The 57,210-nt window shown below is 64.2% G+C and carries 53 protein-coding genes and 3 tRNA genes (2 of these 56 running past the window's edge); 27 read left to right on the top strand and 29 right to left on the bottom strand.

Annotated elements, in window-relative coordinates; all coding sequences use genetic code 11:
* Positions 1–164: the end of a tRNA (N6-threonylcarbamoyladenosine(37)-N6)-methyltransferase TrmO gene (gene tsaA, locus DOM58_RS02110; RefSeq protein WP_110691590.1), read on the top strand. The gene continues 655 nt to the left of window position 1, outside the view; only the last 164 of its 819 coding nucleotides appear in the window; the start codon falls outside the window, past its left edge; it ends in the stop codon at positions 162–164.
* A 5-nt stretch (positions 165–169) separates the two neighbouring features.
* Here tsaA and DOM58_RS02105 read toward each other — a convergent pair whose 3' ends face one another.
* Complete coding sequence (locus DOM58_RS02105; RefSeq protein ID WP_110691589.1) at positions 170–691, bottom strand: GNAT family N-acetyltransferase; 522 nt, start codon at positions 689–691, stop codon at positions 170–172.
* A 121-nt stretch (positions 692–812) separates the two neighbouring features.
* On the opposite strand from DOM58_RS02105, the gene DOM58_RS02100 reads away from it, so the two are divergent.
* Complete coding sequence (locus DOM58_RS02100; protein WP_223162120.1) at positions 813–1,394, top strand: peptidylprolyl isomerase; 582 nt, start codon at positions 813–815, stop codon at positions 1,392–1,394.
* A gap of 171 nt (positions 1,395–1,565) precedes the next feature.
* Here the strand turns inward: DOM58_RS02100 and purC are convergent, their stop codons facing one another.
* From purC to dapA, 4 genes are all read right to left on the bottom strand, one after another.
* Positions 1,566–2,276, bottom strand: a complete 711-nt coding sequence (purC, locus tag DOM58_RS02095) for a phosphoribosylaminoimidazolesuccinocarboxamide synthase (RefSeq protein ID WP_075563705.1) — start codon at positions 2,274–2,276, stop codon at positions 1,566–1,568.
* Positions 2,277–2,370: 94 nt separating this feature from the next.
* Complete coding sequence (locus DOM58_RS02090) at positions 2,371–3,132, bottom strand: MBL fold metallo-hydrolase (protein ID WP_245392114.1); 762 nt, start codon at positions 3,130–3,132, stop codon at positions 2,371–2,373.
* A gap of 89 nt (positions 3,133–3,221) precedes the next feature.
* Positions 3,222–4,175: an outer membrane protein assembly factor BamC gene (gene bamC / locus DOM58_RS02085; protein WP_110691586.1), complete on the bottom strand. Its 954-nt coding sequence runs from the start codon at positions 4,173–4,175 to the stop codon at positions 3,222–3,224.
* Between the two features lie 77 nt (positions 4,176–4,252).
* Complete coding sequence (dapA, locus tag DOM58_RS02080; RefSeq protein WP_110691585.1) at positions 4,253–5,137, bottom strand: 4-hydroxy-tetrahydrodipicolinate synthase; 885 nt, start codon at positions 5,135–5,137, stop codon at positions 4,253–4,255.
* Between the two features lie 320 nt (positions 5,138–5,457).
* Between dapA and DOM58_RS02075 the strand changes: the two genes are divergently transcribed.
* Positions 5,458–5,931: a peroxiredoxin gene (locus tag DOM58_RS02075; RefSeq protein ID WP_110691584.1), complete on the top strand. Its 474-nt coding sequence runs from the start codon at positions 5,458–5,460 to the stop codon at positions 5,929–5,931.
* Between the two features lie 14 nt (positions 5,932–5,945).
* Here the strand turns inward: DOM58_RS02075 and DOM58_RS02070 are convergent, their stop codons facing one another.
* Positions 5,946–7,031 carry an AI-2E family transporter gene (locus tag DOM58_RS02070; RefSeq protein ID WP_110691583.1) on the bottom strand — a complete coding sequence of 362 codons (1,086 nt, stop codon included), beginning with the start codon at positions 7,029–7,031 and terminating at the stop codon, positions 5,946–5,948.
* Positions 7,028–7,279 carry a sulfurtransferase TusA family protein gene (locus tag DOM58_RS02065; RefSeq protein WP_110691582.1) on the bottom strand — a complete coding sequence of 84 codons (252 nt, stop codon included), beginning with the start codon at positions 7,277–7,279 and terminating at the stop codon, positions 7,028–7,030. Before DOM58_RS02065 ends, DOM58_RS02070 begins: the two co-directional genes overlap by 4 nt.
* 337 nt (positions 7,280–7,616) lie before the next feature.
* Here DOM58_RS02065 and DOM58_RS02060 point away from each other — a divergent pair, with 337 nt between their 5' ends.
* Positions 7,617–9,080, top strand: a complete 1,464-nt coding sequence (locus DOM58_RS02060) for a M48 family metalloprotease (RefSeq protein WP_110691581.1) — start codon at positions 7,617–7,619, stop codon at positions 9,078–9,080.
* A gap of 69 nt (positions 9,081–9,149) precedes the next feature.
* Here DOM58_RS02060 and DOM58_RS02055 read toward each other — a convergent pair whose 3' ends face one another.
* From DOM58_RS02055 to DOM58_RS01995, 13 genes are all read right to left on the bottom strand, one after another.
* Positions 9,150–10,400 carry a serine hydrolase domain-containing protein gene (locus tag DOM58_RS02055; RefSeq protein ID WP_110691580.1) on the bottom strand — a complete coding sequence of 417 codons (1,251 nt, stop codon included), beginning with the start codon at positions 10,398–10,400 and terminating at the stop codon, positions 9,150–9,152.
* Between the two features lie 88 nt (positions 10,401–10,488).
* Positions 10,489–10,564: transfer RNA gene (locus DOM58_RS02050), tRNA-Lys, on the bottom strand.
* A gap of 59 nt (positions 10,565–10,623) precedes the next feature.
* Positions 10,624–10,699: transfer RNA gene (locus DOM58_RS02045), tRNA-Lys, on the bottom strand.
* A gap of 52 nt (positions 10,700–10,751) precedes the next feature.
* Positions 10,752–10,827, bottom strand: a tRNA-Lys gene (locus DOM58_RS02040).
* An 87-nt stretch (positions 10,828–10,914) separates the two neighbouring features.
* Complete coding sequence (rluB, locus tag DOM58_RS02035; protein ID WP_110691579.1) at positions 10,915–11,781, bottom strand: 23S rRNA pseudouridine(2605) synthase RluB; 867 nt, start codon at positions 11,779–11,781, stop codon at positions 10,915–10,917.
* A gap of 80 nt (positions 11,782–11,861) precedes the next feature.
* Positions 11,862–12,848 (bottom strand): SMC-Scp complex subunit ScpB, encoded by a 987-nt coding sequence (gene scpB, locus DOM58_RS02030; protein ID WP_110691578.1) that lies wholly within the window; start codon positions 12,846–12,848, stop codon positions 11,862–11,864.
* On the bottom strand, positions 12,845–13,846 hold the full coding sequence (locus DOM58_RS02025; protein ID WP_110691577.1) for a segregation and condensation protein A: 1,002 nt from the start codon (positions 13,844–13,846) through the stop codon (positions 12,845–12,847). Before DOM58_RS02025 ends, scpB begins: the two co-directional genes overlap by 4 nt.
* Positions 13,847–13,959: 113 nt before the next feature.
* Positions 13,960–15,084, bottom strand: a complete 1,125-nt coding sequence (gene pqqE, locus DOM58_RS02020) for a pyrroloquinoline quinone biosynthesis protein PqqE (RefSeq protein ID WP_110691576.1) — start codon at positions 15,082–15,084, stop codon at positions 13,960–13,962.
* Positions 15,081–15,401, bottom strand: coding sequence for a pyrroloquinoline quinone biosynthesis peptide chaperone PqqD (pqqD, locus tag DOM58_RS02015; protein ID WP_110691575.1), 321 nt, complete (start codon positions 15,399–15,401; stop codon positions 15,081–15,083). Before pqqD ends, pqqE begins: the two co-directional genes overlap by 4 nt.
* A complete protein-coding gene (pqqC, locus tag DOM58_RS02010) occupies positions 15,398–16,225 on the bottom strand; it encodes a pyrroloquinoline-quinone synthase PqqC (protein ID WP_245392110.1) in 828 nt (275 codons plus the stop codon). The genes pqqD and pqqC overlap by 4 nt, the downstream gene beginning before the upstream one ends.
* Positions 16,219–17,154, bottom strand: coding sequence for a pyrroloquinoline quinone biosynthesis protein PqqB (gene pqqB / locus DOM58_RS02005; RefSeq protein WP_245392109.1), 936 nt, complete (start codon positions 17,152–17,154; stop codon positions 16,219–16,221). Before pqqB ends, pqqC begins: the two co-directional genes overlap by 7 nt.
* The gene (gene pqqA, locus DOM58_RS17850; RefSeq protein ID WP_075569317.1) at positions 17,151–17,228 is read right to left on the bottom strand and encodes a pyrroloquinoline quinone precursor peptide PqqA; all 78 of its coding nucleotides are present in this window, start codon (positions 17,226–17,228) and stop codon (positions 17,151–17,153) included. Before pqqA ends, pqqB begins: the two co-directional genes overlap by 4 nt.
* Before the next feature lie 103 nt (positions 17,229–17,331).
* Positions 17,332–19,275 carry a DEAD/DEAH box helicase gene (locus tag DOM58_RS01995; RefSeq protein ID WP_110691603.1) on the bottom strand — a complete coding sequence of 648 codons (1,944 nt, stop codon included), beginning with the start codon at positions 19,273–19,275 and terminating at the stop codon, positions 17,332–17,334.
* Between the two features lie 226 nt (positions 19,276–19,501).
* Between DOM58_RS01995 and DOM58_RS01990 the strand changes: the two genes are divergently transcribed.
* From DOM58_RS01990 to DOM58_RS01940, 11 genes are all read left to right on the top strand, one after another.
* Positions 19,502–20,626, top strand: coding sequence for a 2-keto-3-deoxygluconate permease (locus DOM58_RS01990; protein ID WP_075562243.1), 1,125 nt, complete (start codon positions 19,502–19,504; stop codon positions 20,624–20,626).
* Between the two features lie 82 nt (positions 20,627–20,708).
* On the top strand, positions 20,709–21,971 hold the full coding sequence (larA, locus tag DOM58_RS01985; RefSeq protein WP_110691574.1) for a nickel-dependent lactate racemase: 1,263 nt from the start codon (positions 20,709–20,711) through the stop codon (positions 21,969–21,971).
* A gap of 52 nt (positions 21,972–22,023) precedes the next feature.
* The gene (gene larE, locus DOM58_RS01980) at positions 22,024–22,932 is read left to right on the top strand and encodes an ATP-dependent sacrificial sulfur transferase LarE (protein ID WP_223162119.1); all 909 of its coding nucleotides are present in this window, start codon (positions 22,024–22,026) and stop codon (positions 22,930–22,932) included.
* Positions 22,933–22,954: 22 nt separating this feature from the next.
* The gene (gene larB, locus DOM58_RS01975) at positions 22,955–23,728 is read left to right on the top strand and encodes a nickel pincer cofactor biosynthesis protein LarB (RefSeq protein ID WP_110691573.1); all 774 of its coding nucleotides are present in this window, start codon (positions 22,955–22,957) and stop codon (positions 23,726–23,728) included.
* The gene (gene larC, locus DOM58_RS01970) at positions 23,725–25,077 is read left to right on the top strand and encodes a nickel pincer cofactor biosynthesis protein LarC (RefSeq protein WP_110691572.1); all 1,353 of its coding nucleotides are present in this window, start codon (positions 23,725–23,727) and stop codon (positions 25,075–25,077) included. The genes larB and larC overlap by 4 nt, the downstream gene beginning before the upstream one ends.
* Before the next feature lie 260 nt (positions 25,078–25,337).
* Positions 25,338–27,677, top strand: coding sequence for a 4-hydroxythreonine-4-phosphate dehydrogenase PdxA (pdxA, locus tag DOM58_RS01965; protein WP_110691571.1), 2,340 nt, complete (start codon positions 25,338–25,340; stop codon positions 27,675–27,677).
* A gap of 51 nt (positions 27,678–27,728) precedes the next feature.
* Positions 27,729–28,634 (top strand): NAD(P)-dependent oxidoreductase, encoded by a 906-nt coding sequence (locus DOM58_RS01960; protein ID WP_110691570.1) that lies wholly within the window; start codon positions 27,729–27,731, stop codon positions 28,632–28,634.
* A 25-nt stretch (positions 28,635–28,659) separates the two neighbouring features.
* Positions 28,660–29,418 carry a DeoR/GlpR family DNA-binding transcription regulator gene (locus DOM58_RS01955; RefSeq protein ID WP_110691569.1) on the top strand — a complete coding sequence of 253 codons (759 nt, stop codon included), beginning with the start codon at positions 28,660–28,662 and terminating at the stop codon, positions 29,416–29,418.
* Between the two features lie 85 nt (positions 29,419–29,503).
* A complete protein-coding gene (locus tag DOM58_RS01950; protein ID WP_075562236.1) occupies positions 29,504–29,935 on the top strand; it encodes a hypothetical protein in 432 nt (143 codons plus the stop codon).
* Positions 29,936–30,092: 157 nt separating this feature from the next.
* The gene (locus DOM58_RS01945; protein WP_188113761.1) at positions 30,093–30,407 is read left to right on the top strand and encodes a putative quinol monooxygenase; all 315 of its coding nucleotides are present in this window, start codon (positions 30,093–30,095) and stop codon (positions 30,405–30,407) included.
* Positions 30,408–30,503: 96 nt separating this feature from the next.
* Positions 30,504–32,027: an HAL/PAL/TAL family ammonia-lyase gene (locus DOM58_RS01940; protein ID WP_110691568.1), complete on the top strand. Its 1,524-nt coding sequence runs from the start codon at positions 30,504–30,506 to the stop codon at positions 32,025–32,027.
* A gap of 425 nt (positions 32,028–32,452) precedes the next feature.
* Here the strand turns inward: DOM58_RS01940 and purL are convergent, their stop codons facing one another.
* Positions 32,453–36,433 (bottom strand): phosphoribosylformylglycinamidine synthase, encoded by a 3,981-nt coding sequence (purL, locus tag DOM58_RS01935; RefSeq protein WP_110691567.1) that lies wholly within the window; start codon positions 36,431–36,433, stop codon positions 32,453–32,455.
* A 285-nt stretch (positions 36,434–36,718) separates the two neighbouring features.
* On the opposite strand from purL, the gene mltF reads away from it, so the two are divergent.
* Both mltF and DOM58_RS01925 read left to right on the top strand, forming a co-directional pair.
* Positions 36,719–38,170 (top strand): membrane-bound lytic murein transglycosylase MltF, encoded by a 1,452-nt coding sequence (mltF, locus tag DOM58_RS01930; RefSeq protein ID WP_110691566.1) that lies wholly within the window; start codon positions 36,719–36,721, stop codon positions 38,168–38,170.
* Positions 38,171–38,230: 60 nt separating this feature from the next.
* On the top strand, positions 38,231–40,183 hold the full coding sequence (locus tag DOM58_RS01925; RefSeq protein WP_110691565.1) for a sensor domain-containing diguanylate cyclase: 1,953 nt from the start codon (positions 38,231–38,233) through the stop codon (positions 40,181–40,183).
* 111 nt (positions 40,184–40,294) lie between these two features.
* On the opposite strand, the gene tadA is transcribed toward DOM58_RS01925, so the two are convergent.
* Positions 40,295–40,801 (bottom strand): tRNA adenosine(34) deaminase TadA, encoded by a 507-nt coding sequence (gene tadA, locus DOM58_RS01920; protein ID WP_110691564.1) that lies wholly within the window; start codon positions 40,799–40,801, stop codon positions 40,295–40,297.
* Positions 40,802–41,013: 212 nt separating this feature from the next.
* Between tadA and DOM58_RS01915 the strand changes: the two genes are divergently transcribed.
* Positions 41,014–41,826 (top strand): acyl-CoA thioesterase, encoded by an 813-nt coding sequence (locus tag DOM58_RS01915; RefSeq protein ID WP_075562229.1) that lies wholly within the window; start codon positions 41,014–41,016, stop codon positions 41,824–41,826.
* A 212-nt stretch (positions 41,827–42,038) separates the two neighbouring features.
* Here the strand turns inward: DOM58_RS01915 and DOM58_RS01910 are convergent, their stop codons facing one another.
* A complete protein-coding gene (locus DOM58_RS01910) occupies positions 42,039–43,109 on the bottom strand; it encodes an NAD(P)-dependent alcohol dehydrogenase (RefSeq protein ID WP_110691563.1) in 1,071 nt (356 codons plus the stop codon).
* Between the two features lie 274 nt (positions 43,110–43,383).
* Between DOM58_RS01910 and DOM58_RS01905 the strand changes: the two genes are divergently transcribed.
* Positions 43,384–44,241, top strand: a complete 858-nt coding sequence (locus DOM58_RS01905) for an AraC family transcriptional regulator (RefSeq protein WP_245392108.1) — start codon at positions 43,384–43,386, stop codon at positions 44,239–44,241.
* 92 nt (positions 44,242–44,333) lie between these two features.
* On the opposite strand, the gene DOM58_RS01900 is transcribed toward DOM58_RS01905, so the two are convergent.
* Entirely contained in the window at positions 44,334–45,074 is a 741-nt protein-coding gene (locus tag DOM58_RS01900; protein WP_110691561.1) for a TSUP family transporter, read from the bottom strand.
* 129 nt (positions 45,075–45,203) lie between these two features.
* Here DOM58_RS01900 and DOM58_RS01895 point away from each other — a divergent pair, with 129 nt between their 5' ends.
* Positions 45,204–45,635, top strand: a complete 432-nt coding sequence (locus DOM58_RS01895) for a hypothetical protein (RefSeq protein WP_075562226.1) — start codon at positions 45,204–45,206, stop codon at positions 45,633–45,635.
* On the opposite strand, the gene DOM58_RS01890 is transcribed toward DOM58_RS01895, so the two are convergent.
* The 4 genes from DOM58_RS01890 to trmB all read right to left on the bottom strand — a co-directional run bounded on the left by DOM58_RS01890 (position 45,636) and on the right by trmB (position 49,056).
* Positions 45,636–46,160: a GNAT family N-acetyltransferase gene (locus DOM58_RS01890; RefSeq protein ID WP_223162118.1), complete on the bottom strand. Its 525-nt coding sequence runs from the start codon at positions 46,158–46,160 to the stop codon at positions 45,636–45,638.
* 40 nt (positions 46,161–46,200) lie between these two features.
* On the bottom strand, positions 46,201–46,695 hold the full coding sequence (locus DOM58_RS17650; protein ID WP_110691559.1) for an META domain-containing protein: 495 nt from the start codon (positions 46,693–46,695) through the stop codon (positions 46,201–46,203).
* Between the two features lie 102 nt (positions 46,696–46,797).
* Complete coding sequence (gene dacB / locus DOM58_RS01880) at positions 46,798–48,219, bottom strand: D-alanyl-D-alanine carboxypeptidase/D-alanyl-D-alanine endopeptidase (RefSeq protein WP_342588577.1); 1,422 nt, start codon at positions 48,217–48,219, stop codon at positions 46,798–46,800.
* Positions 48,220–48,357: 138 nt separating this feature from the next.
* Positions 48,358–49,056, bottom strand: coding sequence for a tRNA (guanine(46)-N(7))-methyltransferase TrmB (trmB, locus tag DOM58_RS01875; protein ID WP_110691557.1), 699 nt, complete (start codon positions 49,054–49,056; stop codon positions 48,358–48,360).
* Between the two features lie 539 nt (positions 49,057–49,595).
* Between trmB and DOM58_RS01870 the strand changes: the two genes are divergently transcribed.
* The 7 genes from DOM58_RS01870 to DOM58_RS01840 all read left to right on the top strand — a co-directional run bounded on the left by DOM58_RS01870 (position 49,596) and on the right by DOM58_RS01840 (position 56,955).
* Positions 49,596–51,473: a beta-ketoacyl synthase gene (locus DOM58_RS01870; RefSeq protein ID WP_110691556.1), complete on the top strand. Its 1,878-nt coding sequence runs from the start codon at positions 49,596–49,598 to the stop codon at positions 51,471–51,473.
* Positions 51,474–51,495: 22 nt separating this feature from the next.
* The gene (gene coaD, locus DOM58_RS01865) at positions 51,496–52,005 is read left to right on the top strand and encodes a pantetheine-phosphate adenylyltransferase (RefSeq protein WP_110691555.1); all 510 of its coding nucleotides are present in this window, start codon (positions 51,496–51,498) and stop codon (positions 52,003–52,005) included.
* Between the two features lies 1 nt (position 52,006).
* Complete coding sequence (locus tag DOM58_RS01860) at positions 52,007–52,255, top strand: YfhL family 4Fe-4S dicluster ferredoxin (RefSeq protein ID WP_075562220.1); 249 nt, start codon at positions 52,007–52,009, stop codon at positions 52,253–52,255.
* Between the two features lie 193 nt (positions 52,256–52,448).
* Positions 52,449–53,795, top strand: a complete 1,347-nt coding sequence (locus tag DOM58_RS01855) for an MATE family efflux transporter (protein WP_110691600.1) — start codon at positions 52,449–52,451, stop codon at positions 53,793–53,795.
* A gap of 74 nt (positions 53,796–53,869) precedes the next feature.
* Positions 53,870–55,183 carry a short-chain fatty acid transporter gene (locus DOM58_RS01850; RefSeq protein WP_110691554.1) on the top strand — a complete coding sequence of 438 codons (1,314 nt, stop codon included), beginning with the start codon at positions 53,870–53,872 and terminating at the stop codon, positions 55,181–55,183.
* Positions 55,184–55,362: 179 nt separating this feature from the next.
* Positions 55,363–55,842, top strand: a complete 480-nt coding sequence (locus tag DOM58_RS01845) for an acyl-CoA thioesterase (protein ID WP_245392107.1) — start codon at positions 55,363–55,365, stop codon at positions 55,840–55,842.
* 60 nt (positions 55,843–55,902) lie between these two features.
* A complete protein-coding gene (locus DOM58_RS01840) occupies positions 55,903–56,955 on the top strand; it encodes an ion transporter (RefSeq protein ID WP_188113760.1) in 1,053 nt (350 codons plus the stop codon).
* A gap of 23 nt (positions 56,956–56,978) precedes the next feature.
* Here DOM58_RS01840 and DOM58_RS01835 read toward each other — a convergent pair whose 3' ends face one another.
* On the bottom strand, positions 56,979–57,210 hold the final stretch of the coding sequence (locus DOM58_RS01835; RefSeq protein ID WP_110691553.1) for a cytochrome b. The gene runs 305 nt beyond the window's last position; only the last 232 of its 537 coding nucleotides appear in the window; its start codon lies off the right edge, out of view — the gene reads right to left on this strand; its stop codon occupies positions 56,979–56,981.

The following is a 57,210-nucleotide window of genomic DNA, read 5'->3' as shown; positions in this document are numbered from 1 at the left end:
AGGATCCGCGCCCTGCCTATCACGGCGGCGCGTCTTCACCGTCTAACCGGGACGACACCGCGAGGTGCTATGGCGTGTTCCTGCGTGACGTCAACGTGCGCTTTCGTGTCAGGGACCGTGACGGTGAAACCGAAATCCACGTGGAGGCGATCGAACCACGCTGACCGACTCAGCGCAGTGGTCGCTCGAGCACCAGACTGGCGGGCTGACCGGGGGTGTCTTCCAGCGTACCGACTTCGCCGAATCCCAGTTTGCGCAGGACGTGCAACGACTTTTCGTGCTGCGGGCGAACCAGGCCATACAGTGCCTCGACTGCCAGGCGCTCTGTCGCGAAGTCTATTGCGCCCTGCCCCATCTCGGTGGCATAGCCTTTTCCCCACACGGCGGGGGAGAATCGATATCCCAGATTGACGATCCAGCCCCAGCCCTCTTCTTCCGCCCAGCCAAGACCGCCAAATCCGATGACGATCCCCGGCTTCGCCTTTTCCTCGATCGCCCAAACCCCAAAGCCATGGTTTTCCCAGTGTTCCCTCCAGCGATTCAACACCTGCATCGAGACCGAAGCATCGGCGTGCGGGCCGGCCGGATTGAACCGGTTGGTTTCAGGGTCGCCGTAGATGGCGAAAAGTCGCGTTGCGTCTGCAATATCCGGCTGTCTCAACGTCAGCCGATCGGTTGCGTAGTGCTTCATGGCCTACCCTTTGATTGACGTATCGATGACTGGCGCGCCGCTGCCATCGATCTCCGGCACTGGTCAGCGAGTACCGATCCCGCTAGGCTGGCGAGCTTCGATGAATGACGGGAGTGTGTTGATGAGAGTGCCTTCGCTGCGACAGTCGCTGATTCCCTTTTGCCTGTCCGCCCTGACCCTGTTCTCCTTGCCGGCTCTCGCCGATGCCGATCATCCGCACGTGCGTCTGGAGACGAGCCAGGGCGACATCGAGGTCGAGCTCGATCCCGAGGCGGCACCCAAGACGGTGGCGAACTTCCTGCGCTATGTCGATGAAGACTTCTACGCCGGTACGATCTTCCACCGTGTCATGCAGGACTTCATGATCCAGGGCGGCGGCATGACGGCGGATCTCGAGCAGAAAGAGACCCATGCGCCGATTGCGCTGGAGAAGAGCGGCATCGACAACACCCGCGGCACCCTTGCCATGGCACGTACCGCCAACCCGGATTCGGCGACCAGTCAGTTCTTCATCAATCTGGTCGACAACGGCGCGTTGAACTACCGCGATCTCTACAACCCGGGCTACACGGTATTCGGTCATGTGGTCTCGGGCATGGACGTCGTCGACAAGATTGCCGGTACACCCACCGGACGCCAGGGGCCGCACGCCGACGTGCCCAGGAGCCCGATCACTATCGAGGGCGCCGAGCGCATCGACTGAACCGATCGGCGCGCTGACTATCGGCACGCTGACTATCGGTGCTCTTAATATCGGTATTCTTGGTATCGGTGCTCTTGGTATCAGACTCGGTACGCTCTACGTGAAGCGCCCCCGGATAGCCAGGCTATCGGGGGCGCTTCGTCGTCCGTGGCTTCGAAGAGGCCGGATCGATCAGAAAGTCATGCCGAGACGGCGCCCCACCTCTTCATAAGCTTCGATCACGCCGCCCAATCCCTGGCGGAAGCGGTCCTTGTCCAGCTTCTCCCGGGTCTCGGCGTCCCACAGCCGGCAACCGTCCGGCGAGAACTCGTCGCCCAGCACGATCTCGCCGTCGAAGACGCCGAACTCGAGCTTGTAATCGACCAGCAGCATGCCGCCATCGAGAAACAGCTGCTTGAGCACGTCATTGACCTGGAACGTCAGCGATTTCATGGTCGAAAGCTGCGCGGGCGTCGCCCAGCCGAAGGTTTCGGCCAGCGACTCGTTGATCATCGGGTCGCCCTTGTCGTCGTTTTTCAGAAACAGTTCGAAAGTCGGCGGATTCAGGGCGATACCCTCCTCGACGCCGAGACGGCGGACCAGGCCACCGGCGGCGAGATTGCGCACCACGCACTCGACCGGGATCATCTCCATCTTCTTGACCACGCATTCCGTGTCGGACAGCAGCTGCTCGAAATGAGTGGGGATGCCCGCCGCCTGGAGCTTCTCCATAATGAAGGCGTTGAACTTGTTGTTGACCAGCCCCTTGCGCTCGAGCGCTTCCTTCTTCTTGCCGTCGAAGGCGCTGGTGTCGTCGCGAAAATGCAGGACAAGCCGCTGCGGGTCGTCGCTCAGATAGACCGACTTGGCCTTGCCGGCATAGAGAAGATCGCGTTTTTGCATGGGGCTGTCTCCGCGTCGCGGCCCTTCGGGGCAGCAGGTTCGTGAGGTTTAGGGGTGAGGCAGGGTGTGGTGGCTGGACGGTTTGATGACAACGTCATGCCACCTGCTGCCAGTCGATGCCGCGATCCTGGGCCGAGACCAGCAGTCGAGATTCATCACCGTCGAGCAGCGGCACCAGCGCCTCCAGCACCCGCTCGGGGTGATTATTTTGCGCCGACAGGTGCGAGCAGACAATCCGCTGCAGCCGATCGAGTCCCAACTGACGCAACAGATCTGCCGCTTGACCGTTGGCCAGATGACCCCAGCGACCGGCGACGCGGCGCTTCAAATGGGGCGGATACGGACCTTCGGCCAGCATCCGCGGGTCGTGATTGCATTCGAGAAACAGCGCATCGCAGCCGCTGAAGGCATCGACCACGTGCGACGTCGGATGGCCGAGATCGGTCAGCACGCCGAGACGCCGGCCGTGGGCCCGAAAACAGAACTGGATCGGCTCCCGGGCGTCGTGGGGAACGGTGACCGGATCGATCTCCAGCCCGCCGATGGCGAAACGCCCCTGCGGCACCAGCAAATGATGGCTGGGGACGTCGCCCAGCTTGCCTGAAAGCCAGCTGCCGGCGCTGAGATAGACCGGCAGCTGATGACGCCGGGCGAGCGCGCCGACACCGGTGATGTGATCGCTGTGCTCGTGAGTCACCAGTACGGCCGTCAACTGGCGCGGATGGACACCGAGCCGCGCGAGACGTCGTTCCGCCTCGCGCATCCCGAACCCGCAGTCCACCAGCACCAGGGTCTCGCCGTCGCTGACCAGCGTCGCGTTGCCCTTGCTGCCGCTGCCCAGCGAGGCGAAGCTCAGTCCGGGTCCAGAGCCGGGCCCCGGTGAGCTCGACCCTGGTGAGCCGAGCCCGGCTGACGCATGCAAGCCGGGCGTGGAACGCGACGACATCAGCGCAACGTGGACGCGATCGCGTCGAGCAGCTCCCGTGCCGCAGCCGACGCCACCGGCTGACCCTCGGCATCGGCAACCGTTACCACGGAGTTGCCGGCGGTCGAGTCGAGCTGCAGGCGATAGTGTTCGGGTTTCGGATCGCTGCCGAACCAGTCGAACCAACCACCGCCTTCGGCGTTCAGCGGGAGATAGTCGACGAAGAACTGACCGGCACTGCGATTCTGATCGGTGAGCGTCAGGCGATCATCGTCGAAACCGTTCTGCAGCTGATAATAGAGCTCGGACCAGGCGCGCTCGCTATCCAGCGCCAGATCGAGCTCCCAGCCGCCGTCACGATTGCGCAGCTTGACCCGTTCGCTCTGATCGAGTGGCTGCGCGGCCAGCGACACGCCGCTGTCCGCCGTATAGTTATTCTCGAGATAGGCCTGGACCGAACTCAGGCACTGGGCGCTGCTGCCGATATCGCAACGCACTTCGCTGGTACCGCTACGCAGGCCCTGACGCAGACTCAAGCTGCCCTGCGCCGTCTCGATGCGACCACTGCCGGCGTTGATCGCGGTCGGCTGGACGCCGTGATCGACGGCAAACCCTTGCAGCCGCGGCCAGACGCTGGCCGGCGCGGCGTCGACCAGCAGCCAGCGCTCGCTCCCCGCCTCGCGCATCTCGACATAGGCCTGCTCGTCGCCCTGGCCTGAAGCCAACGGCTGCGGGCGCGGCGCATCATCCACCGCATCCGCCGCCGAAAAGTCGCTGTCGGCCTGGGGAACCGGCATCGAGTCCTGATAGAGAACCCGATTGCGTGAAGCCGGTAGATCCAGCGGCTTGGCCATCTTGGCGTTCTGGTACTCGTCGTTGCGGTCGTAGTAGTAACCGTCCTGAAACAGACCGCAGCCGGACAGGGCCAGCGACGAGCACAACATTAGAGGCATCCATTTGAGGATGGGCTTCATGCATCCACCTTTCATTCGAAGCAATGGGCTGATTAGGCTCTGTACGAACCCTGGCGATTCGATCCACGTCGGCAGATTCACTTGATGTTGATACCCGCGAGCTGCAGCGCTTCGCCGACATTGCCGTGATAGCGTTCGGACAGCCAGGTCAGCGGCAGACGAATGCCGGTGTCGGCGTAACCCATGCGGTTGAGGCCCCACTTGACGGGAATCGGATTGGATTCGATCCCCAGCGCCGTATGCAATGGCGCCAGACGCGCATTGATCTGGTGGGCTTTTTCACGCTGACCGCTGGTCGCCGCGACACACAGGTCATGCATCGCCTGCGGCGCCACGTTGGCGGTGACGGAGATATCGCCGTGGCCACCCATCAACATGAAGTCGCAGGCAGTAGGATCGTCGCCGGAGTAGAGCGCGAAATCGCTGCCTTTGAGCCGATCGATCAGCTCCTCGGCACGCTCGAGATTGCCGGTGGCATCCTTCAGGCCGACGATCCGCTCGAGTTCCGCCAGCCGGAAGACCGTCTCGTTGTAGATATCGGAACAGGTCCGCCCGGGGACGTTGTAGAGAATGATCGGCAGCTCGCTCGCTTCGGCAACCGCCTTGAAATGCTGATACAAGCCTTCCTGAGTCGGCTTGTTGTAATAGGGCGCCACCGACAGACAGCAGTCCGCACCGACTTCGCTGGCATAACGTGCCAGCTCGACCGCCTCGGCCGTGTTGTTGGCGCCGGTGCCGGCGATGACCGGAATCCGACCGTTGACCTCTTCGACCACCGTGCGAATGACGTCGAAATGCTCGGCGAACGACATGGTGGTCGGCTCGCCGGTGGTACCGGCGGCAACGATGGCGTCAGTGCCGTGGTCGAGATGGAAACTCACGAGGCGACGCAGCGCCTCCCAATCGATCTCGCCACTGGCTTTCATCGGCGTCGCCATGGCAACGATACTGCCTGTGATCATCTTGCAGCTCTCTCTTTGAGGCCGGATGGCGGCCGGCCGCTTGTCTCATCGGGATCGAATGACCAGAAATCGAACACCGGCCAGACGAATCGCCCGTGTCCGGCTCATGGCGCGCCTCATGCAACGCTCGTGGCGCCTGCCCAGGCCCGATCCTGCAACCCCCAGATGGTACTCAGGCAGCCCCGGCGTGTACAGCCGCCAAGCCGGCTACCGGCCAGATTGGCCTGCGGCCGATCACGACGCCACGGCAACGATGACCAGGCATTGACCGCCAGGATCGGCTATCGTTCGCCATTCACTTCCCGGTTTCGGAGCAACCCATGACACTCAGCGTTGGACAGCCCGTCGACGACTTCTCCGCCGAAGCCACCGGCGACACCCCGTTCCGGCTCGGCGACTATCGCGGCAAGCAGGTCGTGATCTACTTCTATCCCAAGGACAGCACCCCCGGCTGCACCACCGAGGGCGGCGATTTTCGCGACCGGATCAGCGAGTTCGAAAATGCCAACACGGTCGTCTTCGGGGTCTCGCGGGACGGCCTCAAGTCCCACGAGAACTTCAAGGCCAAGCAGGGCTTTCCGTTCGAGTTGCTCTCGGATCGTGACGAGGCCATCTGCCGCCAGTTCGACGTGATCAAGCTCAAGAAGTTGTACGGCAAGGAGCATCTGGGCGTCGAACGCAGCACCTTCCTGATCGACGCCGACGGCAAACTGGCCCGTGAGTGGCGCGGCGTCAAGGTCCCCGGCCACGTCGACGAAGTGCTCGAAGCGGCGCGCGAACTCAACGCCGAGTAGACGCTCGCCTCGCCTCAGCGATCTTCCATCAGCAGGCTCTGGCCCGATTCACCTCGTGGCCAGGCCTGTACCAGCGCCTTGATCAGCGTTGCCAGGGGGATCGCGAAGAACACGCCCCAGAAGCCCCAGAGTCCCCCGAAGAAAAGCACCGCCAGGATGATCGACACCGGATGCAGGTTGACCGCTTCCGAAAACAGGATCGGTACCAGCACGTTGCCGTCCAGCGCCTGCAGGATGGCGTAAGCGACCAGCACGTACAGGAACTGGTCGCCAACCCCGAAGTGGAATCCCGCCACCGCGGCGACCGGCAGCGTGGCCACCGCCGCGCCGATGTAAGGCACCAGCACCGACAGCCCCACCATCAGACCCAGCAGCGCCGCGTAAGGCAGACCGAAGCCCCAGAAGACGATGAACGCCACGCTGCCGACGATGATGATTTCGATGGTCTTGCCGCGGACGTAGTTGGCGATCTGATCATCCATCTCTTCCCAGATGCGGGTCATCAGCGTGCGCTTGCCCGGCAGCATCGAGAGCAGAAAATCGACCAGCCGCTCGCGATCCTTGAGCATGAAGAAGACCAGGATCGGCACCAGTACCAGATAGATGATGACCGCCATCAGATTGCCCAGCGACGCCAGCGAGAAGGTCAGCGCGCGCTGACCGAGCTGGGAGGCCTGCTGGCCCGCCGTGGCGATCCAGCCCTGGATCTGATCCGGGGTCACGATGGTGGGATATTTCTCCTGCATCTCGCCCAGCCAGAGCTGGCTGCTGGCGAACATGCGAGGGGCTTCTTGAACCAGCTCGACCAGCTGATTCCAGACCAGCGGCATGACGATCAATGCCAGCGCCAGCAGTGCCCCCACGAACAGCAGGAAGACCAGCCCGACGGCCAGCAGGCGCGGCAACCCTCTACGTTCCAGCCAGGACACCACGCCCTGCAGCAGGAAAGCGACGACCAGTGCCGTGAAAAACGGTGCCAGGGCGCCGCCTAGCCAGATGACGACGGCAAAACCGCCGATCAACAGCGCCAGCAGGACGATGGCTTCCTCGTCGGAAAGGTAACGCTCGAACCAGTGACGCAGAATGCCTTTCAAACTCATGCCAGCGCTTCTCCCTCGGCCTTGCGTAACCAGTAGCGATACACGCCCTCCGCCGCCTCACGCCCGATCAGCGTATGCCGACTATGCTCGACGAAGCTTTCGAAATCGCGCCACGAACCCGCGTCGGTGGCGATCACCTCGAGCAGTTGCCCGGCCTGCATGCCGGCTAGCGTCTGTTTGGCCTTGAGCAATGGAAGTGGACAGCGCAAACCGGAGGCATCCAGTCGGCAATCGGGCGCTTGAGACATGACGAATCCCGGAGTTGATGGGCAATGAATTGATAGATGAATCGAAAGTTGGTTAGCCTGCCACCGGGCCGGCTGCATCGCTCGCTGACTTTGGGAAAACGTCCAGGCAACCTCTGTGCCTGGCCGCGGTCGAAGGCATGATAACCCAGACCGCTGGCGGTCAGCGTGGCTTTCGCCCGCCTCGAATGGCGGCCCTTGTAGAGTCTTTGTCCGCAGCGAGGCTTTTGCCTGTATCGTCTCCCGGGGTGGCGCTGATTTGCCCGCGCTTATTTTTTGGTCACACTTGAGCTTCTGCCTGACCTGAGCTTCTGCCCGAATGAGGACCGACACCGTCAGCATGACCAACCACCGACTGACATCATTCAAACGGCAATTGTTGGCCGTCTCGCTGCTCTCCGCAACCCTGGCCGGCGCGCCTCCGGTTGCGCAGGCCGAACAAGGCTATCAGCTTCCGGATCTCGGCAGTACCAGCGTCGCCGTCACCACCAATGACGAATATCGCCTGGGCCGGGCCTGGCTTCGCCAGTTCCGCGCCCAGACCGACCCTTGGCATGATCCGATCACCCAGACCTATGTACGTTCGATGCTGGCCAAGCTGGTGCCCTACAGCGGCGTCGACGAACGACTCGTGGTCACGCTGGTCGACAGCCGCCTGTTGAATGCGTTTGCCGTGCCCGGCGGCGTTGTCGGGGTCAATGCCGGCCTGTTCACCACCGCGCCCAACGAGGATGAATTCGCCTCGGTACTGGCCCACGAGCTGGGCCACCTGGCTCAGCGTCACTATGCACGACGCATGGCCCGGGTGGAGGAGACGCAACTGCCGACCATGGCGGCGATGCTGGCGGGGATGATCTTCGCGGCGGGCGGCGGCGGCGGTGCCGGAATCGCCGCCATGATGGGCACTCAGGCCGCGTTCATTCAGGATCAGCTGGCCTACTCCCGGCGCTTCGAGCAGGAAGCCGATCGCGTCGGTCTCAGCGCCATGGCCAAGGCCGGATACGACCCGCAGGCGATGCCGGAAATGTTCCGGACGCTGCAGAAGCTCGCCTCTCTTCAGGGCGGCAATCCGCCGGAGTTCCTGCTGACCCACCCGGTGACCGAATCGCGCATCAGCGACACCCAGGCCCGAGCCGATCAGCTGACCTCGCCGCCCCACCATGACGACCCGACCTACGCCATGATCCGGGGCCGGGCGCTGCTGATGCTCAACCAGGGCAACCCGACTCAGGCCATGACGGTACTGAAGCAGGACGACCCGCCGGCCGCCGCCGTCAGCTATCTCCAGGCGCTGACCGATGCGCGACAGTCGCGCACGGACGCGGCGCTGGCGACGCTCGACACGCTGGCGAAGCAGTATCCTGACCTGTCGATGATTCCGGCGACTGCCGCCCAGATTGCCTACGACGCCGACCGCCGAGAGGAGGCGCTGACCCGGGCGCAACGCATTCTGCGAATTTCTCCCGGCTACTACCCGGCGCAATGGGTCCAGGCTCAGACGTTGGTCCAGACCTCTCCGTCGCAGGCTTTCGACGTACTACGCGACATGAGCGAGCAGTACCCGGAGGACCCCGACGTGTTCGGCCTGCTGTCCGAAGCCGCCGGGCGCAGCGGTCGGGATGCCTGGGGCCAGCTGGCGCGCGCCGAGCAGCTCCAGCTTCAAGGCAACATCGACACCGCCATCCGTCAGATCGACTCCGCCGAGAAGGTCGCCAAGCAGAGCGGCGACTACGCCATGGCCAGCCGCATCGAGCAGCGGCGCAAGGATTTTCTGGGGTATCGCGAGACCATGCGGAACTTCTGATTCGTCAGCCCAGGGCAAGCGCCCGTCCCGCCGCTCGACCGCCCCGCCTGAAAGGCGGAAACCGCTACATCAACTCGAACTGGCCGCCCCGGGCCGGCGATCCAGGTGCGCGACAAGGGCATCGAAGAACGCCATCGGATCGATCACTATCCTGCCTTTCGGCTTGGGGGCAGCGGCGTTCTGAGCGATCACGATGTCATGAGCCGGGTTGATGTAGACGAGCTGGCCGTGGATACCTCTTGCCGCGTAGGCGCGATCCTTTCGCGAGGGCGGCGTCCATGCCGTCCACCACATGAAGCCGTAGTCCACAAGTTCGCCATCGGCGAGCGTGGTGGGCCGCGTGGCCTCGGCCATCCATCCGTCGGGCAGCAGCGGCTCGCCGTCGACCTTCCCGCCCTCGAGCATGAACTGGCCGAAACGGGCGTAGTCTCTCAATGTGGCGCCAATACCGCTTCCACCGACCTCGATGCCGCCGGCGGATTCCAGCCACCAGGTGGCGTCGCTTTCCATACCGTACGGCTGCCAGAGCTTTTCCGACAGATAGTCGGCCAAGGGTCGATTGACGGCTGCGTGGACGAGTTCGGCGAGAATCTGGGTTTCCCCGGTACTGTAATTGTGAACCCGGCCCGGTTCGGCAGCCCGAGGCAGCGCCGCCATCACGGCCATCGCCCCGCCCGGCGCCTGGGCAACCTGCGCCCTGAGCAGCGAGCGTCGATCGGACTCGGGATCGGTATAGGTCTCGTTCCAGGCAACTCCCGAGGCCATCATCAGCAGATCGCGCAGGCTCACGCCATCGTAGGCACTTCCCTTCAACAGCGGCACGTAGTCGACCACCCGAGCCCCCAACCCCTCGGGGATCAGTCCGTCCCGAATCGCCATCCCGGCCAGCGTCGAGCAGACGGACTTGGCGACCGACATCGACATCCAGCGCGTATCCGGCGCATTGCCCCGCTGATAGGTCTCATAAAGGACGTTGCCCCGGTGCAGGACCAGAAGCCCGGTGACATTGTTCAACGCGAGGTAGTCGTAAAGGTCGTAAGGCTCACCGTTCACCGTGGCCACCCAACCCTCGAGGTTCTGCGAGATTGGCGGCAGCGGGCGTGGGCGCCCTCCGGCCGCAATGACCCGGGAAGGAAACAGTCGATCGATATTGCGGAAAGTGCTGACCGCCAGATCCGGGACCAGCTGGCCCCCGTAGATCTGCTCGACGCTGCCGACAGGTTCGTTGGCATGACGGTAATCAGTGGCCGACCGGGGCGGTTCGGATCGAGATGGGCGTGATGGACTGGAACAATCTGGCCGGAATGAGCGGGACGCCATGAGAGGTCTCCTGAGGGAATCCTCAATCAGTAACACAGGCGTACGGAAACGCGCATCGGTTTGGCGGCAATGACAGGAAAAAACGAGATGGTGGGTCGTGTAGGATTCGAACCTACGACCAATTGGTTAAAAGCCAACTGCTCTACCAACTGAGCTAACGACCCAAAACGTACGACCGGCGGGGAGTGCCGAATCGGTGCCATGAAGGCGAGGAAGAGATCGATGGTGGGTCGTGTAGGATTCGAACCTACGACCAATTGGTTAAAAGCCAACTGCTCTACCAACTGAGCTAACGACCCATGCGCTTCTGATCAATGGCGCTTGCCATAAAAGCATCGACCCGTCGGAAAGTGGTGGGTCGTGTAGGATTCGAACCTACGACCAATTGGTTAAAAGCCAACTGCTCTACCAACTGAGCTAACGACCCTTCCCGACTGGGCGCACATATTACTCATAACCCTCGGAGCAGGCAAGTATTTTTTCCCGCCCCGAGGCGCTGGTCACGACGCGGGAATCAGGAGTCTTCACGCCGCGGATGGCGCGGTTTCTTCATTGCCGTCACCGGGCGCCGCTTGTTTTTGTCGCGGCTCCAGCGATTTTTCTCGTCCGGCGTCAGTTCCGGTACCTTGCGCGGCTCGAGCCCGGCCATCGTCGACAGCTCGTCGATCTCGTCCTGGGTCATCTCGGTCCACTCGCCGGCCTTGGCCCGCTTGTCGAGGAAGATGTTGCCATAACGAACACGTTTCAGGCGGCTGACGGTGAGGCCCTGGGATTCCCACAGACGACGCACTTCTCGATTGCGCCCTTCCATGATCACCACGTGGAACCAGCTGTTGATGCCTTCGCCGCCGAACTCCTGCACGTCGGAAAAACGCGCCGGGCCGTCTTCGAGCATCACCCCTTCGACCATATTGACCACGTGCTCCCGCTTGACCTCACCCATTACGCGGACCGCGTATTCGCGTTCGATCTGGTGCGAGGGGTGCATCAGCCGGTTGGCCAGCTCGCCATCGGTGGTGAACAGCAGCAGGCCGCTGGTATTGATGTCCAGGCGACCGATCGCGATCCAGCGCTCGCCCTTCAGCCGCGGCAGGCGTTCGAACACGGTCCGCCGCCCTTCCGGATCCTTGCGCGTGCACAGCTCGCCTTCCGGCTTGTTGTACATGATCACGCGGCGCGGGACTTCTTCCACGGCACGCAGGCTGATCAAGCGGTCGTCGAGCGCGACACGATCGCGCGCCCCCACCCGATCGCCCAGCTTGGCGACCTGGCTGTTGACCTTGACACGGCCGGCGCTGATCGCCGTTTCCATCTCGCGGCGCGAGCCATAGCCGGCCCGGGCCAGCACTTTCTGCAGTTTTTCGGTGTTGATCTCGGTCATGATATTTCGTTGCCTCATCGGCTCGAGGAGTCGCCGGTGACCGCCTGCCCGTCAGGCAGCATGGTCGGTAGTGGCGATCCTCAGGTGTCCGTGTCCGAATTGTCCTCCGCTGGGGAGGAGTTCGACTCCGCCTCTTCGGCCTGACGCTTCCGGGCACGTTCGGCCAGTCGCACTTCGAGCTCGGCAAAACTCAGCGACTCGCCGGGGGACGCCATCTCGGCGTGTTCGTCATTGTCGGGCTCATCTGTGTCACCTTCACCCGACGCTGCCGATAAATCGGTATCTTCTGGTTCCAGCACCGCTTCCGTGGCGTCTTCTGCGTCGAGCGATGGCGTCTCGCCGGCCGTATCGACATCAGGTACGTCGACATCAGGTACGTCGACATCGGGTGCATCGACACCAGACACGTCGACATCTGGCACATCGATATCAGGCACATCGATATCAGGCACATCCGCAAACGGCTCATGCATGCCCGTTTCGAACTTCTCGAGCGGCTTGAGTTCGTGCATCGGAGGCAACGACTCCAGCGTACTCAATCCCAGATCGTCGAGAAACGACCGGGTGGTGGCATAGACCGCCGGTCGCCCCGGCACGTCGCGATGACCCACGACGCGAATCCAGCCGCGATCGACCAAGGTCCGCATGATCGAGCTGCTGACGGCCACGCCGCGCACCTCCTCGATATCGCCGCGGGTGACCGGCTGACGATAGGCAATCAGCGCCAGCGTCTCGAGCAGCGCCCGGGAGTATCGTTGAGGCTTTTCATCCCACAGCCGCGACACCCAGGGCGAGTAGCGCTGACGAATCCGCAACTGATAACCCGAGGCCGACTCGCCGAGCTCCAGCGCACCGCCGGCCGCCAATCGCTCGGACAGCTTGTGCAGCGACTCGCGAAGCGCGGCGCGGGACGGTGGCTGCCCGGAGTCGAGCAAGCCTTCATCGAACAACGCCTCGAGCCGCTCCAACGAGACCGGCTCACCCGCGGCCAGCAGCACCGCTTCGAGAATTTCGTCCAGCGCCGGCGTCACGACTGAAGAAACGTAGGAGTCGGTCAGGCGGTTCATGCCTTGGTCTCGCCTTCACTGTCGGGAATGTCGGGCCCAACGATACCGCTCTTTGGAGCAGCATCGGCGGTCTCGAATGCCAGTTCAGCCTTGTCTTCTAACTCGTCATCGCCCTCGAATATGCCATCGCCCTCGTCACTCGCGACACCCTCTTCCAGCGCCAGCCGGGCACGCAGGTGGATCGGCGAGAGCGGCGCATTCTGCACGATTTCGATCATCGACTCACGCGCTAATTCGAGAATCGCCATGAAGGTCACGATGACCCCGGCGCGCCCCTCGGAAAGCTCGAACAGCGCCTCGAACGGCGTGAAACGATCGGCGTTCAGCTTGGCCATGATCGAGAGCATCCGCTCGCGGGTCGAGAGCACTTCACGACTGATCCGATGAGATTGACGCAGATCGGCCCGTTTGAGCATGCCGCCGAGCGCGCCCAGCAGATCGTTCAGCGACACGTCCGGGTGAATCACGCGGCGCTCGAGCTCGGGCAGTGCCGCCTGCGCCGGGTGCCAGTCGCGTCCCATGCGCGGCAGGGTATCGAGTTCCTCGGCAGACAGCTTGAGCTGCTCGTACTCCTGCAGCCGGCGAATCAGCTGAGCTCGCGGATCTTCCTCGTCGTCCTCGTCATCACCCTTGGGCGGCCGCGGCAGTAGAGAACGCGATTTGATCTCGGCGAGCATCGCGGCCATCACCAGATACTCGCCGGCGAGATCGATCTCCATCGCCTGCATCAGGTCCACGTACTCGACGTACTGGTGGGTGATGGCGGCGACGTTGATGGCCAGAATATCGAGATTCTGGCGCCGGATCAGATAGAGCAGCAGATCGAGCGGGCCCTCGAAGGTCTCGAGAAAGACCTTGAGCGCTTCCGGCGGAATGTAGAGATCCTGCGGCAGCTCGGTCAGCCCTTCGCCATTGACCCGGGCCACGAACTCCAGCGGCAGCTGCCCGGCAGGCGACGCCTCGGCGGCATCGGGTCGTTCGGATTCGATAACGCTCACGCCGCCTCCCGGATCACTGCTGAATAGTGACAGCAGTCTAACAAGGCAGGCGACGCTGGCCTATCGACACGACATCGGCCGGCCGGCGGAGGTCTCGCCGCCATCGTTGGCTCTCAGGCAGGCTGGCGCGCAAATCGGCGATAGGTAAATTCGTCTTCTCGGCTCGAATCGATGACCGCCAGCGTCTGGATTTCGTCGTGATAGGGCGAAAACTCGCAGACTGGATCCATCTGGGCGGCGTCGCCGGTCAGCATCAAGGCCTGGCAGCGGCAGCCGCCCCAGTCGATCTCGCGCCGATCGCAGCTCTGGCAGGCGTCCGGCATCCAGTCAGTACCGCGATAGGCGTTGAACGCGGGGCTGTGCTGCCAGATATCGCCCAGGGCGTGCTCGCCCACGTTCAAGAACTCGAGTCCGGGAATGGTCTCGGCGGCGTGGCACGGCAAGACCTTGCCCGTGGGCGTGACGTTGAGCGACTGGCGGCCCCAGCCGTTCATGCACGGCTTGGGCAGCCGCGCGTAGTAATCCGGCACCACGGCGTCGATCACCAACTTGCCCTTGAGGCGCTCGCGGGCCGCCTCCACCAGATCGAGCGCCTCCATCACCTGCTCCCGCGGCGGCATCAGCGCACCACGGTTCTGAAGCGCCCAGCCGTAATACTGCGCGTGAGCGATCTCGAGACGCCGCGCGCCGAGTTCCAGCGCCAGTTCGACCAGGTCAGGGATCTGATGCAGGTTGGCACGATGGATCACGCTGTTGAGCGTCAACGGCAGCCCGACGTCGGTCACCTCGGCAGCGAAGGCGAGCTTCTTGTCGAAGGCGCCGGGCAGGTTGGCGATATGGTCGTTGACCTCCGCGGTCGCACCCTGCACCGAGAGCTGCACGTGATCGAGCCCGGCATCCGCCAACGCTTCGAGACGCGCCCGGCTGATGTTGACGCCGGCGGTGATCAGGTTCGAGTAGAGGCCATGTTCGGCGCAGCTCGCCACCAGCGCTTCGAGATCCTGGCGCAGTGCCGGCTCGCCACCGGAAAGATGAACCTGCAGTACGCCGAGCTCGGCCGCCTCGGCAAAGACCCGCTGCCAGGTCTCGGTATCGAGCTCTTCGCGCTTGCGGGTAAGTTCGACCGGGTTGGAGCAATACGGGCACTGCAGCGGGCAGCGGTGGGTCAATTCCGCCAGCATGCCGATGGGGGGTGGCTGCATCGAGGGCGACTGTCGCGCTTCCGGCTGGGTATTCATGTCACTTCCAAGACGTTCTTGGTGATCAGATCGGCGAGCATCGCCCCCACGTCGACGAGTATGCGCTCGCGGGGCGCCGCGAAGGTTTCAGCCAGATCGTCGACGATGGCGGCGATGTCACGCTCGCCATCGACGCGGGTGAGCACCTGCTGAGCGATGGGATCGAGCTGGAACACCCGTTCCGGCGCCAGCAGCACCCAGCCGCCGCGGGCCTTGTCCTCGCGCAGCCGCACGCCGCGCGGAATCTTGACCACGTCGTGCTCTTGGAGCGTCGGCACGCCGCCAGCGTCGTCGTTGATAGGGGTGTCGGCACTCATCGGGCAATTCTCCCTCGGCCACCCAGGCCGTCACCATCGATCTCCTGCCCTTCGACGCCACTGCCCCAGGCGCCCGGCGGCACCTGGCCCGCTGGATTCGAGCCGGAACCGACATAGGCGTGCTGCAGCGCATCGAGCATCGCCCACAGCACGCTGCACTTGAAGCGAAGCGCGTCGATCACCGCTTGCTGCTGGTCGGCGCGCTTGGCGTGGCGCTTGACGTAGTCGAGCGCCATCTCGGCATCCCGCGGCGCCTGGGTCAGCCGCGGCTCGAAGTAGGCGAGCGTCTCGCGGGAGACAAAATCGTAGTGTTCGAGCATGCCGCGCACGCGCTGGCCGATCACCATGGGCGAGAACAGCTCGGTCAGCGACGAGGCGATCGCCTCGAGTAGCGTCCGATCGCGCACGAAGTGAGTGTAGGCTTCGACGGCAAAACGCGTCGCCGGCAGGATGCCGCGGGTCGAAACGACCAGTTCACGGGGTAAATCCAGGCCGTCGGTCAGCTTGAGCCAGCGCTCGATCCCGCCCTCGCCCACGGCTTCGCCGTCATGATCGACCAGCCGCGAACGCCAGGTTCGGCGCAGATCGGGATCGTCGAGCCTCGCCATCAGCGAGGCGTCCTTGATCGGGATCATCGCCTGATAGTAGTAGCGGTTGAGCGCCCAGGCCTGGACCTGACGCTTGTCGAGCTCACCGTTCTGGAGCATCAACTGGAACGGATGACGATGATGGTAGCGGGTCTCGCCGACCTCGCGCAGCCGGGCTTCCAACGCCTCCATGCTCAACGGCTCGACGAGGTCAGGATGGTTTTCGAAATTCAGCAAGAGAGCTCCATGCCGTCATGGGCGATCTCCCAGCCGGCGCGCTCGGCCGCCTGACGCTCGGAGGAATCCGCGATCAACACCGGATTGGTGTTGTTGATATGGATGAAGACGCGCTTGCCCAGCGAGAGTTCCGCCAGCGCTGCGATACTGCCCTCGGCGCCGGACATCGACATATGGCCCATGCGGTTTCCGGTCTTGTGACCGACGCCCGCGCGCACCATTTCATCGTCGCGCCACAGGGTGCCGTCGAACAGCAGCAGATCGGCACCGTCGAGACGCGCCGCGAGTGTCGGCGTCATCGCGGCGCAGCCGGGGATATAGTAGGCGCGCCTATCGCCGCTGATCAGTTCGACGCCAACCGTGCTCTCGCCTTCGACACCAATCTCGACCTGATCGCCCTCCAGAAAGAGTGCGGTCTTGCCCGGCACCGCAAACAGCCGAGCCTGCAGGCCGTCGAGCAGCGTGAAGGGTTGATCCAGGGCGATCGATTCGCGGCTGACGTAATCGGGGTTCAGCACATCGAAGATCGGGCTGCCACGCAGCACGTCCTGGATCATCGGCGTCGCCAGCAGCCGAAACGGCGAGCTTTCGCGGAGATTGAGCAGCCCGCCGATATGATCGACGTCGGCATTGGTCAGCAGCACGCTGGCGATCGGCGTATGCCGTCGGCCCTCGCGCGGATGCAGTGCCGGCGTCTGTTGAATCTGTTTGAGGATATCGGGTGCGCAGTTGATCAGCGCCCAGTTCTGACCGTCAACGCTGACGGCAATCGAGGATTGGGTTCGCGGCGTCACGCGCTGATCGCCTTCCCAGACCAGACGGCACACGTCGCAGCGGCAATTCCACTGAGGCGAGCCGCCACCGGCGGCCGCCCCGAGTACGCGCAGCTGCAGAGCAGCACCGCCGCGCGTGTCTTGCTGATGGCTCAAAATTCAGCGGGCATGTAGTCGTTGATTTCCATACCGACGCAGATTTCCTTCACTTCCGGGGTCGTCCAGCTCATGGGGAGCTCCTGAGGTCGATTGTCGATCACGCTCGGATGAGCGCTTCTCCATATTAGCCAATCGTCGCGGTTTATCCCAAGAATTTACTTAGCAAGTAAACTTTTAATCGTCGATGCCGGCGCCATCGGCCTTGCGATAGCGGCCGATATAGTCGAACAGCTTGTCGTCGACTCGCCAATGACGACCACTTTTTCGACCGATGACGAAATCCGGTGCCCGCAGGCGAGCGGCGCCCTCGACGGCTTCCTGGGCGGAACGTGGCCGCCAGCCGCTGGCCGGCGCGCGCAGATGGTGGCGCAGGAAGACCCGCTCGAACACATGCTGCTGGGCCGGTGTTTCCAGCCCGAACCACTCGTCCAGCGTCTCGCCATCCTCGTCGTGGTAGGTCACCTTGAGCCTCGGCACGCCGCGGCCGTTGGTGGTCGCCGCCAGTTGCATGCCACTGACCCGCAGGACCCTGGCATGACGCAGCTTGAGCGCATCGCGCAGCTTGTCGTCGGGATCCACCAGCCGTTCACCGCAGTGGCCGCAGGAGCGTGCGGCGATATCGTTCTCGCCGCCGCACTGCTCGCACACCTTGAAACGAAAACGGAACGTGCATTGATGTCGACTCTCCACGGCGCCCGACCCCGCGCCAGCATCGACCTCCTTCCCCGGGTTTGACCTTCCGCTTTGGGCGCAGTCTTGGGCGCGTGTAGAGAGCGCGGGGCTTTGGCCGCGTGTGAAAAGAAGCCCCTGACAGCGTCGACCGTGATGCTCGATCACGAAGTCGCCGTCACGCTTGCCCCAGAAGGTGTTGGCGAAGCCGCATTCGGGGCACTCGACCTGCACCGGCTCGCTTTCGCCGTCCGGACGCGTCTGGGCGATCTCCGGCGCATAGAGCTCCCACGGGTTGCCGGCGTAGTCGAGAATCAGGCAATCGGTCTTGCCCGGCGAGAGCCGCAATCCGCGCCCGACGATCTGCTGATAGAGCCCCACGGATTCGGTCGGGCGCAGAATGGCGATCACGTCCACGTGTGGCGCGTCGAAACCGGTCGTCAATACCGCCACGTTGACCAGATACTTGAGCTCGCGGGCCTTGAACGCCGCGATCAGTCGCTCTCGCTCCGGGCCCGGCGTCGCTCCGGTAATCAGCGCACTCTCGGTCGCGGGCAGCAGCTCCCGCACCTCTTCGGCGTGCGCCACGGTGGCCGCGAAGATCATCACGCCCTGACGATCGTGGGCACGCTGGATCACGTCATGAATGATCTGCGGCGTGGCACGATTGCCCTGAACCACGCCGCTGAGATCGCGCTCGGCAAACTGGCCGTTTCGCTGTGGGGTCAGGCGCGAGAAGTCGTAGAAGGCCATGGCGCCGTCGATGCGCCTGGGTTCGGCGAGATACCCCTGACGCACCATCACGCGCAGCGGCTGCTCGAATACGCAGTCGCGAAAGAACGTGTTCTCCGGCCCTTTCACCATGCCGTGGTAGTGGCGGTGATAAAGAAAGCCCTCGCCAAGCCGATACGGCGTTGCCGTCAGCCCCAACACCTTGAGGTTGGGCCGCACCTCGCGAAGCCGCGCGATCACCTTCTCGTAGGTGGAGACGGCCCGCTGGCCAGCTTTTCCCGACGCTGCCGCCTGGCGCTCGTCCCCGCTATCGCGGGCGAGAGAGAGACGATGGCACTCGTCGATCACCAGCAGTGTGAACTCGCCGGTGGCGAAATCATCCAGACCGTTGACCACCGACTGCACCGAACCGAACACCACCTGGCGCCCGCTCTCCTTGCGGCCCAGGCCGGCGCTGAAGATATCCGCTTCGAGCCCGTAGGCAAGATACTTGGCGTGATTCTGCTCGACCAGCTCGCGCACGTGGGCCAGCACCAGCACCCGGCCACGGGCCCGCCGCGCCAGCTCCGCGATGACCAGCGATTTACCGCTTCCCGTCGGCAACACCACCACGGCCGGATCGTCACTGCCCCGGAAGTGAGCGATGACATTGTCGACGGCCTGGATCTGATAGGGGCGAAGCCGGGGGACAGCGCTGTCCGAGGAGGATTTGAGCATGGCCGGCATGTTACTCAGATCGCGCGACCGAAGAAACGCCCGGGGAGCGTCATTCCGACAGCCAGCCGCATCATCAGGGTGAGGTTAGAGGGAAACTAGAGGAATTCCTTCATCTACGCCTTTAGTGGAATTGTGAAAAATGATCGATTCGATCAAATTAGCAATCGTTTCGATCACTAACCGCTAGTGAACCACTCGCCACGCATGGCGCACGGGAGCCAACTCCATGAAACTGCTCGCCACGATCCAGAAGGTCCCCGGGGGCCTGATGGTGGTCCCCCTCATTTTCGGTGCCGCGCTCAACACCATCGATCAGCTCCATCTTTCCTGGATCACCGCCATTCTGCAGTGGCTGGGTGCCGGGCAGACCGATAGCGGCCAGTACGAATTCCTGCGCATCGGTGGCTTCTCCCAGGAGCTGTTCAAGGACGGGGCGCTGGTGCTGATCGCGCTGTTCCTGTTCTGCTCCGGTAGCCAGATGAACCTGCGCGTGGGCGGCAAGGCGCTCAAGAAAGGCGCCCTGCTGGTCACCGCCAAATACCTGACCGGTCTGGCGGTGGGCGTGGGGCTGGGGCTGATGTTCGACCCGATCGATGGCCTGCTGGGTCTTTCGACGGTAGCGATCATCGCCGCCATGACCAACGGCAACGGCGGCATGTACGCGGCACTCACCAGCCAGTACGGCAACCGCTCCGATACCGGCGCGGTGGCGATCCTGTCGCTCAACGATGGTCCGTTCTTCACGCTCATGTCGCTGGGCCTGCTGGGTTCCCAGTTCCCGGTGATCGCTTTCATTGCGGTGCTGCTGCCGATCGCGCTGGGCATGCTGCTGGGCAATATCGACCGCGATATTCGCGCCTTCCTCAAGCCCGGCGAAATTCTGCCGGTGCCGTTCTTCGCCTTTGCGCTGGGCGCGAACATGAACCTGGCGGCGTTCTTCAATCCCGAGGTGGTGGGTGCAGGTCTGCTGCTGGGCGTCATGACTACCGTACTCACCGGCGGCGTCGGCATTCTGGTCTTCCGGCTGTTCCGCGAACCCAGCGTCATCGCGCCGGTTTCCGAAGCGACCACAGCGGGCAACGCCGCCGGCACGCCGGCTGCCATCGCTGCCGCGGCAGCCGTTGCCGCCAATTCGGGGATGATGAGCGCGGCCGAAGCGCAGAGTTATCACGACCTGGTCAACATCGCGACGTCGCAGATATCGATCGCCACGCTGACGACCGCCATTCTGGGGCCGATCGCCGTGATGCTGGTCGATCGCTGGCAGAAGAGACGCGGCATCGAAGGCACCCTCGAGGACGAGCCGCAATCCCGTGTCGACGAGGATCTCGGTGTCGCCCGCGACGGTTGAGCGACGCCGCTGCCGTATCGTGGCATGCTGAGACGAATGACATCATCCGGCGGCGCGCAAGCGCCGCCATCCTGGAGCCTTCATGAAAATCTCTCTGCTCTACGGCAAGGGTGAGCTGGCACTCGACCTGCCGGACGACACTTTCGTCGTCGAACCGACGACGCAGCATGGGATGGAGAATCCCGAAGCCGGCGTTCGCGAAGCACTCTCTTCGCCGATCGGTACCCCGCCGCTCAAGGAGATGGTCAAGGCCAGCGATCGCGTCGCCATCGTGATCAGCGACATCACCCGCCCGACGCCCAATCATCTGCTGGTACCGCTGCTGATCGAAACGCTCGATCACGTGCCGCACGAGAATTTCGTCATCATCAACGGCACCGGCACCCACCGCGACCAGACGGTCGAAGAGCTCCGCGGCATGCTGGGCGACTGGGTGGTGGATCACATCGAGATCGTCAACAACCACTGCGACAACTACGACGAACTGGTCAACGTCGGCGACAACAGCTTCGGCTGCCCCTCGTGGCTCAACCGGCGCTGGGTCGAAGCCGACTTTCGTATCGTGACCGGTTTCATCGAACCGCACTTCTTCGCCGGTTTCTCCGGCGGGCCCAAGGGCGTGATGCCGGGTATCGCCGGGCTCGAGACGATCATGACGTTCCACAATGCCCGCATGATCGGCGATCCGCGTTCGACCTGGGGCAACATGGCCGACAATCCGCTGCAGGCGATGACCCGCGAGATCAACGCGCTATGCCCGCCGCACTTCATGCTCAACGTCACCCTCAATCGCGACAAGGCGATTACCCGGGTGTTTGCCGGCGACCTGACCGAGGCGCACCGTCAGGGTTGCGAACATGAGCTCGAGCACGCGATGGTGAAAGCCGATCGGCGCTTCGACGTGGTGATGACCGGCAATTCCGGCTATCCGCTCGACCAGAATCTCTATCAGGCGGTCAAGGGCATGAGCGCGGCGCACAAGATCGTCAAGCGCGGCGGCACGATCCTGATGGCCTGCGAGTGCTCGGACGGCATTCCCGATCACGGCAAATTCGCCGAGATCCTGGCCATGGCCGATTCGCCACAGGCGCTGCTCGAGATGATCGAGGATCCCGAATTCGCCATGCTCGATCAGTGGCAGGTGCAGAAGCAGGCGGTCATCCAGAGCTGGGCCGATGTGATGCTCTACTCGACGCTTAGCGACACCCAGGCGCGCGCCGCACTGATGCAGCCGGTGCACGACATCGCCGAGGCGCTGCAGTCGTTGAAGGCACGCTATGGCGACGAGATGACCATCGCCGTGATGCCGCTGGGCCCGTTGACCGTGCCTTATGTCGATGACTGAGCACGTCGATGACTGAGCCGCCGATCGACGAACACACGACGGGAGAGAACCCATGACTTCGATGGCTCGAACCGAACGAATCGATGCCTTGAGCGTGGAAGCAGCGGCGCCGTCTCGCTCGCACAGCGTGTCGCTGACCGCCGACGTGGCCCAGGGCGCCGAACTCGAGGCCAAGCTGGAACGCCTGCGTCACGTGCTTCGCGAGATGGGCGATGTCGTGGTGGCGTTCTCCGGTGGCGTCGACAGCACCTTCCTGCTGGCCATCGCGCTGGAGACGCTGGGCCGGGAACGCGTGCTGGCGGTCACCGCCGATTCAGAATCCTATCCGTTCGAGGAACTCGATGCCGCCCGCGAACTGGCCCGGCGTCTGGAGGCGCCGCACCGCGTCATCGAGACCTCGGAGATCGCCATTCCCGGTTACGCCGAGAACGACGCCAATCGCTGCTACTACTGCAAATCCGGCCTGTTCACCCACCTGGCGCCGATCATGGTCGACGCCGGATTCCATAATATCGTCTTCGGTCTGATCGCCGACGACGACGGCGAGCATCGCCCGGGCACCCAGGCCGCCCGCGAGTATGGCGTCCGCGGTCCGCTGCATGAAGCCGGCCTGTACAAGGCCGAGATTCGTGAACTCTCCCAGGCCATGGGGCTGCCGACCTGGAACAAGCCCTCGCTGGCGTGTCTGTCATCGCGGGTCGCCTACGGCGAGCGCATCACGCTGGAGAAGCTCGAGCGGATCGCCGAAGCCGAGCGCCGCGTCAGAGCCCTGAACATCGGCCAGCTCCGCGTGCGCCATCATGGCGAACTGGCGCGGATCGAAGTCGAACCCCAGGACATGGCGACGGTGCTCGAACATCACGACCGGCTGGTCGCGGAACTCACGGCGCTGGGATACGCCTGGGTGACGCTGGATCTGGCCGGCTACCGCAGCGGCAGCATGAATCGGCTGCTGCCTTGAATTCGGCTCGACAGGATATGGCATGACCGAACGCCCTGACCGCCCCATTTCCGACCTGGGATTCGCCCGCGTCGATCACGATCGCGAAGCTCGCAACGGCGTCCCCGAAGTCGTGTTCGGCGAGGGCAAGCAGGCCGATCAGATCAGCGCCATCGTCGCCCGCCTGATCGATCGTCACCAGCGGGCGCTGGTCACCCGACTCGATGCCGAGCGCGCCGAACGCGTGCTTCAGGATCATCCCCACGGCCACTACGATCCGATCAGCCGGCTGCTTTCGTGGGGTGCCTCGCCGAAGCGTCTCCCCGGCACCGTGGCAGTGATCTGCGCCGGCACCTCGGACCTGCCCGTGGCCGAGGAAGCCGCGGGTACCCTCGAGTGGCTGGGCGCCGACGTCGCCCGGCTCAACGACGTCGGCGTCGCCGGCATCGATCGCCTGCTGGCGCATCGTGAAGCCCTGACCCGGGCGGACGTGCTGATCGTGATTGCCGGCATGGAAGGCGCGCTACCCAGCGTGATCACCGGGCTGGTGCGCAATCCGGTGATCGCGGTACCCACCTCGGTGGGTTACGGCGCCAGCCTGCAGGGCGTCACCGCCCTGCTCGGCATGCTGTCGGCGTGCGCCACCGGCATGAGCGTGGTCAATATCGACAACGGCTTCGGCGCCGCCTGGCAGGCGGCCAGCATTCTGTCGCTGCTCGAGCGAGGCCCCGATCCGCGACCCGCCAGCTTCGAGAGTTCGCCAGCCGCCGCCGAGGAACCCGCCGAATCCGCCTCAACAGGGCCACGTAGCTCATGAAGACGCTTCATATCGACTGCACCTTCGGCATCGCCGGCGACATGCTGCTGGCTGCGCTGGTGGATCTGGGTGCGGATCTGGACCAGATCGCCACCGCGTTACGTCGGCTGCCGATCGACCCTTTCGAACTCGGCACCCGGCCGGTAGATCGCTGCGGGATTCGGGCCCGCCTGCTGACAATCGATCTCGACATCGCCGATCCGCATGGACATGTTCACGGCTCTCATCACGACGATCATTCCCATCGCGATCATCACGACGCCGACCACAATCACGACCACGATCACGATCACGATCACGATCACGACGAGCACGAGCACGAGCACGAGCACGTCCATGGTCATCACCGTGCCGGCGATATTCTGACGATGATCGCGGCCGCCGACCTCCCGAACCGGGCCAGACATCGGGCGACGGCACTCTTCACCGCGATCGCCGAGGCCGAGGGGCGAATCCACGGCATCGATCCCGGTGAGGTCCACCTGCATGAAGTGGGGGCGATGGACTCGATCATCGACATCCTCGGCGTCTGCCTGGCGCTCGAGCTGCTCGATATCGATCGGATCAGCGCCTCGCCGGTGCCGGTGGGACACGGCATCATCGATATCGCTCATGGCCGCTTTCCGATTCCCGCGCCGGCCACTCTGGAGCTGCTCAAGGGGGTGCCGCTGTCGGATTTCGATGCGCCGGGCGAACTGACCACGCCCACTGGCGCCGCGTTTCTCGGCGTGCTGGTCGAGCGCTTCGGCGGATTGCCGGCCGGGAGACCGCTGCGGATCGGCTACGGCGCCGGCAATCGCGACTCGGCCCATCCCAACGTGCTGCGCAGCGTTCTGTTCGAGGCCGAGAGATCGTCCACGACCGCCCACGACGACGAACCGCGAGAGTCGATCGCCGTCCTGGAGTGCCAGCTCGACGATGTCACCGGCGAGCAACTGGGCCACCTGATGGGCTTGCTGCTGGAAGCCGGGGCCCTCGATGTGTTCTACACCCCGGTCACGATGAAGAAATCTCGCCCCGGAACGTTGATCACGGTATTGGCACCGTGGCCGCGGGCGGGCGCCCAGGAGCGGCTCTTGCTCCTGCACACCTCGACCTTCGGCGTGCGCCGTCATGAATCCAGCCGGCGAATTCTGGATCGCCGAATCGAAGTCGTCGAAACCGAGTGGGGCGAGGTCAGGGTCAAGATCGGCAGCCTCGACGGCCGCGATATTCGGGTGGCACCGGAATATGATGATATCCATCGCCTTGCCCTCGAGAACGACCACCCTCTCGCCGATGTCCATGCCCGCGTGCTGGAAGCCTATGCCCTGCGTGGCGATTCTGGCAGTCCGGCGCTGAACCCCTGACCTGGACGAATCGCGGGCCGAATCAACAGCCCAAACACTTTCTGACTCACTGACCGAGTCACTGTCTGAGTCAGTGGAACTGAATTTGGCCTCGTTTTCCGGTTGGTGACCACGCGTGTTCAGGCTCATGGCGGGTCGTGTTCCACCTTCGTCGACTTGCCATTTATGATCGAATCGATCAATTTATACGGAAATATTTAATCGGTTCAATCATAACCATGACGATAGCGCCTGCTTCGTACCCGTCCGATCCGCCCTCGATGGCCGATCAGACATCCCTGCTCATTCTGGCCGACGATCTGACCGGCACCGCCGATTCGGCGATTGGCTGCACCCGACAAGGGCTCTCGACGCAAGTCATGCTCTCCGCTTCGGGAAGGGTCAGTGCCAGCGCCAATGCCGTCGCCATCGATCTCGACTCGCGAGCCTGCTCCCCACAGCAGGCGGTAGAGCGGCATCGCGACTGCCTGAATCAGTGGCAGGGGCGCTATCGCTATCTGTTCAAGAAGATCGATTCGACCCTGCGCGGCAATGTCGCCGCCGAGATCGCGAGTCTGGTGCCAAGCGCCGGCATGGCTATCGTCGCCCCGGCTTACCCGGCCACCGGACGCACCACCCGGGCCGGCCGCCAGTGGCTACACGAACGCCCGGTCGAGGAGACCGAGGTCTGGACCAACGAAGGCATCCGCGGCCGCGCCGATCTGGTCGAGATGCTGGAAGGCGCGGCGCTGACCACGCGTCACCTCGACCTGGCAACGCTCTATGAAACGGATTCGGTGGTCTCGAACATGCTGCGGCAGTATCAGCAGGAAGGTGTCGAGGCCGTGATCTGCGACGCCCTGACGGATGCCGACCTGCGTCGGCTGGCAGCGCTATCCGCGACGCTCGACGGCGTGTTCTGGGTCGGTTCGGCCGGGCTGGGCCTGGTGCTGCCGGATGCGCTGGGTCTTACCGCTTCGACGGCCGAGACCCCTTCCGCCCGCGCCCCGCGTCGACGCCCGACGTTGATCGTGATCGGCAGCATGAGCGGTATCTCGCACGTTCAGGCCGACGCGCTGGTGGCCGCCAACCCCGACCTCGCAGTCGTGGAGATCACCCCGGCCGAGCTGTTCGGCGAGACGGAAGAGACCTCGTCGTCGCCCGCGCTGGCGTCGATCCCCCAGCGTCTCTCTCACCGTATCGGGGAGACGCTGCAGACGGGCAACGACGTCATGGTTCGTCTGGCCCAGAACGAGGATCGCAACGCCGCGGATGGACCGCGTCTCAGCGCCGAACTCGGCGTGATGCTCGCCCCGCATCTGGCCGCGGTCGATCGGCTGATCGCCACGGGGGGCGCCACCGCACGGGCCATATTGATGGCCGCGGATATCACCCGGTTGACGCTGATCGACGCCCCCGATACCGGCATGGCCCGGCTGGTGACCCGCCATGGCGAGCGGCCCCTGGAGGTGATCACCAAGGCCGGCGGCTTCGGCGATGCCGAAGCCTTCCAGCGGGTCTGGCACGACGCGGGATCCGCTACCCACGGGACAGTCGCCACCCACAGTGAATCCGTCACCCACTTTCAAGACTCAGCAGAGGATACGAACATGAGCGATCGCCCCATCATCGGTATCACCATGGGAGACGCCGCCGGCGTCGGCCCGGAAATCATCGTCAAGGCGCTCGCCCAGGACGCCGTCCACGACACCTGCCGGCCGCTGGTCATCGGCGACGCCGGTCGCCTGCGTCAGGCAATGGAGATCGTCGGTTCGCCCCTCGAGCTGCATGTCGTCGACGCGCCCGCCCAGGCGCGATTCGAGCGCGGCACGCTCGAGTGCATCGACCTCGGCCTGATTCCCGCCGATCTGCCCTGGGGCAAGGTCTCGCCGATCGCCGGCGATGCCGCCTATCAGTACATCGCCAAGACCGTGGAACTGATCGAAGCTGGCGAGCTCGATGCGATCTGTACCGCACCGCTCAACAAGGAAGCGCTGCATGCCGGCGGCCACCTGTTCCCGGGCCACACCGAACTGCTGGCGCATCTCACTGGCACCGAGGAAGTCTCGATGATGCTGGTGACACCCAAGATGAAGGTGATCCACGTCACCACCCATATGGGCATCATCGACGCCATCGCCCGGATCGAGCCGGGACTGGTCACCCGTACCATCGAGCGCGCCCACGAAACGCTGGCCCGCGCCGGGCAGACCGATCCCCGCATCGCCGTTTGCGGCATCAACCCTCATGCCGGCGAGAACGGATTGTTCGGCTATGGTGAGGAGGAGGAGAAGATCGTGCCGGCGATCGAGGCGCTCCGCCAGCGGGGCTGGAACGTCGAGGGGCCGCTGCCCGCCGATACGCTGTTCTTCCGTGCCGGTCGTGGCGATTTCGACTGCGTGGTGGCGATGTATCACGACCAGGGCCACGGCCCGGTCAAGGTGATGGGGCTCGAAGCGGGCGTCAACGTCACCGTCGGTCTGCCGGTGGTGCGCACCTCGGTCGACCACGGTACCGCCTTCGATATTGCCGGCAAAGGCATCGCCGACGATCGCAGTCTGATCGAGGCGCTGCGCCAGGCGGTCGAGCTGGCCAGCCGCCAGACCGCTCGATCGGCATGATCGCTGACACCCTTCATCGCATTCATGACTGTCACCGCTGAGGAGAGAGAGATGCCCACCATCGGTTTTGCAGGACTGGGATTCATGGGGGCCGGTATGGCCGCCAACATTCTAAAGGCGGGCCATCCGCTCAAGGTACTGGCCCATCGCAACCGCCAACCCATCGACGATCTGGTTGCCCGGGGCGCCGAAGAGGCCAGCAATGCCGCAGCGCTGGGAGCCGAGTGCGATATCGTCTTTCTCTGCGTGACCGGCGCGCCGCAGGTCAAGGCGCTGATCGACGGCGATGAAGGGATCCGGGCCGGGGCCAGAAACGCCGGCCGCGAAGGCCTGGTGATCGTCGACTGCTCGACCTCCGAACCCACGCTGACCCGCGAACTGGCCGCCTCGCTGAGCGAGGACGGGATCACGCTGATCGACGCGCCGCTGGGCGGTACGCCGGCCCAGGCCGAGACCGGTGAACTGCAGGCGATCGTGGGTGCCGACGACGCCACTCTCGAGCGCGTGCGCCCGGTGATGGAGACCTGGGCTGCCAGGATCATGCATGTGGGCCCGGTCGGCGCCGGCCATACCATGAAGCTGCTCAACAACTTCCTCGCCATGGGCTACGGGGCGATCTTCGCCGAAGCGTTGACCATCGGCGCCAAGGCCGGCATCACGCCGCAGACTTTCGACAGCGTCATTCGCGGCTCGCGCATGGACAGCGGCTTCTATCAGACCTTCTTTCAGTACGTGCTCGAGCGCGATCGCAATGCCCATCGTTTCACCCTGGCCAACGCTCACAAGGACACCCGCTACCTCGCGTCGCTGGCCGAGGCGATGAACGTCGATGCCGGTGTCGCCAAGGCCGTTCGCGATCTCTACGCCAGCGCTGAATCCCAGGGCGACGGCGAAAAATACGTGCCCGAGCTCTCCGATATCGTGGCGGCGCGTTACCATACGTCACTCGGAAAATGAGATCGGTCGGCCCCAAGGAATCACCATGAAAGTCGCCAAACGTCGCCAGGCGATGCTGGATGCGGTGCTCTCGGGCATCACCAGCATCGAGGCGCTCTGCCAGCATTTCACCATCTCCGAGGCAACCGCACGGCGCGACCTCGGCGCGCTGTCGGATCAGGGCCTGCTGGTTCGCACCTACGGGGGCGCCGCGGCCCATATCGGCCATCGCGAACCCGAGCTGACCCTGGAGCAGCGGCGTACGCGTCAGGGTGACGTCAAGGCCCGGCTGGCCGATTGCGCGCTGAGCTGTGTCGAAGACAACGACACCGTGCTGCTGGACGGCGGCACCACTACCGCCGCGCTGGCGGCCCGCCTCAACGAGCGTCGCGGCCTCCACGTGGTGACCAACAACATGGCGGCGCTGCCTTGTCTCACGCAGCTGCCGGAGGGCCACACGACCGTGCTCGGCGGCGATCTGCGCGCCTCCAGCATGACCGTCTACGGCCCCCTGGCGCATGCGGCGCTGGCCCGGCTGACGGTGGACCGGCTGTTCCTCAGCGCCGATGGCGTCACCGAACTGGGGCTGTGCGAAGCAAGCCCGGAACAGGCGTGGCTCAAGGAGGCGATGATCGCCCGCGCCGCCGAAGTCTACATCATGGCGGACGCCACCAAGCTGGGCCGGGCCAGCCAGCAGCACTGGACCGCCTTCCCTCCGCACTGGACGCTGATTACCGACGCCACCGATGCGCGTATCGACAGGTTCAAGGCGTTGGGTGCCACCGTACTGAATCCGACAGCGTAAACCTGACCGCCGGGACGCCCTGCCTTACAATGAAGGTCATCGGCGCCACCGCGTCTTCGTCATGATTCCTGTCCGGAGTGCCTTCATGCAGCCCAACACCCCATCAGACTCCCCCAGCCCGCTCGAGCAATACATCGAACAGTTGCGCGCCATGGAGATCGACATCGAGGCGATGGATGCCCAGGCCGCGCGCATTCGCCAGGATCACCTCGAGTTCGTGCTGGTCGTCGCCACCGACGAGCCGGCTTTCTTTCAGTTGATGCTGCCCGGCGTGTGGCAGGCCGCTGATGCCGCCAACCGCCTGCTGCTGCTGGAAACCGCCAACGATGTGATGAACACGCTGAAAGCCGCCAAGCTGGTGGTGCACAACGAAGCCGTGCACGTCAGCGTGGAGCAGTTCGTCGAGGGGCCGGATCAGGGCGTGGCGCTGATCCCCGGGCTGCTGGAACTCCTCAAGAGCGCCGTTGCCGAATTCCAGGAACGTCTCGGCATGGGCGAGGCGCCGCGTGTACACTGATCATAAGTACGCTGATCGCAAGTACACTGATCATAAGTACGCTGATCGCAAGTACCCCAGTCGCAAGTACGCTGATAGCAGGGAAAGCGGCCTGGCGGCATCGATATCGTCAGTCGCTCGAAGCGACCCCTTTCTTACCCCCGATAAGGAGATCATCATGGCCGATTCCACTCACTTCGTGGTCATTGCCGAATTTCAGATCAAGCCGGGCCATGTGCCGGCCTTCCTCGCGCTGGCGCACAACGACGCCAGTGAATCGCTGAGCAACGAGGAAGGCTGTCTGGCGTTCGACGTGCTGACGCCGGAAGGTAGCGAAGACATCGTCGTGCTTCACGAAGTCTATCGTGATCGAGCTGCCTTCGAGCATCACATGCAGATGCCGCACTACCGGCCGTTCAAGGAAGGCACCGCGCCGCTGATCGACGGAGAACCCTCTGTCCGTTTCTTCTATACCGCCACCCGCCCCGAATAAGCCCATCGAGAAGAGGCGCCTGGCCGCCTCCGCTGGCCGCGTGGTATCGCCCGCGGCTACACTCGGCGTTTCCCGAACCCAACCGGACGCCGTTGCATGCCCCCGAACACCCCGCCTGTCACCTTCGGCCCCACGCCGCTATCCATAGAATCCGTCATCGCGCTGGCCGAACGCCGCGCCGAACCGACACTGGATACCGACCCGCAATGGCGCGCACGGATCGATCGGGGTGCGGCGGTGGTCGACGGCCTGCTGGACCGCGAGGGGCAGATCTATGGCATCACCACCGGCTACGGCGACTCCTGCGTCACCACGATTCCGCTCTCCCAGGTCGAGGCGCTGCCGCGTCAGCTCTACACGTTCCACGGCTGCGGGCTGGGTCGCTTTCTCGAACCCGAAGCGGCCCGCGCCGTGCTCGCTGCGCGGTTGCAATCGCTGTGTCAGGGCGTCTCCGGCGTGCGCTTCGCGCTGCTCGAGCGCCTTCACGCCTGCCTGCGGGAAGATTTGCTGCCCAGAATTCCCGAAGAAGGCTCGGTCGGCGCCAGCGGTGACCTGACACCTCTCTCCTACGTGGCGGCGATGCTGTGCGGTGAACGGGAGGTGATCTGGCGCGACGAAGTACGAACCGCAGCCGAAGCGCATGCCGAGCTGGGCTGGGAACCGCTGACGTTACGGCCCAAGGAAGCGCTGGCATTGATGAACGGCACCGCGGTGATGACCGCGCTGGCCTGCCAGGCATTCGGTCGCGCCGAGTATCTTTTGAAGCTCGCCACCCGCATCACCGCACTCAACGTCACCGCCCTGCGTGGCAACCCCAATCATTTCGAGGCGCGGCTATTCGAGGCCAAGCCACACCCCGGTCAATCCCGTGTCGCCGCGTGGCTGAGAGCCGATCTGGAACTGGAAAATCTGCCGCCGCAGCAGCGCCTGCAGGATCGCTACTCGCTACGCTGCGCGCCGCATGTACTGGGCGTGCTGGCGGATAGTCTCGGCTGGCTGCGCGGCTTCATCGAGATCGAGCTCAACAGCGCCAACGACAACCCCCTGATCGACCCGGATGCGGGCGATGTCATGCATGGCGGCCACTTCTACGGCGGCCATATCGCCTTCGCCATGGACAGCCTCAAGACACTGACCGCCAACGTCGCCGACCTGCTCGACCGCCAACTGGCGCTGCTGGTCGACACCCGCTACAACCACGGTCTGCCGAGCAATCTTTCCGGCGCGCCGGCCGAGCGCGCGATGATCAATCACGGCTTCAAGGCCGTCCAGATCGGCACCTCCGCCTGGGCCGCCGAAGCGCTCAAGGGCACCATGCCCGCTAGCGTCTTCTCGCGCTCCACCGAGTGCCACAACCAGGACAAGGTCAGCATGGGCACCATCGCCGCCCGCGATGCCCTCCGCGTGCTCGAACTCACCGAACAGGTCGCCGCCGCCGCGCTGCTCGCCGGACTGCAGGGCGTCCATCTGCGGGGTGATCCCCTTCCCGTTCCGCTTGCCGAGATGGTCGAAACGCTGCGCGAAGAGTTCGCCCCGGTGGTCGAGGACCGCGCGCTGGATGGCGAGCTCAGGCTCTGCCTGGAGCGGATACGTGCGCGGCACTGGCCGCTCTATGAATGAGAGTTTCGCCATCCTTTTCTTGAAGACGGTGAACCATCTGGGAAATTCGTTGAGGTGACGGCCGCCACCCCACGACGCCTATTCAGAACGATGCCGAGCGATGAGCACACAAACCGGGGCGCGCGACATGGATGTCGCGCGAGGCGCGTTGGGACAAGGATGTCCCTAGGCGCCGACCCGAGTTTGGTGCTCAAACGCTCGGGACTTCATCGTTCTGTGGCGTCAAAAAGGGGAGCGCGAGGGGCCTGCCCCTCGTAATAACGCGCGCAAGGGCGGTTAATGTGCCATCAGTCGTAGCCTCACCAACATAGAACCAACCATCCGGCCAACCACCCATAAAAAAACCGGCCTGCCCCAGGGTACAGAACCCCAGGGCAAGCCGGCTTTCTTCATGACGCCGATTCTAGTGTCAGTCGACCCTCACATCAATCAACCCACACGCGGGCATTGCGGAACATCCGCATCCACGCGCCGTCCTGCGTCCACTCCGACGGGCGCCAGGAGTTGGTCACCGCGCGGGCGACGCGTTCGGGGTGCGGCATCATGATGGTGACGCGCCCGTTGGGCGTGGTCAGGCCAGTGATGCCGGCCGGCGAGCCGTTGGGGTTGGCTGGATAACGGCTCGTGACCTGGCCCTCGTTATCGATGTAGCGCATCGCGATCTGGCCGCTGTTCTGCATGCTGCGCAGGTGACCGCTGTCCTCGAACAGCGCCTGGCCTTCGCCATGGGCGACGGCGATCGGCAGGGTCGAGCCGGCCATGCCGGCCAGCAGGATCGACGGGCTCTCCTCGACCTGAACCATCGACACCCGCGCCTCGAACTGCTCCGAGCCGTTGCGCACGAAGCGCGGCCAGCGCTCGGCGCCGGGGATCAACTCTTTCAGCTGCGAGAACATCTGACAGCCGTTGCAGACACCCAAGCCAAACGTATCCTCGCGGGCAAAGAAGGCCGCGAACTGATCGCGAGCGCGGGGGTTGTAGAGCGCCGACTTGGCCCAGCCGCCGCCGGCGCCGAGCACATCGCCATAGGAGAAGCCGCCGCAGCCGACCAGCCCTTTCATTTCTTCCAGACCGACGCGACCGGCAAGAATGTCGCTCATGTGGACGTCGACCGCTTCGAAGCCAGCGTGATCGAAGGCCGCGGCCATTTCCATGTGACCGTTGACGCCCTGCTCGCGCAGGATCGCCACCCGCGGGCGTACGCCACGTTGAATGTATGGCGCGGCGATATCCTCGTCGACATCGAAGGTCGGATTGGCCGAAAGTCCCGGATCACGCAGGTTGAGCAGGCCGTCGAACTCGCTCTTGGCAGCCTCCGGATTGTCACGCAGCGCCTGCATTCGATAGCTGGTTTCCGACCAGATCCGCTGCGTCATGGCGCGGGTGGTTTCCAGCAGCGGTTCTTCGAACAGCGTCACGCGGATCTGGTCGTCGTAGCGCGGCCGGGCGATCACGCCGCAGGTCTCGAGGCCGGCGGCGGCAAGCTGCGCCAGCACGAACTCGGTTTCCTGACGGTTGACCTGAATCACCGCGCCGAGCTCTTCGGCGAACAGCGCATCGACCGCGCCGACGGCATCGTCGGTGAGCCAGTCGAGCTTGATCTCGAGCCCGCCGCGGCCGGCAAAAGCCATTTCCAGCAGCGTCACGATCAGACCGCCGTCGCTACGGTCGTGATAGGCCAGCAGCTTGCCGTCGGCGTTGAGCCCCTGAATGACGCTGAAGAACGCCGCCAGGTCTTCGGCTTCGTCGAGATCCGGGCAGACGTTGCCGACCTGACCGTAGACCTGGGCCAGGGCCGAACCGCCGAGACGGTTCTGGCCGCGGCCGAGATCGATCAGGATCAGATCGCTTTCGTCCTGATCGAGCCGCAGCTGCGGCGTCAGCGTTCGCAGCGCATCGGTGACCGGGGCAAAACCGGTAATGTTCAGCGTCAGCGGCGCGGTGATGCTCTTCTCGTCGCGGCGGTCGCCCTCTCCGACCTGCCAGGCCGTGCGCATGGACATCGAGTCCTTGCCCACCGGCACGGCGATACCCAGCGCCGGGCAGAGTTCCATGCCCACCGCGTGGACCGCGTCGTACAGCGCCTGATTCTCGCCGGCATGGTCGGCGGCGCTCATCCAGTTGGCGGAGAGCTTGATATCGGAAAGCGCCGCAATCGGCGCGGCAGCGAGATTGGTGATCGCCTCGGCCACCGCCAGACGCGCGCTGGCGGCAGGATCGATCAGCGCCACCGGCGGGCGTTCGCCCATCGCCATCGCTTCGCCGGCGTGGGTGTCGTAGCTTGAGGTGGTCACCGCGCAGTCGGCCACCGGCACCTGCCACGGGCCGACCATCTGGTCGCGAGCCACCATACCGGTGATCGAACGATCGCCGATGGTGATCAGAAAGCTCTTGGACGCCACCGCCGGTAGCCGCAGCACGCGGTCCAGCGCTTCGCGCAGATCGAGATTGTCGAGGCCGAGGCCCGGCAGGTTGAGCGTGTGGCGATCGAAGCTGCGCTGCATCTTCGGTGGCTTGCCGAACAGCACGCTCATCGGCAAGTCGACCGGATCAGCCTCGAAATGCCCATCGCGGACGGCCAGGTGGTGTGCCTCGGTGGCTTCGCCGACCACGGCATAGGGGCAACGCTCGCGGGTACACAGCGCATCGAAACGCTCGAGCTGCTCGGGTGTCACCGCCAGCACGTAGCGCTCCTGGGCTTCGTTGCACCAGATTTCCAGCGGGCTCATGCCGGGTTCGGCGTTGGGCACCGCGCGCAGATCGAACAGGCCGCCGCGGCCGCCATCCTTGACCAGCTCAGGCAGGGCGTTGGAAAGCCCACCGGCGCCGACGTCATGGATGAACGCGATGGGGTTGTCGTCACCCAGCGCCCAGCAGCGATCGATCACTTCCTGGGCGCGACGTTCGATCTCGGGGTTATCGCGCTGCACTGAGGCGAAGTCGAGATTCTCGCTGGAGGTGCCGGACGCCATCGACGAGGCGGCGCCGCCGCCAAGGCCGATCAGCATCGCCGGGCCGCCCATCACGATCAGCTTGGCGCCGATGGGAATCTCGCCCTTGAGGACATGACCATCACGCACGTTGCCGTAGCCGCCGGCCAGCATCACTGGCTTGTGATAGCCGCGACGCTCGATGCCATCGGCGCCCACCGCATCGAGCTCGAAAGTGCGGAAGAAGCCGTTGAGATTGGGCCGGCCGAACTCGTTGTTGAACGCCGCACCGCCGATCGGGCCTTCGAGCATGATGTCGAGCGCCGACTGGATCCGCTCGGGCTTGCCGTAGTCGAAGGCTTCCCACGGCTGCACGAACTCGGGAATCCGCAGATTGGAGACGGTAAAGCCGGTCAGGCCGGCCTTGGGCTTGCCGCCACGCCCGGTGGCACCCTCGTCGCGGATCTCGCCGCCGGCACCGGTGGCAGCGCCCGAATGCGGCGCGATCGCCGTCGGGTGGTTGTGAGTCTCCACCTTCATCAGAATGTGGATCGGTTCCTGAGTCGCGCCGTAGACCTGGTTCTGCGGCGAAGGGAAGAACCGCCCCGCCGTCGGCCCTTCGATCACCGCGGCGTTATCGCTGTAGGCCGAAAGCACCTTGTCGCCGGACTGCTCGAAGGTGTTCTTGATCATCTTGAACAGCGAATGGGTCTGCGGTTCGCCGTCGATCAGCCAGTCGGCGTTGAAGATCTTGTGGCGGCAGTGCTCGGAGTTGGCCTGGGCGAACATCATCAGTTCGACGTCGGTCGGATTGCGCCCCAGCGCCTGAAACGCGTCGACCAGGTAGTCGATCTCGTCATCGGCCAGCGCCAGACCCAGCTCGTCATTGGCGTCCGCCAGCGCCGCTCGGCCGCCGCCCTTCACGTCCACCGTCGCCAGCGGCGTCGGCTGATGATGCGAGAACAGCTTGGCCGCATCGCTTGCGTCGAACAGCACGGTCTCGGTCATGCGGTCGTGCAGACATGCCACCATGGCGTCGTAGGCTTCGGCGCCCGGGGCACTCTTCAGCGTCACTCGGTAGGCGATACCGCGCTCGATGCGCGCGATCTGTTCGAGCCCGCAGTTGTGCGCGATATCGGTAGCCTTGGAGGACCACGGCGAGATCGTGCCGATGCGCGGTACCACCAGAAACAGGTGACCCTCAAGCGGCGCATCACGATCGGATCCGCCGCCCCCGCCCCCTTGGCCTTCAGCGTTTTGGAAACCATGGCTTTGAAAACCATAGTCCAGCAATCGCTCGAGCACCTGGCGGGGCTGCTCATCGAGCTCGTCTTGATGATCGACGGAAAGAACATCGACGAAGTGAACGTAGTGCGCCGTGACGGACTCGACTTCGGGCGCGACGGCACGAAGATCGGCGAGCAGTTTGGCGTGACGGAATGCAGATAGCGCAGGCGCGCCTTGCAATTCGAGCATGGCGAGGAAAGCCTCCAGGACGGTCGAGGATCGCGTCCGTCTCATTCGAAACGGCCATTGCGAGACGGGGCGGCGATGCCGGATCAGGGCGATATCATACTGGAAAGCGGCGGCGCTCGCTAAGCCAACGCCGCGAGATCCATGGCATGTTTCGATACGCGCCAGACGCTGGTCGGAGCGGGACATGGCGCCCGCGTTCCGGGATACATAGCCTGGTAGCCAATAGATGACAGCAGGACGATCGCCGGATATGGTGTGCCGTCACGCTGTCACCGATCCCACTGCATGTCCAAGCTCTCGACACGCCTGCGACTCGTGCTGACGGTGCTACTGGCGTTGGCCACTCTCCTGTGCCCCGCTCAGCTGGCGCTGCGCTTCAGCGACGGGCTCGATCCGATCCGCAAACGCGATTTCCTGCAGGTCGCCACCCGCAATGGACCCATCACCTTCTATGCGGGAGGCCACGGCCCGACCGGCTTCGAATACGAACTGATGCGACGTTTCGCGCAGTCGCTGGGCGTCAGCCTGGCAGTCGACAGCGAGACGCGGATCGCCGACGTCTTCGACCACGTACGCGAAGGCGACGCGGACATGGGTGCCGCGGCACTCACGCTGGATCTCGACCGGCCGGGCATTCGCTACAGCGAGCCGATCCTGACGCTGCAGCCGATGGTGGTCTATCGTCGCGGGCTGCCCCCGGTGCGCACTCTCGACGATCTCGTGGGTCTGCGCATCGGCGCCATCGCCGACTCCGGAACGGCGGCCGCGTTGCGCGCACAGCAGAAGAATCTGCCGGGACTCGGCTGGCGCGAGGCGGACGGTGTGACCATCGCCGACCTGATGGAGATGGTCGAACGAGACGATCTCGACGCGGCCGTCGTCTACACCCACCAGTTCCAGCTCAATCGACTATTCTTCCCCAACGTCGAGCGGGGCTTCCCGCTGGGCAAACCCATGAGCCTGAGCTGGGCGTTCGCCGCGGATCAGCCGATCGATCTGCTTACGGCCGCCAACCACTTCCTGGACGCGCAACGCCGAAACGGCACCCTGGACGAACTCGTCGGGCGCTATTTCGGTCACGACGACTATCTCGAGTACGTCGGCGCCCGATTGTTCATACGCCACGTGAGCAATCGCCTGCCGCGCTTCCTGCCGTATTTCAAGGAAGCCGCACGCGACACCGGATTCGACTGGCGGCTGCTGGCCGCGCTGGGCTTTCAGGAATCGCACTGGAAGCCCGGCGCCGAGTCACCGACCGGCGTTCGCGGGCTGATGATGCTGACCCGCCCCACCGCCAAGGAGATCGGCATCGACGACCGCCTGGACCCGCGCCAGAGCGTCGACGGCGGGGCCCGGTACCTGCTCCAGGTCAAGCAGCGGCTGTCCGAAGACATTCCCGAGCCGGACCGGACCTGGATGGCACTCGCCGCCTACAACGTCGGCCTGGGCCATCTCTTCGATGCCCAGGAGATCGCTCGCCTGCGCGGCGGCAACCCCGAGCGCTGGGCCGACGTCCGCGAAGCCCTGCCGCTGCTGCAGCAGCGCGAGTGGTACTCTCGGGTGGGCCACGGTTACGCTCGTGGTGGGGAACCGGTAATCTACGTGCGCAACATTCGCCGTTATTACGAGATACTCAAGTACGTCAACCGAAGCCAGCAGCAGTTCAATCAGTTAGGCGAGCGAGCCCTCGAGGGAGAGGAAAGCCCTCCTTTCGAGGTCATTGCTCCGCTGCTGTAGTTCGTAATGCCTTGCTGATAACGCATCGTTGGCAACCCACCGTGGAGAACCCTAGCGACTATGGTGGTATCTCGTCTGTCGTTGTACCTGGCATTGCCGATTCTGCTGCTGGCGATCTGGCCCGGCGACGAACCCGGGCAGCGCTGGATCCTGATGCCGCTGGTAGGCGCGCTGTGGCTGGGCCAGCTTGCCGCGTCCCAGGATTGGCACAGGGCCAGCCGCTGGCTGCTGATTCCCATCGGACTCCTGACCCTGGCGATCATCAGCAGCTTTCTGATCGCCGAAAACTGGCTGAGCGTCGACGTCTGGCAGCGGTGGCTCGATCATCTCCCCGGCCACTGGGAGTTCTTTCACAGCCGACCTCCCATTCTGTCGCTGAGCATCGTCTTCGGATTGATTCTCAACGTCCTACTGCTTTCGCGCCTGGGCCTCGGTTCGCCGATTCTGCTGCTGCTGGTCGCCATGGGCGGCAGCTGGCTCAGCTATCGCTCACTGACGCCGCCGCCGGAATACGCGTCCGGCATGGTCAGCATACCGCTGCCGATTCTGGCTTCGCTGTGGCTGCTCTGGTTCGCCCAGGGGCTGGTGCTGTATCCCACGCTTCGCTGCTATTGGCGGCGCATCGTGACGCCGCTGATGATCGGCGGATCGATCGCGCTGCTGGCCATGATCAGTTGGCAGGAGCAGCGTCAGACCGACAATCAGCGTCTCTACAATCTCGCTGCCGACGAAGGCAACGACATCGCCACCCGGCTGGCTTCCGAAACGTCCGCCCATCTCGAGGCGATGCGGCGCTTCACCAGCTTCTGGAACATGATGGATCATGTACCCACCCGCTCGGAGTGGGAGCAGCAGGCCAAGCGCTATCACGACGATTTCAGCTACTTCCGCAATATCGGCTTCGTCGATCTCGATGGCACCGTCATCCGCGTCTACCCGTTGCGGGGAAACCAGTCGGTACTCGGCGTCAATCTCTACGCGTCGGATCCTTCCGCCAGGGAGGCGCTGGATCGCCCCCTGATCTACGGTATCGAAGGCCAGACCGGCATCATCGATTTCCTGCAGGGCGGACGGGGCGTCGTCAGCTACCTGCCGGTCCGCGATGCGGTCGACGGCACGCTGCGAGGCGCCGTCGCCATGGTGGTGAGCGTGGACAATCTGCTCAATTCACTGCTGGCGCAGACCGATAACCAGGACCGGGCGGTGACGCTCCGTGGCGGCGATCGGCTCTATTTTCACTACGGTCCGCTAGGTGACCTCGCCGACTGGAGCTACCGACAGACGGTGGCCCTGGGTACCGATCGGCTGACGCTCAGCGTGAAGCCTTCACTGCACTGGTTGGAAGCCAATCGCGACAGACTGCCGGACATCACGTTGGTGTTCGGCATTGTGCTTGCCTACCTGCTGCACATGGTGCTTTACATCTACCGTCGGCTGACGCATCAGCACCGTCTGGCCAACCGAACCAATGTCTCGTTGCGCGAAGAGATAAGAGAGCGCGAACGGCTGCAGCAGGAGATCGAGTGGATCGCCCGGCACGATGAGCTGACGCACCTGCCCAACCGGCGCGAGCTGCTGCGCTGGATGGATATCCAGAGCGAGCCGCTGCCGCTGGCGCTGATGATCTGCGATCTCGATCACTTCAAGAACGTCAACGATCACTTCGGCCATCTGGAAGGCGATCGCTATCTCAAGACGATCGCGCAGTGCTGTCGCCTGCCGGTGGAGCGCGCCGGGGGAATGTTCGCCCGCTACGGCGGCGAGGAGTTCGTCGCCTGCCTGCCGCGGTGCGATCGCCACCGAGCCGAAGAGATCGCCGAAGCCCTGTGCCGGGCGGTTGCCGACAGCGGCCTCGTCCAGCCCGATGGCGAACCGGTGACGTTGAGTATCGGAGTCAACGTCACCGAGACCTTGTCGATACATCGCGACCGGATCTTCCAGGCGGCCGATGACTCGCTGTATCGCGCCAAGCAGAATGGCCGCAATCGCGTCGTTCTCGCCGACGCCCTCTAAAACCGGAGCGTCGCAAGAGCCGTCCGTCCGTCCGAATCGGGGTTCAAGGGAATTCATGGCTCAAGAGGATTCGTGGCTAGAGAAGCTTCGTGGCCAGAGAGAATTCGTGGCTCAAGAGGATTCGTGGCTCGCGTGGTTCGCATCGCCCGCTGGCGATGGCTCGCGCTGGCGGCGCTCCCGGAAGAACTGCTGAAGCAGTCGCCTGGCCGGGGCAGCGAGCACGCCGCCGACGATTTCGACGCGATGGTTGAACCACGGCTGGGCAAACAGATTGGCCCGGGATTCGACCATGCCGCCCTTGGGCTCGGCGGTGGCGTAGACGACCCGCCGGACGCGGGCATGAATGATCGCTCCCGTACACATCAGGCAGGGTTCGAGGGTGACGAACAGCGTGCAACCGTCCAGCCGATAATTGCTCAGGCCCGATGCCGCGTTGCGCAGCGCCTGCACTTCGGCATGGGCGGTGGGGTCCTGGCCGCTAACCGGGCAGTTGTAGCCCGCGCCGATCACCTCGCCGGCAGGATCGACCACCACCGCGCCCACCGGCACCTCGCCACGCTCGAACGCCATTTGCGCCTGTTCCAGCGCCCGGTGCATGTAGAATTCATCGCTGCGCATCGTGCTCATCCCGTGTTGCGGCATCGCGGCCCGGTCTCTTGCGCTCGCGAGCCGGTCTGAGGTCGTCGCCGTCGCGGCGGGCTGCCGTCTAGCAGGATATACTCGCGGCAAGCCTGATTCGAAAGCCTTGCTCGAAAGCCTGATTCGAAAAAGCCTGATTCGAAAAAGCCTGATTCGCAAAGCTTCACTGACGTGCCATCAAGGATACCCGAATGACACAAGCGCTGAACGACCTGATCCAGCTTCTCGGCCTGGAAGCGCTGGAAGAGAATCTGTTCCGTGGTCAGAGCCAGGATCTGGGGCTGCCCCAGCTGTTCGGTGGGCAGGCGCTGGGGCAAGCCGCCGCTGCCGCGACTCGCACGGTGCCCGAAGACCGTTATCTGCACTCGCTGCACGGCTATTTTCTGCGCCCCGGCGATGCCCAGCTGCCGGTGATCTACTCCGTCGACCGCGTTCGCGACGGCGGCAGTTTCACCACGCGACGCGTCACCGCGATTCAGAAAGGCAAACCGATCTTCTTCTGCAGCGCCTCGTTCCAGGGCCGCGAGCACGGCCTGAGTCATCAACCCGACATGCCGGAAGTGCCGTCTCCGGAGGCGCTGCTTGCCGAGGGCGAGGCGGTTCATCAGCGTTTCCGCGGGCATCCCGTCGAGTTCATCACGGTCGAGGAGTGCCGCGAGCGACCGCCCTCGCGGATGATCTGGTTCCGCATGGGCGGCGGCCCGATGCCGCAAGACCCGGCACTGCACCGCTACCTGCTCGCCTACAGCTCCGATTTCAATCTGCTGTTGACCTCGCTGCTGGCCCACGACGTGGAGTTCGGCGATCCGCGCCTGCGGATTGCCAGCCTGGATCATGCGCTGTGGATCCACGAGGACCCGAAAGTCGACGAGTGGCTGCTCTACGTCATGGAAAGCCCGTGGGCGGGGGGCGCGCGCGGCTTCGCGCGCGGCAGCTTCTACAATCGCGAGGGTAGGCTGATCGCATCGACGGCGCAGGAAGGGTTGGTGAGGGTTCAGCCCTGAGCCGCGAGCCGCGAGCCGCGAGCCGCGAGCCGCGAGCCGCGAAAATCAGAGTGAAGTTTCCGGTACAAAAAATGCCAGCGACGAACGTCGCTGGCATTTTCTTCTGGCGTCCCGAAGCCGGCGTCAGGTTTTAGCTTTTAGCCCGTAGCTGCTTTCTACAGCGCCCCAAACTCGGCGCAGGCTCGTAGCTCGTAGCTCGTAGCTCGTAACTATCAGGCGTCCTTGATCGAGGCCATGTCGATCACGAAGCGGTACTTCACGTCGCCCTTCTGCATCCGCTCCCAAGCTTCGTTGATCTGATCGATATTGATCATCTCGACGTCGCAGGTGATGCCTTTTTCGGCGCAGAAATCGAGCACTTCCTGGGTTTCCGGCATGCCGCCGATCAGCGAACCCGCCAGCACCCGCCGACGGAACACCAGATTGGCACCGGATACCGCCGGATCAAGCGGCTCGAGCAGGCCGACCAGAATATGGGTGCCGTCCGGCTTCAAGGCGTTGAGATACGGGTTGATGTCGTGCTGGACCGGCACCGTGTCGAGCATGAAGTCGAAGGTCTCGGTGATCGCGCCCATCTCATCTTCGTTGGTCGAGATCACCACGTGATCGGCGCCCTGCTTCTTCGCCTCGGCCTTCTTGGACTCGGAACGGGTGAACAGCGTGACTTCGGCACCCAGCGCCTTGGCGAGCTTGACGCCCATGTGGCCGAGGCCGCCCATGCCGATGATGCCAACCTTGTCGCCCGGCTTGACACCGTAGTGCTTGAGCGGCGAATAGGTGGTGATACCGGCGCACAGGATCGGCGCAGCGGATTTGAGATCGATACCGTCGGGCATGCGCACGACGAAGCGCTCGCTGACCACGACCTTGTCGGAGTAGCCGCCCTGGGTCAGGGTGCCGTCATGCTTGTCCGGGCTGCCGTAGGTCATCACGAACCCTTCGGCACAGTAGTTCTCGAGCCCGTCGTTGCAAGCCTGGCACTGGCGGCACGAGTCGACCATGCAGCCGACGCCGACCAGATCGCCAACCTTGTACTGATTGACGTCGTCACCGACGGCAGTGACGCGGCCGACGATTTCGTGACCCGGCACCACCGGATAGGAAGCCATGCCCCAATCATCGCGGGCGAAGTGCAGATCGCTGTGGCAGACGCCGCAGTAGAGAATGTCGATGGAGACATCGTCCGGCCGCGGTGCGCGGCGCTCGAAATCCCAGGCTTCCAGCGGTGACGTGGCGGAATGTGCGGCGTAACCCTTGGAGGGCGCGGCGGTAGCTTGTGTCATCTGGATGACTCCCCATGAAAGATGGGTGAATGAATGGATCGTGCGCCCAGTGTGGTCGACAACTCGCTCGGCGGCCATGCCGTTTCCTCTGCAACGTCTGCTCGATCCTCTTCAATCCAGGAGGCCACTACCTCTGTCCGGCCGGACTCATGCACAATACGCTGAACCTGTCTATCCTCATCAGCGCGAGGTCGTCATGCTCGATCGCCTTTCCGAACCATCCCGACTCCACCGCGGCCCTACGAATCCGTCTGTCGACGCTTCGAGGCCTAACGTGTCCTGGGCCTCGCGACTGGCCCGGACGCTGGCGCCGCTGGCCACGGCCGACGGCTTCTCCGAGACCGCCATCGACGGCGTCAGACTGATCGCTTCCGGATGCGGCCATCCGCGCACGCCGTTGATCTACGAACCCGGGATATTCGTCATCGCCCAGGGCGACAAGATCGGTTATCTGGGAGACCGGGTCATTCACTATGGACCCGGCAACTATCTGGTCCAGGCGATGCCGCTACCGTTCGAGTGCGAAACGCTCGCCCGCGCCGATGCGCCGTTGCTGGGTATCTCGATTGCCGTCGACCCGTTGACGTTGAGCGAGCTGGTGCATCATCTGCCCGCGCCGTCCGGTGTCGATCGTGGCGCCCCCGAGCCCATGGCGGCGGTCGCACTCGACGACGCCATGGCGGAAGCCGTGCAACGCCTGGCGCTGTGCCTGCAGGACGAACACGCCAGCCGGGCCCTCGGCGCGGGGCGGGTGCGGGAGGTACTGTTCGCCGCGCTCAATGGCCCGCAGGGGCAGTCCCTGCGCCAGCTGGTACAGCAGCATGGCCACTACGCGCGCATCGCCGAATCGTTGAACTATCTCCATCGCCACTTTGCGCTGCCGTTGACGGTAGAGACGCTCGCCGAGCGCGCCAACATGAGCGCCTCCCACTTTCATCACCACTTCAAACGCACCACGCAGCTATCGCCGGTGCAGTATCTCAAACGGCTGCGATTGCTCCGGGCGCGAGTTCTCCTCGGCCAGCAGCGCATCAACGTCTCTCGCGCCGCCGCCGATGTCGGTTATCGCAGCACCTCGCAGTTCAGCCGCGAGTACAAGCGCTATTTCGGCGTCAGCCCATCGCAGAGCTGAGCGCAGCGATAGAAACAGACCCAAGCGCAGCGATAGAAACAGACCCCAGCGCAGCGATAGAAACAGACCCAAGCGCAGCGGTATGAAAAGACCTAGGCGAAGAGATTCATCAGCCCGCGAATCAGGTAATAAGCGCCCACCACGGTGACGATCCAGCGTGTCCAGTAGCGAAAACCGTCGTCGGTGAGCCGCGCCAGCACCAGATTGCCGGTGCGCGTGCCCAGAAAAGCGAAGGGAATCGCCAGCGCCACCCAGCCCCACTCGCCGCTGTCCATCGCCATCGCCGCCTGCCAGTAGAAGAGAATCTTGAGGCTGTGCGCGATCACCTGGATGGTGGCCTTGGTCGCCACCACGGTGCGTCGGTCGAGCTGGGTGCGGATGAAGCCGATATCGATGGTCGGGCCCGAGACCCCGACCGCGATGGTCAGGCCGCCGGAGACGAGGCCGCACATGACCGCATGGCCTGGCCGCGAGACATCGAAGTGGAACCAGCGTTTGGGAATCCACACCATCACCGGCATCAGCCCCAGCACGATCAGCACCACCGTCTCGCTGGGCGAATAGCGCACCAGCGTCAGCAGCGCCGCCGCGATCAATACCCCGCAGGCGATCATGCCGACGATTCGCCACTCGATGAATCGTCGCGACAGCCAGGCCCGCGAGGCGTTGGCGGTGAGCTGGATCACGCCATGCACCGCGATCGCCGTCGCCGCCGGCAGCCAGGCCAGCAGAAAGCCCAGCAGCACCAAGCCGCCGGCCATGCCGAATACGCCGGACAGCACCGACGTCGAGAACACCACGGCCAGAAACAGCAACGCAACGGGGAACGCCATACGGGGTCTATACTCCAATGACGGGCCTCGGCGGCCCATGAAAAGATTCACGTCCGATGACGGATCCGCCCGCCTGACAGACGGGCCACGCGCATCGGCACCTCAATACACCGGAACAGGGAACGCCCCATGCGTCGTTCTGAATTGCAGCTCATCCCTCTTTTCTTGGCCGCGGCGCTGCTGCCGCTGGCCGGCTCCGCCAGCGCTTCCAGCGATGCCGCGTGGCAAGAGCACGACCGCGCGGTCATCGAACAGTGCCAGGACGCCAGCCAGTTTCCGGACGCCGCGCCAGCGGGCGACCCGGTGCTGTTCGACGATGAAGCCGGGATGACGGCACTGCTGATCCAGGGTCACTATCCACAGAAACACATGAACGGCCAGGCCGGGCAGGAACTCTGCCTGTTCCGGCGCAGCAGCCAGGAGGTCTACATGGCCGACGCCGACAAGCTGGCGATCGGCTCCGATGCCCTTCCCAGCACCCCGACAGACGCCATCAGTGACGACGCCGAGTCCGAAGAGAGCGACCAGGACCCGTCGGCGTCGAGTGGCGACACGCCCTGATCAGCCCCCGCAGGGATTCCCCGGCGTCGACAGGATCCGCTGATAGAACGCCAGATCGAGCCAGCGATCGAACTTGTAGGCGGCCTGACGAACGGTTCCCGCGTGGCTGAAGTCCAGCTGTTCATGCAGCGCGATGCTCGCCGCATTGGAGGCGTCGATGCCGCCGATCAGGGTGTGATACTGCTGGGTCTCGGCGCGCTCGATCAGCGCCGTCATCAGTCGTCTGGCCACACCGCGCTGGCGAAAATCCCGGTCCACGTAGACCGAGTGCTCGACGCTGTAGCGATAGGCAGCATGAGGGCGAAACGGGCCGTAGCTGGCGAAGCCCATCAATCGGCCGCTGGCGTCGTCGAGCATGCCGATGACCGGCAAGTCGCCATCGCGTTTGGCCTGAAACCAGCCCTCGACGAACGCCGCGGTGCGCGGCTGATATTCGTAGAGCGCCGTGGTGTTGAGGATGGCATCGTTGAAGATCGCCAGCACGGCATCGCCGTGCCGGCCGAACTCACAGTCGATCAGGGTCAAGGTTCGGTTCTCGTCGTCGGGTCGGTGTTCGCCGTGCAGTTCAATACAGCGCGTTGACCTTGAGCTCGGCCAGCGGTTGCTCGTTGGCATCCTCGAGCACCAATCGCTGGCCCGATATCGAATAGTGCGCGGTGTCGGAAAGCGCCGCCAGCCAGGCCTGCTCCAGCGCCATCATCTCCGCGGGACATGCCATTCGGGTCGAGGCCAGCTGAGAAAAGGTCAGTGCATCGGCCTCCAGCATGTAACTGCCCATCAGTCGATTGCAGCCGGTCGAACCGGTCACACGCCCCTGGCCGTCGAGAACCAGATGCGCTTCACGCTGATTGTCCGCGACGGCCACCGGTTTGCCGTCGAGCGTCATCAACTTCCAATAGGTGCCGACCAGCGCCTCGCTGGCGGCCTGCGAGTCGCCAGCCGCCTGAGTATCGGCAACGGCCTGGGTATCGCTGCCGCCGGGGTTCGTGGCGCAGCCGGAAATGGCCAGGGTGGCGGCCAGAGCGGCATTAACGGTCAGCAGGGGAAAACGTGAAAGCACGGTGGCATTCCTCTTGTGGACAACGGATGAAAACGTATCTCGCGCGGGCGATCGCGCCGGCAATGCGGATCGCCCGACGGTCGTCGACTTTTCAGACAGCGCCTAGTGGCGTTCGATCATCGCGGTCAGATCGTCCGAGATCATCGGCAGCGTCTCTCGCCAGGAGAGATACGGCGTCGACCCGGTGCCGTTGACGAGTACCGCAAAACTGCCCCAGCGACCGCTCTCGGTTCGAAAATAACCGGCAATGGCGCGTACCGTCACCGGCTCGTTGAGCGTCCCCGTCTTCAGCATCACGTGATCCTGGAAGGTCTGGCTGCCGCGGCGGATGAAGTGCATCGGCCCGTTGGTCGGAACCTGCATGCCGGCGACGAAGGTGGGGAACAGCGACGCGCGGCCGTACATCGCACCGAGCAGCGCATTGAGATTCTGGGCGGAAACACGGTTTTCCGGTGTCAGGCCGCTACCGCTGTGCAAGGTGACCGGGCCATGTCCCGGCAGGCCGGCGGCGAATTGCTCCAGCGCGCGCCCCGCTTCGGGCAGCCCCTGCTGCGTGCCGGAGGTCAGATCCAGCGCCAGCGTGTCGGCCATGAAATTGTTCGAATAGTTGAGCGTGCGCAGCAGCAGCTCCTGCAGCGGCTTGCCTTCGACGGCGGCCAACGACTGCGCCGCGGCCGGCGGCGCCTGACGGCTGACCGCGTAACCGCCGCTGACCGGAATCCCGGACTGGCGCAGCAGCGACAACAGCGTCTGGCCGGTCTGGTCGGCCGGATCCGAGCTCGCCTTGTAGACCGGGCGCGGATAGCTGCCGGCGGGAATCTGCCCGCTGACGCGCAGCGTATCGCCCTGGCTGTCGGTCACTCGCTTGGCATAGAGGCTGGCCGAACCGCCGGCCGCCACCGTCTTCACGTCGTTCTCGATGCGAATGGTCGGCGCCACCGTGTCACAGCTGGTGATTCGCGCCGGCTGGCCGACGACGCCCGGCATCACCGTGGCACACCAGTTGCCGTAGTTGATGGCAGCGGACGAGAGCAGCGCGGCGTAGGCATTGGTGCCCTCCGTCCGGGTATCGCAGCGATCGGTCGTGATACAGCTGACCGGGCCGAAGCGCGCCTGGCTGACCACCAGTTGGCCGTCGACGCTGGAGACACCCCGCTCGCGCAGTTTCTGAATCAACTGCCACAGCGCCTCCGAGGTCAGCGCCGGGTCTCCGCCGCCCTCGAGCACCAGATCACCATGAAGCACGCCATCGCCGTCGAGCGCGCCGGTAGAGACGAAACGCGTGGTGAAACGATGCTGGGGTCCCCAGCGGTCCAGCGAGGCCGCCGCCGTATACAGCTTGGTAACCGAAGCTGGCGACAGCGATTGCGCCGGATTGATGGCGCCCAGCACTTCACCGCTGTCGAGCAGACGCGCCTGAGCACTGACCGCGAAGCCTTTGTCAGCCAGCCGGCCGACATGATCGAATCCGGCCGCCTGGGCGACGAAGGAGGCGACGGACAGGGACAACGCACCGATAAACACAGAACCACGACCTAGCCATCGCCGCATAATGGGATGCTCGCTCCGAAGAAAAATGAGGGCCAAACTGATCCAGAGCGTACCAACTAACGCTGTTCGGATGCGATGCCTGGCGTGATGTTAATACGATATATACCCCGTTCAGTCGACAACGGTTGCCGTCAGATCAACGCAGTAGCGCCACAGCGCCTGGCCGCTCTCGAAATACTTCTGCTCGAACGGCGTCAGGAAAGTCTGCTCGAGCGGCGTCATGGTCGAATCCCCCGGCACGAAGGCAGTGAGCTCGCCATCGACGCCACAGAGCGTTTCCACCCCCAGCGCGAACTCCTGAACATAGATTTTCCAGTTGGAGCGCAGTTCGAGCCGCCCCCCCAGCGCCAGTATCGCCGGAAAGACCGGATGCCCGTGCCAGCGCTTCTTGAGCTGCGTGCTCTTGGGATACGGGTTGGGATAGAGCAGATAATGCTCGACCGGGCGCCATTCGGCGGCAAGTGCCAAGCGCCAGAAATCGACCAGGTCGGCACGCACCAGCAGCGCGTTGTCCGGCAACGCGCCGTGATCGCGAGACAGCCGCTGTTCGCTGCGATCCACGCCGATCACGGCGTGGTCCGGATGATGCTGCGCCAGCCGCCGCGTGGATAAGCCCACACCGCAGCCGGCATCGAGAATCAGCGGCCTATCCTGCGCCGCCAGCCAGCGGCCCGCCCCATCGAAGGCATCGCGCGTGTGCGCCGCCGGCGGGCGTTGCCATTCGCCGTCGCGAGCTCGCTGAACGCGGCGTATCAGATCCTGGTGCGGCCCCAGCTGGCTGGAAGTGATGGCGCGGGAAGACGCTTGCATGGCGAATACCGTTGAATGATGAGTACCTTGGATGATGAGTACCGTCGATGATGGCTACCGTAGGATGATGGCTACCGTAGGATGATGGCTACCGTAGAGTGATGAATGCCGTTTACCGGCGAACGACGGATCGCGCATTCTATCAGTCTCGCCATCAGCCTCGACATCAGCATTCGCGCCGTTGGGGCATCGACATGCGCCCGGCGCCGGCCTCCGCAGCCGTGGCGGCATGATCACTTACTCTGCGCGGCATGACGCCGCGCGCGCGCAGGTGTATCATCCCTGCCCACATTCAGCCAATTCTGGCAATACGGCCTTCGATGGCATGCGCGGTCACTGCCTTGCGCCGGCTCAGGCTCTCTCGAGAGTTCTTCCTTGCCAGCTCAGGGGTACCGTCACCGACCGCGAGTCGGCGACGGCGCGCCTTCGGCGGGAGACGCCTTTTCATCGCAGTCGCGTTCTCTCCATGCCATGCGTTACCGATTGCCCCCAATGTTCACGAGGGACGTGGCTTGTCACATTTACCGGTAATCGTCGGTATGGGCGGCGTCAACGCCGCGGGTAGAACCTCGGGGCACCAAGCCTACCGCCGTACGATTCTCGACGTTCTGCCAGAAGCCGAGCAGACGCAAACGCTCGTCGCCCTGGCCACCCTGATGCAATTGATCACGCCGCAAGGAAACGGTCAGTGGCTCGGTGCCGATGGGGAAACGCTGAGCGAACAGGCGGTCGTCGCCCGCTATCGCGAATCCATTCTCAAGCACACGCTGATTCGACGCATCGAGGACGACGCCTTTCGGGAAGCCGGGATTCCCGGCAACCGCGAAATGCGACTGACGCTTGCGGAGCCGATGCGTTTCACGACCTCGCGCCGGCAGCTGCCGCAACCGCTGCCCGAGGGCTGGGAGATTCGCGAACTCGACAAGCAGACGATCGAGGTCAGCGTTCCCGCCGGCACGCTGGATGCGCTGCTGCCCGAACGGCGTCAGGCACTGGTACGCGCCGCGGGGTGCCTGCCTGCGGGGTTCGCGCCGGACACTTTCTATCGCAGTGTCCACCACCCGCGCGGCCTGTCGATGGCGATCTTCGGGGTCAGCGACTGCCTCGGCCAGAGCGGCCTCGACTGGGAATCGCTGCGCGAGCGAGTCGATCCCGACGCCATTGCGGTCTACGCCGGCAACTCCATCGGCCAGCTCGATGATGCCGGCTGGGGCGGCATGCTCAAGAGTTTCGTCACCGGAAGCCGCACCACTTCCAAGCAGATGCCGTTGGGTTACGGCCAGATGCCGGCCGACTTTCTCAATGCCTACGTGCTCGGCAGCGTGGGTGCCACCGGCGCGATCCAGGGCGCCTGCGCTACCTTCCTCTACAATCTGCGCCTGGGCATCGACGATATTCGCCAGGGCCGCCGACGGATCGTCATGGTCGGCACCAGCGATGCGCCGGTCACGCCGGAGATCATCGAAGGGTTCCGCGCCATGAGCGCGTTGGCCGACGATCAGAGCCTGATGGCGCTGGATGCGCTGGAACTGCTGACCGACGAGGATTATCAGCGGGCCTGTCGGCCGTTCGCGCGCAACTGCGGGTTCACCATCGCCGAAGCCTCGCAGTTCGTGCTGCTGATGGACGATTCGCTGGTACTCGAGACCGGCGCACAGATCCTCGCCGCGGTGCCGGAAGTCAACGTCAACGCCGACGGCTGGAAGCGTTCGATCTCCGCTCCCGGCATCGGCAACTACCTGACGCTGGGCAAGTCGGTCGCGCTGGCCACGTCGATTCTCGGCGAGCAAAGCGTCCGCCAGCGCAGCTATCTTCATGCCCATGGCACCAGCACGCCGAAGAACCGCACCACCGAGTCGCATATCTTCGATCAGGTAGCGCGGGCCAACGGTATCGAGAACTGGCCGGTCGCCGCGATCAAGGCATTCATCGGCCACTCACAGGGCAGCGCCGCCGGAGATCAGATCGCCAGTGCGCTGGGGACTTTCGCCCACGGCTGGGTGCCGGGCATTCCGACGCTCGATGCAGTCGCCGACGACGTCCATGCCGAGCGGTTGCGTTTCTTCCGCGAGCCGCTGGCATTCGAGGCCGACTGCAGCTTCATCAACGCCAAGGGCTTTGGCGGCAACAACGCCACCGGCCTGCTGCTGTCGCCGCAGGTGACCGAGCGCCTGCTGGCCAAACGCCACGGCCAGCGTGCGCTCGACGACTGGCGCCATCGTCGCGAACAGACGCTCGCCGCCGCGGCACGCTATGAAGCTGCCGCCGATGCCGGCCGGTTCGAGGTCATCTACCGCTTCGGCGAGGGCGTTCTGGAGGGGCCGGAGCTGGAAGTCGGTCGCGATTCGATCCGCATCCCCGGTTACGCCAACCCGGTGTCACTGAAGGTCGACAATCCTTTCGGTACACTGGACTGAATACGAGCGCGGAGTGCCTTGAATGCACAATATCGTCGTCTACCCCGGCACCTTCGATCCGATCACCAACGGTCATCGCGATCTGATTCACCGGGCCGCGCGGATCTTCGACAAGGTCGTGATCGCCGTTGCACAGAGCCCGCGCAAGGAGCCGACGCTGTCGCTCGACGAGCGCGAGGTGCTGGCCCGCGAGGTCGTTGCCGAATGGCCCAACGTCGAGGTGATCGGCTTCAATGGCCTGCTCACCGAGTTGCTGGTCCAGCAGCGGGCACGCATCATTCTGCGCGGGCTGCGGGCGGTATCGGACTTCGAGTACGAGATGCAGCTGGCCAACATGAATCGCGCCCAGGCGCCGGACGTCGAGACGCTGTTTCTGACGCCGGAGATCGAGAACTCCTATATCTCCTCGACGATCGTGCGCGAGATCGCGCGCCTCGGCGGGGACGTTTCCCAACATGTATCGCCGTGCGTGGCCGAGGCCCTGCGGCGACGATTCGCGGCAGACGGCGACCAACCGTCAGGAGGACATTGATATGGCCCTGATGATCACCGATGAATGCATCAACTGCGATGTCTGCGAGCCGGAGTGCCCCAACGACGCCATCTCGCCGGGCGAAGAGATCTACGTCATCGATCCCAACCATTGCACCGAGTGCGTTGGCCACTTCGACGAGCCGCAGTGCCAGCAGGTGTGTCCGGTCGACTGCATTCCGCTCGACCCGGAGCATGAGGAGAGCAAGGATCAGCTGATGGAGAAGTACAAGATCATTACTGCCGCCTGACGATTCATGCCCGCAGCGTCGATCTGGACTGACTTTCTACAACGCCGCCTCCTTGGCGGCGTTGTTCTGTTGGCTCTCTGACGGCAAATCGCTGACATCTTCATCGAGGCACCGGATTCCATCGGCACTGAAAAGAGGCAAGGAACGCGTGGCTCAACCCGACGCTCGCCCTGATGGCGAAAGCCCCGACCCGATCAGACGCTACACCACCGCTCACATCTGGCAGCTGGCCTGGCCGATCATCCTCTCCAATATCACCGTGCCGCTGCTGGGTCTGGTGGACACGGCCGTCGTCGGTCACCTGCCGGATTCGCGCTATCTGGCCGCGGTGACGCTGGGCGCGACGCTGTTCAGCTTTCTCTACTGGGGCTTCGGTTTTCTGCGCATGGGCACCACCGGGCTGACGTCCCAGGCGATGGGTCGCGAGGACGACAGCGGCGTAAGGCTGCTGCTGGCGCAGTCGCTGGTGATGGCGGCGCTGATCGGGCTGGCGCTGATCGTGCTGTCGAAACCGCTGATCGATCTCGGCCTGTGGCTGCTCGATGGCAGCGAAGCGGCGATGTCGCTCGCCGCCAGCTACGCTCACATTCGTATCTTCTCGGCGCCGGCGGTGCTGGCCAACTACGCGATCCTGGGCTGGTTCATCGGCCAGCAGAAGACACGGATCACCCTGGCGATTCTGCTGCTCACCAACGGCGTCAACATCGTGCTCGACCTGCTGTTCGTGGTCGGCTTCGGCCTGGCCAGCGACGGCGTGGCCTGGGCCTCGTTGATTGCCGATTACAGCGCCCTGGCCTTCGGGCTGTGGCGGGTCGCCGTGCACTGCCGCGATCTCGGCGGGTCGCTGTCACGCCAGGCGCTGTGGGTATGGGAGCGCTACTCGGCGCTGATTCGCGTCAACCAGCATCTGTTCGTGCGCACGTTGGGACTATTGTTCGCCCAGGCATTCTTCATCGCCCAGGGTGCCAATTTCGGTGATACCGTGCTCGCCGCCAATGCCGTGCTGCTGCAATTCATCATGCTCACCTCGTTCGCGCTGGATGGCTTCGCCAATGCCGCCGAGGCGCTCACCGGGCGCTCCGTAGGGCGGCGTGACTGGCACGACTTCGGCGACGCCGTGCGCGCCGCCGGCAGGTTGTCGCTGCTGGTCGCGGGCGCTTCGATGCTGCTGTTCGCGGTCGCCGGCGACGGTCTGATATCGCTGCTCACCGACCTGCCGGAAGTTCGCGCCACTGCCGCCGACTACCTGCCGTGGATGATCGCGATGCCGGCGCTGGCGGTGTGGAGCTATCTGCTCGACGGCGTCTTCATCGGCGCCACCGAGAGCCGCGCCATGCGCGATACCGTCTGGCTGGCGATCGCCTGCTACCTGCCGATGTGGTGGCTGACCCAGGACTACGGCAATCACGGCCTGTGGTTTTCGTTTCTGTTCTTCACCTTCATCCGCTCGGCCTCGCTCGGGCTCTGTTACCTGCGCTATCGCAAAACGCGCTGGTCACCGGAACACGGGAGCGAAATCTCCCCGGAATCAAGCCACTAGACCAAGGTTGACTGATGATTCCGGGAAGGATCGGGTAGGCTCGCGCTAACGGTTACCCGACGAGATCCCACGCCATGTTGCAGCGCCTTTCCCGCCCCGCGGTCAAGCTGGTCGAGCGTTATCTGCCCGACCCCTATATCTTCGTGCTGCTGTTGACGATCATCGCCGCGCTGGCCGCCATGCTGTTCGAACAGCAGACGCCGCTGGCGGTGATTCAGTACTGGGGCGACGGCTTCTGGGGGTTACTGTCGTTCTCGATGCAGATGTTGCTGGTCCTGATCACCGGCTTCATGCTCGCCAACTCGCCGCCGCTGAAGCGGCTGCTGGACAGACTTGCCGCTACCGCCCGGACTCCGGCCCGCGCCATCATTCTGGTCACGCTGGTGTCGCTGGCCGCGAGCTGGATCAACTGGGGCTTCGGCCTGGTCGTCGGGGCGCTGTTCGCCAAGGCGCTGGCACGCCAGGTGCGGGTCGACTACCGCCTGCTGATCGCCAGCGCCTACTCCGGCTTCGTGGTCTGGCATGGCGGTCTTGCCGGCTCGATTCCGCTGACCATCGCCACGCCGGGCCATTTCAGCGAGGACCAGATCGGTATCATCCCCACCTCGCAGACGATCTTCGCCGCCTACAACCTGATCATCGTCGCGGCCTTGTTCGTGATCATGCCGCTGATCAATCGCTGGATGCTGCCGCCGGAAGAGGAGAGCGTCTTCGTCAGTCGCGAGCAGCTGGCCGAACCGCCGAGCCCCGATCCGAACGCCATCACCCGTCCGGCTGATCGGCTCGAGACCAGTACGCTGCTGTCGCTGCTAGTGGGTATCCCGGGGCTGCTCTACCTGGCCTACTATTTCGTCTTCGCCGGCGGCGGGCTCAACCTCAACAGCGTCAACCTGCTGTTCCTGATGCTGGCCATCGTGCTGCATCGGACGCCAAGAAGTCTGCTCACCAGCCTCAACGAGGCGATCAAGGGCGGCGCCGGCATCGTCATCCAGTTTCCGTTCTATGCCGGGATCATGGGGATCATGATGCAGTCCGGTCTGGCGCAGTCGCTGTCCGAGATGTTCGTCGCCATCGCCAACGCCGACACGCTGCCGTTCTGGTCATTCATCAGTGCCGGCGTGGTCAACCTGTTCATCCCTTCCGGCGGTGGCCAGTGGGCGGTCCAGGCTCCGGTCATGCTGCCGGCCGCCGAAGCGCTGGGGGCCGATGTGTCTCGCGTCGCCATGGGGGTGGCCTGGGGCGATGCCTGGACCAATCTGCTGCAGCCGTTCTGGGCGCTTCCCGTTCTCGCCATTGCCGGCCTCAACGCCAAGGACATCATGGGCTTCTGCCTGATTCAGCTGGTGGTCACCGGCGTGGTGATCGGGCTGGGACTGACCTTGCTGTAGCCACTGGCTGTCGGTAGCGCCTTTTCGAACGCCGGCTTCCCACCGCAGAAGCCGGCGTTCGGGCCGATCGATGGGCAGCTGCGGCGAAACGTGCTTACATGTGGCGCACAATAACGTCTTGCCGCCATTCCGAGGACACCGTGACGCCCGATGACCTGCCTCGACAGCATGAACTGTCGATGACCGTACTCATGACCCCAGACATGGCCAACTTCAGTGGCAAGGTCCATGGCGGGGCGATTCTCAAGAAGCTCGACGAAGTCGCCTATGCCTGCGCCAGCCGCTATGCCGGCAGCTACGTGGTGACGCTCTCGGTCGATCAGGTGCTGTTCAAGCAGCCGATCCATGTCGGCGAGCTGGTGACCTTTCTGGCGACGATCAACCACGTCGGCCGCTCGTCGATGGAGGTCGGCATCAAGGTGCTGGCAGAGTCGATCCAGGAGCGAGTGATCCGGCATACCAACAGCTGCTACCTGACCATGGTCGCCGTCGATAGCGACGGGAACCCGGTCCCGGTGCCGGCACTGGAATTGAACACGCCGCTCCAGAAGCTACGCTTCGAGAAGGCCGCGCTACGCAAGACATTGCGCAAGCAGGAAGCCGAGGCAGAACGCAGCGCCGTAGCCGCGCATCTCAAGGCCTACCCGGCCGGTCAATGACACGGTCGATCTCCGCGACATACCAACCGATCACGCTGCCCTTGCGGACAAGGACGTTCGATGCCTGAAGCCGACCCTCGCCATCCACGCGCCACACGGCGGCTAAGCCCGCTCAGCGAGAGACTGCTGCTGGTCTGGGATTTCGCCGTCATCGCGCTGGTGGCGATCAACCTGGCACTGCTGCTTTTCGATAGCCTCTATCTGATCGCGCCGCTCAACGCCGCCTTCGAAGCTGTCGCGCCGGGCCTTCACGACGCCTACGACACCACGATCCGGGCCAATTTCGTCGAGATCGATCTCTGCTTCGTCGCCATCTTCATCTTCGACGTGCTGCTGGGCTGGGCCATCGCGATCGCCCAGAAACGCTACGCGCGGTGGTTTTTCTATCCGTTCGTGCACTGGTACGACGTGCTTGGCTGCATTCCCCTGGCCGGCTTCCGACTGCTGCGTGTGCTGCGCGTGATCTCGCTGCTCGTCCGGCTGCAGCGGCTGGGCGTGATCGACATCACCCGCTGGCGTCTCTACCGCTTCTACCGCACTTACTACGGCGTGCTGATGGAGGAGATTTCCGACCGTGTGGCGATCAATCTGCTGGAAGACATGCAGAACGAGATTCGGGACAGCCAGCACCTGACCCAGCGCATCTCGAACGAAGTGATTCAGCCGCGCAGGGCGGCCCTGGTCGATGAGGTGGCGGCGCGTCTGGAGCGAACGATCAACAAGGGCTACGCCGAGAACCACCAACAGGTGCATCGTTACGTCGCCGCGCTGGTGGCCAGAACGATGGAAGAGAACGACGAGCTGCGCCGTCTGCGCCGTCTGCCCATGGGTGATGCCGTGGCCGAGAGTATCGAACGCAGTCTCAGCGATATCGCCAGCCGCGTGGTTCACGAGGCCATCGACGGGCTGCGCTCGCCGCATTTTCACTCGCTGATGACCGACCTGGTCGGCAGCGGTGTGGATGCCTGGCTGCAGGTCGACGACAGGACCGATCGGGTCACTCAGCAGGTGCTGATCGACATGCTGGAACTGCTCAAGGAGCAGGTCGCCGTGAAGCGCTGGAAAAGCGAACTCAGCGAGCCGAGAACGCGCCATGACGCCCGCCCCGAATAGGCCTCGGAACGTGAGCCGAACGGTCAGCCGGGATCCTTGCGCCCCAGCATCCGGCGCAGGGTGTCGTCCCGGCGACCGAAATGGTGATACATCGCCATGACGATGTGCCCCACGATCATGAACGACAGCAGCCAGGCGAAGGTGCCGTGAAGCTTGCCGAAACCGGCGGCCCACGGCGCGTCGGCGCCTTCGAACCAGGCCGTACCGAACACATGAATGCCGTAACCCGAGCCCCAGGTCATCAGAGCGCCTGAC

This window comes from Salinicola halophyticus, from assembly GCF_003206695.1.
In the GTDB taxonomy this organism is placed as follows: Bacteria; Pseudomonadota; Gammaproteobacteria; order Pseudomonadales; family Halomonadaceae; genus Salinicola; species Salinicola halophyticus.
The sequence above is the reverse complement of the archived record's forward strand: the minus strand, read 5'-3'. Positions and strand labels throughout refer to the sequence as shown.

Bases quoted from the DNA above. Each gene is read 5' to 3' on its own strand.
- mltF (WP_110691566.1), top strand. From the start codon at position 36,719: ATGTCCAAGCTCTCGACACGCCTGCGACTCGTGCTGACGGTGCTACTG.
- DOM58_RS01870 (WP_110691556.1), top strand. From the start codon at position 49,596: ATGGGCGGCGTCAACGCCGCGGGTAGAACCTCGGGGCACCAAGCCTAC.
- DOM58_RS02060 (WP_110691581.1), top strand. From the start codon at position 7,617: ATGACCAACCACCGACTGACATCATTCAAACGGCAATTGTTGGCCGTC.
- DOM58_RS01945 (WP_188113761.1), top strand. From the start codon at position 30,093: ATGGCCGATTCCACTCACTTCGTGGTCATTGCCGAATTTCAGATCAAG.
- DOM58_RS02100 (WP_223162120.1), top strand. From the start codon at position 813: ATGAGAGTGCCTTCGCTGCGACAGTCGCTGATTCCCTTTTGCCTGTCC.
- larC (WP_110691572.1), top strand. From the start codon at position 23,725: ATGAAGACGCTTCATATCGACTGCACCTTCGGCATCGCCGGCGACATG.
- DOM58_RS01850 (WP_110691554.1), top strand. From the start codon at position 53,870: ATGTTGCAGCGCCTTTCCCGCCCCGCGGTCAAGCTGGTCGAGCGTTAT.
- DOM58_RS01845 (WP_245392107.1), top strand. From the start codon at position 55,363: ATGACCGTACTCATGACCCCAGACATGGCCAACTTCAGTGGCAAGGTC.
- DOM58_RS02105 (WP_110691589.1), bottom strand. From the start codon at position 691: ATGAAGCACTACGCAACCGATCGGCTGACGTTGAGACAGCCGGATATT.
- trmB (WP_110691557.1), bottom strand. From the start codon at position 49,056: ATGCAAGCGTCTTCCCGCGCCATCACTTCCAGCCAGCTGGGGCCGCAC.
- DOM58_RS01915 (WP_075562229.1), top strand. From the start codon at position 41,014: ATGACACAAGCGCTGAACGACCTGATCCAGCTTCTCGGCCTGGAAGCG.
- bamC (WP_110691586.1), bottom strand. From the start codon at position 4,175: ATGAAGCCCATCCTCAAATGGATGCCTCTAATGTTGTGCTCGTCGCTG.
- larB (WP_110691573.1), top strand. From the start codon at position 22,955: ATGACCGAACGCCCTGACCGCCCCATTTCCGACCTGGGATTCGCCCGC.
- DOM58_RS01960 (WP_110691570.1), top strand. From the start codon at position 27,729: ATGCCCACCATCGGTTTTGCAGGACTGGGATTCATGGGGGCCGGTATG.
- tadA (WP_110691564.1), bottom strand. From the start codon at position 40,801: ATGCGCAGCGATGAATTCTACATGCACCGGGCGCTGGAACAGGCGCAA.
- pqqE (WP_110691576.1), bottom strand. From the start codon at position 15,084: ATGAATACCCAGCCGGAAGCGCGACAGTCGCCCTCGATGCAGCCACCC.
- pqqA (WP_075569317.1), bottom strand. From the start codon at position 17,228: ATGAGCTGGACGACCCCGGAAGTGAAGGAAATCTGCGTCGGTATGGAA.
- DOM58_RS02075 (WP_110691584.1), top strand. From the start codon at position 5,458: ATGACACTCAGCGTTGGACAGCCCGTCGACGACTTCTCCGCCGAAGCC.
- DOM58_RS01990 (WP_075562243.1), top strand. From the start codon at position 19,502: ATGAAACTGCTCGCCACGATCCAGAAGGTCCCCGGGGGCCTGATGGTG.
- purL (WP_110691567.1), bottom strand. From the start codon at position 36,433: ATGCTCGAATTGCAAGGCGCGCCTGCGCTATCTGCATTCCGTCACGCC.
- rluB (WP_110691579.1), bottom strand. From the start codon at position 11,781: ATGACCGAGATCAACACCGAAAAACTGCAGAAAGTGCTGGCCCGGGCC.
- pqqD (WP_110691575.1), bottom strand. From the start codon at position 15,401: ATGAGTGCCGACACCCCTATCAACGACGACGCTGGCGGCGTGCCGACG.
- DOM58_RS01955 (WP_110691569.1), top strand. From the start codon at position 28,660: ATGAAAGTCGCCAAACGTCGCCAGGCGATGCTGGATGCGGTGCTCTCG.
- DOM58_RS01940 (WP_110691568.1), top strand. From the start codon at position 30,504: ATGCCCCCGAACACCCCGCCTGTCACCTTCGGCCCCACGCCGCTATCC.
- DOM58_RS01895 (WP_075562226.1), top strand. From the start codon at position 45,204: ATGCGTCGTTCTGAATTGCAGCTCATCCCTCTTTTCTTGGCCGCGGCG.
- larA (WP_110691574.1), top strand. From the start codon at position 20,709: ATGAAAATCTCTCTGCTCTACGGCAAGGGTGAGCTGGCACTCGACCTG.
- DOM58_RS01900 (WP_110691561.1), bottom strand. From the start codon at position 45,074: ATGGCGTTCCCCGTTGCGTTGCTGTTTCTGGCCGTGGTGTTCTCGACG.
- DOM58_RS01925 (WP_110691565.1), top strand. From the start codon at position 38,231: ATGGTGGTATCTCGTCTGTCGTTGTACCTGGCATTGCCGATTCTGCTG.
- dapA (WP_110691585.1), bottom strand. From the start codon at position 5,137: ATGATCACAGGCAGTATCGTTGCCATGGCGACGCCGATGAAAGCCAGT.
- pdxA (WP_110691571.1), top strand. From the start codon at position 25,338: ATGGCCGATCAGACATCCCTGCTCATTCTGGCCGACGATCTGACCGGC.
- purC (WP_075563705.1), bottom strand. From the start codon at position 2,276: ATGCAAAAACGCGATCTTCTCTATGCCGGCAAGGCCAAGTCGGTCTAT.
- DOM58_RS01840 (WP_188113760.1), top strand. From the start codon at position 55,903: ATGCCTGAAGCCGACCCTCGCCATCCACGCGCCACACGGCGGCTAAGC.
- DOM58_RS01910 (WP_110691563.1), bottom strand. From the start codon at position 43,109: ATGACACAAGCTACCGCCGCGCCCTCCAAGGGTTACGCCGCACATTCC.
- DOM58_RS01995 (WP_110691603.1), bottom strand. From the start codon at position 19,275: ATGCTCAAATCCTCCTCGGACAGCGCTGTCCCCCGGCTTCGCCCCTAT.
- DOM58_RS02070 (WP_110691583.1), bottom strand. From the start codon at position 7,031: ATGAGTTTGAAAGGCATTCTGCGTCACTGGTTCGAGCGTTACCTTTCC.
- scpB (WP_110691578.1), bottom strand. From the start codon at position 12,848: ATGAACCGCCTGACCGACTCCTACGTTTCTTCAGTCGTGACGCCGGCG.
- larE (WP_223162119.1), top strand. From the start codon at position 22,024: ATGACTTCGATGGCTCGAACCGAACGAATCGATGCCTTGAGCGTGGAA.
- DOM58_RS01860 (WP_075562220.1), top strand. From the start codon at position 52,007: ATGGCCCTGATGATCACCGATGAATGCATCAACTGCGATGTCTGCGAG.
- coaD (WP_110691555.1), top strand. From the start codon at position 51,496: ATGCACAATATCGTCGTCTACCCCGGCACCTTCGATCCGATCACCAAC.
- DOM58_RS02055 (WP_110691580.1), bottom strand. From the start codon at position 10,400: ATGGCGTCCCGCTCATTCCGGCCAGATTGTTCCAGTCCATCACGCCCA.
- DOM58_RS01950 (WP_075562236.1), top strand. From the start codon at position 29,504: ATGCAGCCCAACACCCCATCAGACTCCCCCAGCCCGCTCGAGCAATAC.
- DOM58_RS02065 (WP_110691582.1), bottom strand. From the start codon at position 7,279: ATGTCTCAAGCGCCCGATTGCCGACTGGATGCCTCCGGTTTGCGCTGT.